This window comes from Acidobacteriota bacterium, assembly GCA_030774055.1.
Classification (GTDB): domain Bacteria; phylum Acidobacteriota; class Terriglobia; order Terriglobales; family Acidobacteriaceae; genus JACPNR01.
This window is the reverse complement of sequence record JALYLW010000114.1, coordinates 1-52,230: the sequence shown is the minus strand read 5'-3', so window position 1 is coordinate 52,230 and position 52,230 is coordinate 1. Positions and strand designations below refer to the sequence as shown.

51 protein-coding genes and 2 pseudogenes are annotated in these 52,230 nt (G+C 63.1%); 18 read left to right on the top strand and 35 right to left on the bottom strand.

Annotated elements, in window-relative coordinates:
• The first annotated feature begins 72 nt into the window (after positions 1 to 72).
• Together M3P27_09490 and M3P27_09485 are read left to right on the top strand one after the other, a co-directional pair.
• A complete protein-coding gene (locus M3P27_09490; GenBank protein MDP9268539.1) occupies positions 73 to 1,611 on the top strand; it encodes an NADH-quinone oxidoreductase subunit M in 1,539 nt (512 codons plus the stop codon).
• Between the two features lie 4 nt (positions 1,612 to 1,615).
• A complete protein-coding gene (locus M3P27_09485) occupies positions 1,616 to 3,085 on the top strand; it encodes an NADH-quinone oxidoreductase subunit N (GenBank protein ID MDP9268538.1) in 1,470 nt (489 codons plus the stop codon).
• Positions 3,086 to 3,108: 23 nt separating this feature from the next.
• On the opposite strand, the gene M3P27_09480 is transcribed toward M3P27_09485, so the two are convergent.
• From M3P27_09480 to M3P27_09385, 20 genes are all read right to left on the bottom strand, one after another.
• Positions 3,109 to 3,807 carry a hypothetical protein gene (locus M3P27_09480; protein MDP9268537.1) on the bottom strand — a complete coding sequence of 233 codons (699 nt, stop codon included), beginning with the start codon at positions 3,805 to 3,807 and terminating at the stop codon, positions 3,109 to 3,111.
• A complete protein-coding gene (locus M3P27_09475; protein MDP9268536.1) occupies positions 3,804 to 4,805 on the bottom strand; it encodes an ABC transporter ATP-binding protein in 1,002 nt (333 codons plus the stop codon). Before M3P27_09475 ends, M3P27_09480 begins: the two co-directional genes overlap by 4 nt.
• Before the next feature lie 120 nt (positions 4,806 to 4,925).
• Positions 4,926 to 5,228 (bottom strand): ATP synthase F0 subunit C, encoded by a 303-nt coding sequence (locus tag M3P27_09470; protein ID MDP9268535.1) that lies wholly within the window; start codon positions 5,226 to 5,228, stop codon positions 4,926 to 4,928.
• A 158-nt stretch (positions 5,229 to 5,386) separates the two neighbouring features.
• A complete protein-coding gene (gene atpB / locus M3P27_09465; protein MDP9268534.1) occupies positions 5,387 to 6,139 on the bottom strand; it encodes a F0F1 ATP synthase subunit A in 753 nt (250 codons plus the stop codon).
• Between the two features lie 8 nt (positions 6,140 to 6,147).
• On the bottom strand, positions 6,148 to 6,588 hold the full coding sequence (locus M3P27_09460) for an ATP synthase subunit I (protein ID MDP9268533.1): 441 nt from the start codon (positions 6,586 to 6,588) through the stop codon (positions 6,148 to 6,150).
• A gap of 38 nt (positions 6,589 to 6,626) precedes the next feature.
• The gene (locus tag M3P27_09455) at positions 6,627 to 6,896 is read right to left on the bottom strand and encodes an AtpZ/AtpI family protein (GenBank protein ID MDP9268532.1); all 270 of its coding nucleotides are present in this window, start codon (positions 6,894 to 6,896) and stop codon (positions 6,627 to 6,629) included.
• A gap of 78 nt (positions 6,897 to 6,974) precedes the next feature.
• Positions 6,975 to 8,483: an NADH-quinone oxidoreductase subunit N gene (locus M3P27_09450; GenBank protein ID MDP9268531.1), complete on the bottom strand. Its 1,509-nt coding sequence runs from the start codon at positions 8,481 to 8,483 to the stop codon at positions 6,975 to 6,977.
• Complete coding sequence (locus tag M3P27_09445) at positions 8,483 to 10,129, bottom strand: NADH-quinone oxidoreductase subunit M (GenBank protein ID MDP9268530.1); 1,647 nt, start codon at positions 10,127 to 10,129, stop codon at positions 8,483 to 8,485. Before M3P27_09445 ends, M3P27_09450 begins: the two co-directional genes overlap by 1 nt.
• Positions 10,130 to 10,165: 36 nt before the next feature.
• Positions 10,166 to 12,475 (bottom strand): NADH-quinone oxidoreductase subunit L, encoded by a 2,310-nt coding sequence (nuoL, locus tag M3P27_09440; GenBank protein MDP9268529.1) that lies wholly within the window; start codon positions 12,473 to 12,475, stop codon positions 10,166 to 10,168.
• Between the two features lie 94 nt (positions 12,476 to 12,569).
• Positions 12,570 to 12,878 (bottom strand): NADH-quinone oxidoreductase subunit NuoK, encoded by a 309-nt coding sequence (nuoK, locus tag M3P27_09435; GenBank protein MDP9268528.1) that lies wholly within the window; start codon positions 12,876 to 12,878, stop codon positions 12,570 to 12,572.
• Positions 12,878 to 13,387, bottom strand: coding sequence for an NADH-quinone oxidoreductase subunit J (locus tag M3P27_09430; protein MDP9268527.1), 510 nt, complete (start codon positions 13,385 to 13,387; stop codon positions 12,878 to 12,880). The genes nuoK and M3P27_09430 overlap by 1 nt, the downstream gene beginning before the upstream one ends.
• A 103-nt stretch (positions 13,388 to 13,490) precedes the next feature.
• The gene (locus M3P27_09425; protein ID MDP9268526.1) at positions 13,491 to 13,946 is read right to left on the bottom strand and encodes an NADH-quinone oxidoreductase subunit I; all 456 of its coding nucleotides are present in this window, start codon (positions 13,944 to 13,946) and stop codon (positions 13,491 to 13,493) included.
• Between the two features lie 2 nt (positions 13,947 to 13,948).
• Positions 13,949 to 15,289, bottom strand: coding sequence for an NADH-quinone oxidoreductase subunit H (locus M3P27_09420; protein ID MDP9268525.1), 1,341 nt, complete (start codon positions 15,287 to 15,289; stop codon positions 13,949 to 13,951).
• On the bottom strand, positions 15,289 to 16,356 hold the full coding sequence (locus M3P27_09415; GenBank protein MDP9268524.1) for an NADH-quinone oxidoreductase subunit D: 1,068 nt from the start codon (positions 16,354 to 16,356) through the stop codon (positions 15,289 to 15,291). Before M3P27_09415 ends, M3P27_09420 begins: the two co-directional genes overlap by 1 nt.
• A gap of 116 nt (positions 16,357 to 16,472) precedes the next feature.
• On the bottom strand, positions 16,473 to 17,117 hold the full coding sequence (locus tag M3P27_09410) for an NADH-quinone oxidoreductase subunit C (GenBank protein MDP9268523.1): 645 nt from the start codon (positions 17,115 to 17,117) through the stop codon (positions 16,473 to 16,475).
• 150 nt (positions 17,118 to 17,267) lie between these two features.
• Positions 17,268 to 17,624, bottom strand: coding sequence for an NADH-quinone oxidoreductase subunit A (gene ndhC / locus M3P27_09405; GenBank protein MDP9268522.1), 357 nt, complete (start codon positions 17,622 to 17,624; stop codon positions 17,268 to 17,270).
• A 53-nt stretch (positions 17,625 to 17,677) separates the two neighbouring features.
• A complete protein-coding gene (locus tag M3P27_09400; protein ID MDP9268521.1) occupies positions 17,678 to 19,369 on the bottom strand; it encodes an amidohydrolase in 1,692 nt (563 codons plus the stop codon).
• A 59-nt stretch (positions 19,370 to 19,428) separates the two neighbouring features.
• Entirely contained in the window at positions 19,429 to 20,679 is a 1,251-nt protein-coding gene (locus M3P27_09395) for a M20/M25/M40 family metallo-hydrolase (protein ID MDP9268520.1), read from the bottom strand.
• Positions 20,680 to 20,832: 153 nt separating this feature from the next.
• Positions 20,833 to 22,080, bottom strand: coding sequence for a LeuA family protein (locus M3P27_09390; protein ID MDP9268519.1), 1,248 nt, complete (start codon positions 22,078 to 22,080; stop codon positions 20,833 to 20,835).
• A gap of 12 nt (positions 22,081 to 22,092) precedes the next feature.
• A complete protein-coding gene (locus tag M3P27_09385; GenBank protein ID MDP9268518.1) occupies positions 22,093 to 22,434 on the bottom strand; it encodes a hypothetical protein in 342 nt (113 codons plus the stop codon).
• 130 nt (positions 22,435 to 22,564) lie between these two features.
• Between M3P27_09385 and M3P27_09380 the strand changes: the two genes are divergently transcribed.
• Positions 22,565 to 22,984 (top strand): hypothetical protein, encoded by a 420-nt coding sequence (locus M3P27_09380; protein MDP9268517.1) that lies wholly within the window; start codon positions 22,565 to 22,567, stop codon positions 22,982 to 22,984.
• Between the two features lie 34 nt (positions 22,985 to 23,018).
• Here M3P27_09380 and truA read toward each other — a convergent pair whose 3' ends face one another.
• Positions 23,019 to 23,831 (bottom strand): tRNA pseudouridine(38-40) synthase TruA, encoded by an 813-nt coding sequence (truA, locus tag M3P27_09375; protein ID MDP9268516.1) that lies wholly within the window; start codon positions 23,829 to 23,831, stop codon positions 23,019 to 23,021.
• 760 nt (positions 23,832 to 24,591) lie between these two features.
• A pseudogene (locus tag M3P27_09370) lies at positions 24,592 to 24,834 on the bottom strand (hypothetical protein).
• Positions 24,835 to 24,842: 8 nt separating this feature from the next.
• On the opposite strand from M3P27_09370, the gene M3P27_09365 reads away from it, so the two are divergent.
• The 3 genes from M3P27_09365 (at position 24,843) to M3P27_09355 (ending at position 27,196) form a co-directional block, all read left to right on the top strand.
• Entirely contained in the window at positions 24,843 to 26,285 is a 1,443-nt protein-coding gene (locus tag M3P27_09365) for a TolC family protein (GenBank protein ID MDP9268515.1), read from the top strand.
• Positions 26,286 to 26,411: 126 nt separating this feature from the next.
• Positions 26,412 to 26,624: a hypothetical protein gene (locus tag M3P27_09360; protein MDP9268514.1), complete on the top strand. Its 213-nt coding sequence runs from the start codon at positions 26,412 to 26,414 to the stop codon at positions 26,622 to 26,624.
• Positions 26,612 to 27,196, top strand: coding sequence for an SET domain-containing protein-lysine N-methyltransferase (locus tag M3P27_09355; protein ID MDP9268513.1), 585 nt, complete (start codon positions 26,612 to 26,614; stop codon positions 27,194 to 27,196). The genes M3P27_09360 and M3P27_09355 overlap by 13 nt, the downstream gene beginning before the upstream one ends.
• A 110-nt stretch (positions 27,197 to 27,306) precedes the next feature.
• On the opposite strand, the gene M3P27_09350 is transcribed toward M3P27_09355, so the two are convergent.
• Complete coding sequence (locus M3P27_09350; GenBank protein MDP9268512.1) at positions 27,307 to 27,663, bottom strand: STAS domain-containing protein; 357 nt, start codon at positions 27,661 to 27,663, stop codon at positions 27,307 to 27,309.
• Between the two features lie 242 nt (positions 27,664 to 27,905).
• On the opposite strand from M3P27_09350, the gene dnaX reads away from it, so the two are divergent.
• From dnaX to recR, 3 genes are read left to right on the top strand one after another with little or no spacing between them, the layout of a single operon-like run.
• Complete coding sequence (gene dnaX / locus M3P27_09345; GenBank protein ID MDP9268511.1) at positions 27,906 to 29,753, top strand: DNA polymerase III subunit gamma/tau; 1,848 nt, start codon at positions 27,906 to 27,908, stop codon at positions 29,751 to 29,753.
• Positions 29,754 to 29,806: 53 nt separating this feature from the next.
• The gene (locus M3P27_09340) at positions 29,807 to 30,112 is read left to right on the top strand and encodes a YbaB/EbfC family nucleoid-associated protein (protein MDP9268510.1); all 306 of its coding nucleotides are present in this window, start codon (positions 29,807 to 29,809) and stop codon (positions 30,110 to 30,112) included.
• Positions 30,112 to 30,711: a recombination mediator RecR gene (gene recR, locus M3P27_09335; GenBank protein MDP9268509.1), complete on the top strand. Its 600-nt coding sequence runs from the start codon at positions 30,112 to 30,114 to the stop codon at positions 30,709 to 30,711. The genes M3P27_09340 and recR overlap by 1 nt, the downstream gene beginning before the upstream one ends.
• Before the next feature lie 152 nt (positions 30,712 to 30,863).
• Here recR and M3P27_09330 read toward each other — a convergent pair whose 3' ends face one another.
• The 4 genes from M3P27_09330 to M3P27_09315 all read right to left on the bottom strand — a co-directional run bounded on the left by M3P27_09330 (position 30,864) and on the right by M3P27_09315 (position 33,656).
• Complete coding sequence (locus M3P27_09330) at positions 30,864 to 31,241, bottom strand: response regulator (GenBank protein ID MDP9268508.1); 378 nt, start codon at positions 31,239 to 31,241, stop codon at positions 30,864 to 30,866.
• A 199-nt stretch (positions 31,242 to 31,440) separates the two neighbouring features.
• Positions 31,441 to 31,797: a PilZ domain-containing protein gene (locus M3P27_09325; GenBank protein ID MDP9268507.1), complete on the bottom strand. Its 357-nt coding sequence runs from the start codon at positions 31,795 to 31,797 to the stop codon at positions 31,441 to 31,443.
• The gene (locus M3P27_09320; protein ID MDP9268506.1) at positions 31,784 to 32,296 is read right to left on the bottom strand and encodes a PilZ domain-containing protein; all 513 of its coding nucleotides are present in this window, start codon (positions 32,294 to 32,296) and stop codon (positions 31,784 to 31,786) included. The genes M3P27_09325 and M3P27_09320 overlap by 14 nt, the downstream gene beginning before the upstream one ends.
• Positions 32,297 to 32,381: 85 nt before the next feature.
• Entirely contained in the window at positions 32,382 to 33,656 is a 1,275-nt protein-coding gene (locus tag M3P27_09315; GenBank protein MDP9268505.1) for an MFS transporter, read from the bottom strand.
• 94 nt (positions 33,657 to 33,750) lie between these two features.
• On the opposite strand from M3P27_09315, the gene M3P27_09310 reads away from it, so the two are divergent.
• From M3P27_09310 to M3P27_09295, 4 genes are all read left to right on the top strand, one after another.
• Complete coding sequence (locus M3P27_09310; protein MDP9268504.1) at positions 33,751 to 34,554, top strand: hypothetical protein; 804 nt, start codon at positions 33,751 to 33,753, stop codon at positions 34,552 to 34,554.
• Positions 34,555 to 34,604: 50 nt separating this feature from the next.
• Positions 34,605 to 35,558 carry an MBL fold metallo-hydrolase gene (locus M3P27_09305; GenBank protein ID MDP9268503.1) on the top strand — a complete coding sequence of 318 codons (954 nt, stop codon included), beginning with the start codon at positions 34,605 to 34,607 and terminating at the stop codon, positions 35,556 to 35,558.
• 98 nt (positions 35,559 to 35,656) lie between these two features.
• The gene (locus M3P27_09300) at positions 35,657 to 36,052 is read left to right on the top strand and encodes a DoxX family protein (GenBank protein MDP9268502.1); all 396 of its coding nucleotides are present in this window, start codon (positions 35,657 to 35,659) and stop codon (positions 36,050 to 36,052) included.
• Positions 36,053 to 36,177: 125 nt separating this feature from the next.
• A complete protein-coding gene (locus M3P27_09295) occupies positions 36,178 to 36,606 on the top strand; it encodes a nuclear transport factor 2 family protein (GenBank protein MDP9268501.1) in 429 nt (142 codons plus the stop codon).
• 50 nt (positions 36,607 to 36,656) lie between these two features.
• Here the strand turns inward: M3P27_09295 and M3P27_09290 are convergent, their stop codons facing one another.
• Entirely contained in the window at positions 36,657 to 36,803 is a 147-nt protein-coding gene (locus tag M3P27_09290) for a hypothetical protein (protein ID MDP9268500.1), read from the bottom strand.
• A gap of 242 nt (positions 36,804 to 37,045) precedes the next feature.
• Between M3P27_09290 and M3P27_09285 the strand changes: the two genes are divergently transcribed.
• The 5 genes from M3P27_09285 to M3P27_09265 all read left to right on the top strand — a co-directional run bounded on the left by M3P27_09285 (position 37,046) and on the right by M3P27_09265 (position 42,149).
• Positions 37,046 to 37,537, top strand: coding sequence for a redoxin domain-containing protein (locus tag M3P27_09285; protein MDP9268499.1), 492 nt, complete (start codon positions 37,046 to 37,048; stop codon positions 37,535 to 37,537).
• The gene (locus M3P27_09280) at positions 37,534 to 38,067 is read left to right on the top strand and encodes a DsbA family protein (protein MDP9268498.1); all 534 of its coding nucleotides are present in this window, start codon (positions 37,534 to 37,536) and stop codon (positions 38,065 to 38,067) included. Before M3P27_09285 ends, M3P27_09280 begins: the two co-directional genes overlap by 4 nt.
• Positions 38,068 to 38,208: 141 nt before the next feature.
• Positions 38,209 to 38,850, top strand: coding sequence for a 2Fe-2S iron-sulfur cluster-binding protein (locus M3P27_09275; GenBank protein ID MDP9268497.1), 642 nt, complete (start codon positions 38,209 to 38,211; stop codon positions 38,848 to 38,850).
• A gap of 20 nt (positions 38,851 to 38,870) precedes the next feature.
• Complete coding sequence (locus tag M3P27_09270) at positions 38,871 to 39,872, top strand: xanthine dehydrogenase family protein subunit M (GenBank protein MDP9268496.1); 1,002 nt, start codon at positions 38,871 to 38,873, stop codon at positions 39,870 to 39,872.
• 18 nt (positions 39,873 to 39,890) lie between these two features.
• Positions 39,891 to 42,149 (top strand): xanthine dehydrogenase family protein molybdopterin-binding subunit, encoded by a 2,259-nt coding sequence (locus tag M3P27_09265; protein ID MDP9268495.1) that lies wholly within the window; start codon positions 39,891 to 39,893, stop codon positions 42,147 to 42,149.
• A gap of 782 nt (positions 42,150 to 42,931) precedes the next feature.
• Here M3P27_09265 and M3P27_09260 read toward each other — a convergent pair.
• The 7 genes and pseudogenes from M3P27_09260 to M3P27_09230 all read right to left on the bottom strand — a co-directional run.
• Positions 42,932 to 45,448, bottom strand: a complete 2,517-nt coding sequence (locus tag M3P27_09260; GenBank protein ID MDP9268494.1) for a PxKF domain-containing protein — start codon at positions 45,446 to 45,448, stop codon at positions 42,932 to 42,934.
• 59 nt (positions 45,449 to 45,507) lie between these two features.
• Positions 45,508 to 46,227, bottom strand: a complete 720-nt coding sequence (locus M3P27_09255; GenBank protein MDP9268493.1) for a hypothetical protein — start codon at positions 46,225 to 46,227, stop codon at positions 45,508 to 45,510.
• 349 nt (positions 46,228 to 46,576) lie between these two features.
• The gene (locus M3P27_09250; GenBank protein MDP9268492.1) at positions 46,577 to 47,632 is read right to left on the bottom strand and encodes a hypothetical protein; all 1,056 of its coding nucleotides are present in this window, start codon (positions 47,630 to 47,632) and stop codon (positions 46,577 to 46,579) included.
• 51 nt (positions 47,633 to 47,683) lie between these two features.
• Entirely contained in the window at positions 47,684 to 50,665 is a 2,982-nt protein-coding gene (locus M3P27_09245) for a tetratricopeptide repeat protein (protein MDP9268491.1), read from the bottom strand.
• On the bottom strand, positions 50,665 to 51,270 hold the full coding sequence (locus M3P27_09240; protein ID MDP9268490.1) for a hypothetical protein: 606 nt from the start codon (positions 51,268 to 51,270) through the stop codon (positions 50,665 to 50,667). Before M3P27_09240 ends, M3P27_09245 begins: the two co-directional genes overlap by 1 nt.
• A gap of 49 nt (positions 51,271 to 51,319) precedes the next feature.
• A pseudogene (locus tag M3P27_09235) lies at positions 51,320 to 51,423 on the bottom strand (hypothetical protein).
• A 55-nt stretch (positions 51,424 to 51,478) separates the two neighbouring features.
• A partial coding sequence (locus M3P27_09230) for a sigma-70 family RNA polymerase sigma factor (GenBank protein ID MDP9268489.1) occupies positions 51,479 to 52,230 on the bottom strand: 752 nt, incomplete at its 5' end.

The following is a 52,230-nucleotide window of genomic DNA, read 5'->3' as shown; positions in this document are numbered from 1 at the left end:
CGCCTACATGATCTGGCTGGGGGTCAAGTGAGGAACGCCAAGTGAGGAACGCCAAGTGAGGAACGTCAGGCGATGAAAACGCTTTCCATCAACGGCATCATCCTCACGCTGGTCACCTTCCTGCCGGCCGCCGGGGCGCTGGTGCTCGCGGTGTTCCCGCGCAAGGTCATTGGCGAGCGCTGGTTCGCGCTCGGCGTCGCCGTCGCGAACTTCATCCTCTCGCTGCACCTGCTGCGCTACGAGGTGCCCACGCGCTTCTCCACCGCCAGCATCTTCCAGTTCGAGATCGATATTCCGTGGATCACCTCGCCCGCCATCCACTATCACCTCGGGCTCGACGGCATCTCGCTCTGGCTTGTCATCCTCACCACGTTCCTCGTGCCGCTCAGCATCCTGGTCTCGTGGCACTCGGTCTCGCACCGCGTGAAGGAGTTCTACGTCCTGCTGCTCGTGCTCGAGACGGCGATGATCGGCGTCTTCCTCGCCCTTGACCTGTTCCTGTTCTACGTTTTCTGGGAAGCCACGCTCATTCCCATGGCGCTGCTCATCGGCATTTACGGACACGAGCGGCGCATCTACGCCTCGATCAAATTCTTCCTCTATACCGCGATCGCTTCGGTGTTCATGCTCGGCGCCATCATCTGGCTCTACGCGCATACCGGGACGTTCGATTACGCCACCATCCGTGCGCAGCTCCAGGGCGGACACCTAGCCGTCTCCTGGAACGCGGCGCGCTGGCTCTTCCTCGGCTTCTTCATCGCCTTCGCTGTGAAGGTGCCGCTATGGCCGCTGCACACCTGGCTGCCCGATGCGCACGTCGAAGCGCCCACCGCCGGTTCCGTGCTGCTCGCCGGCGTGCTGCTGAAGATGGGAACGTACGGCCTGCTGCGCTTCAACGTGGGACTCTTTCCCGAGCAGGCGCAATACCACGCGCCCTGGATCATGACGCTCGCCATCATCGGCATCGTCTACGGCGCGCTCGTTGCCATGGTGCAACCGAATCTGAAGAAGCTGATTGCTTACTCCTCGGTCAGCCATCTTGGTTTCGTCGTGCTCGGCATCTTTAGTCTGACAACGCTCGGAATCGATGGCGCCGTCTTTCAGATGCTCAACCACGGCGTCTCCACCGGCGCGCTCTTCATGCTCGCCGGCATGCTCTACGAGCGTCGCCACACCTACGAGATCAGGAATTATGGCGGACTGGCCACGCCCATGCCCGTCTACGCCACCTTCTTCCTGGTGATCACGCTCTCCTCCATTGGACTGCCGCTGCTCAACGGGTTCGTCGGCGAGTTCCTCATCCTCGCGGGAGCGTTCAAAGCGAAGGCTCTGTGGGGCGCGCTCGCGGCAACGGGGGTGATCTGGAGCGCATGCTACATGCTGTGGATGTACCAGCGCGTCTTCTTTGGCGCCGTGACCGACGACCACAACGCGCAGCTGCAAGACATCGGCGCGCGCGAACGCCTCGCGCTCTGGCCCACCGCCATCGCCGCCCTCATCATGGGCGTCGCGCCCTGGTGGTGGCTGGGCATGATCGAATCCGGCGTCACCAAGCTGCTGCCTGCCTTCAAGACGCTGGCCCAGGGCATCGGACAGGGGCTGGGGAAATGAGGAGATGAGCGTGCCCGTCTACTCCATCCCGAGCGCCGACTACCTCGCCATCCTGCCCGAGCTCGTGCTGGCCGCCTTCGGCGTAATCGTGATGATGGCCGAATCGTTCTTCGCAAAGGGCCAGAGTCGCAGGCCGCTGGGATGGATCGCCTGCGCTGGCGCCCTCGCCGCGCTCGTCGCCACCTGGTACCAGGCGGGATCGCCGCACGTAGCCGGATTCTTTAATATGGTGCTGGTCAGCGAGTTCAGCGTCTTCTTTCATGTGGTGGTTGAGCTCGTGCTGCTCGCCTGCCTGCTCGGCTCGCTCGATTACGTGGAGCGCCAGCACCTCCCCGCCGGCGAGTTCTACGCGCTCATGCTGCTCGGCGCCGTGGGCATGGACCTTATGTCTTCGGCCGTCGAGCTGGTGCTCATCTTCGTCGCGCTCGAGATCTCGTCCATCTCCACCTACATTCTGGCGGGCATGCGCCGCCGCGTGGCCTCGAGCGCCGAGGCCTCGCTCAAGTATTTCCTGCTCGGGTCGTTTGCCACGGCTTTTTTTCTCTACGGCGTCTCGTTGATGTTCGGCGCCACCGGCACCACGAACATCATGGCCATCGGCGAGCAGTTGCATGACGGCAGTTTCGGCCCGCTCGTCTTCGCCGCCGTCGCGCTCATGCTGGTGGGGCTCGGGTTCAAGATCGCCTCCGCGCCCTTCCATGTCTGGACGCCGGACGTCTACGAAGGCGCGCCCGCTCCGGTGGTCGCTTTCATGTCCACCGCGCCCAAGGCCGCCGCCTTCGCCGTGCTGCTGCGCGTGCTCTTCGCCGCCTGGACACCGGGATGGTTCTGGCCCGTGTGGATCGGCGCCGCGCTCTCCATGACGCTGGGCAACATCGGCGCGCTACGCCAGAGCAACGTCAAGCGCATGCTCGCGTATTCCTCCATCGCCCATGCCGGATACCTGCTCGTCGCCATCACCGCCGCGAACGCCGCCGGCATCTCCGCCGCCATCTTCTACTCCGGCGCGTATGCGGCGATGAACGTGGGCGCGTTCCTGATCATCGCGCACCTCGCCGGCGAGGGCGAGCGCTTCGTCGCCATCGACGACTACGCTGGACTCTCCCGCCGCCAGCCGGTCATCGCCGCTACATTTGCGATCTTGCTGTTGTCTTTAATCGGGATCCCCGCCACCGGCGGGTTCTTCGCCAAGTTCTACGTCTTCAGCGCCGCGCTCCAAGCCAACCTCGTTGGACTCACCATCCTCGGCCTCATCAACAGCGGCATCGCCGCATATTACTACCTGCGCGTGATCGTGGTGATGTACATGCGTGAGCATCCGGCGGAGCATGAGCACGGCCACGGCGTCGAACGCCTCACCGTGCCGGAGGGCATCGCGCTCACGCTCAGCGTGCTGGTGACGTTGTATCTGGGGATCCTGCCGAACCGCGTGCTGCAACACGCCATCGAGTCGGCGAAAGACTTACTTCAGTAAGGCCGCTGCGCTGTTCTCCGGCGTCACTCCACCGCGGTCGTGATGTCCCGCAATCCGAATATCCACGACGCCAGTAGCCACAGCACCACACACTCCGCGAGTGCCAGCGTGATCATCCCGGCATCGGACGAGAATGCCCGGTCCGGCGCGTACGCCAGTATCGCTCTGGTCAGGCGTAACGCCGGCACCACACCCGACCAACCCGCACCGAAGAACTTCTCCAGCAGCAGCGGTAGCCCCAGAGTGAGCCCCGACGCAGACGCAGCCACTAGGGGATGCAGGAAGGCGGTATAGAACAGCGTCACGACCGAGACGAGCAGGCTCGCTGCCATTGCGTGCGCCATCATCAGGGCCGCGCCGCCCGGCTTCGCGCCGGGAAACAGCACGAACAGGCTGCCGGCCACGCCGGCGTAAAATACCGCGGTCGTCAGGTTCACGCCCAGGATCGCGCCCGCCACATACTTCCGCCGCGTGACCGCCTTTGACAGCACTGCGATGATGCGCCGCGTCTTGCGCTCGTTCTGGAACAGCGACGCTGCGAGCACCACACTGAACAGCGTCCCATACACTGCCTCCTGCTTGAAGACGAGCAGCGCGTCCGCGTCATTCCGTTCCAACGTGCGCAGCAACGCGGTGATGCCCACGACGTATGCGAACATCAGCAGCAGGAACCAGCGCTGCTCCCGTACAACGTTCGCGGCGATCAGCCATACCCGCATCATGATGGCGTGGCTCCAGTCGCGTGAGCGGCGCCCTGGTCGCCCTTGTCATCCTTGTCATCCTTCTCATCCTTCTCTTGGGCCAGCGCCAGGAACAGCTCCTCCAACGAGCGCCGCGCCGGATTCACGCGTACCACCTCGCCTCCGGCCGCCCAGACGCGCTCGATGTACTCGCGCTGCGCCGTACTCGCTACCGTGATCTTGGTGAGGCCGTTCTCCGCCACCGCCTGCACGACCAAGCTTGGGTCTAGCCTTTGCAACTCCGCGCCGCGCTGGTCTGCGTGACGAAAGACGATCTCCGACTGCGCGCCCGATTCCAGCAGCTCGCTCGTCGTCCCCATGCGCGCCACGCGTCCGTGAACCAGAACCGCGATGCGGTCAGAGATCAGCTCGATCTCCGAGAGCATGTGTGAGCTCAGGAAGACCGTTTTGCCCGCGGCCTTGGCGCGCAGCAGCAACTCGCGCACGGCGACTCGTCCGATGGGATCGAGCGCCGAGGTGGGCTCATCCAGCACCAAAAGCTCGGGATCGTTGACCAGCGCCTGCGCCAGGCCCACGCGCTGTAGCATCCCGCGAGAGAACTTCGAGACGTTGCGCCTGGCAACGTCCGTCAGCTCGAGCAGCTCCAGCATCTCGCGCGTGCGCTTGGTCAGCGCCGCGCCACCGAGGCCGTTGAGCGCGCCGTAGTAGCGCACCACCGCCTCCGCCGAGCGATGGACAAACGCCACGTTCTCCGCCAGGAATCCGACCCGGGCGCGCGTGCGAGCGTGACCGAACGCTTGGCCCAGCATCTGGCCACCACCACGTGTCGGCCGCATGAACCCCATCGCGATGTGGATGGCCGTCGTCTTCCCCGCGCCGTTCGGCCCGAGGAAGCCGAGTATCTCGCCACGCTCGACCGCGAGCGAGAAGCCGTCGAGCGCGCGGACGGCCGTCCGCCGGGTGAAGCCCCGGTATTCCTTGGTCATGCTGTCGAACTGAAGCGCGGCTTCGGTTCCCATCGCGGCAGTCATTCTAACTTCTAATGCGGGTCGTCTTACTTACTCGCACATGGGAGCGCGCGACGCGCGCCAAAAACAAAGGGCCTCCGCTTTCGCAGAGGCCCGCAAACGAGTCCTGCGCTAGAGTGCGCGCAGGAAGATCATGACCCAGATGAACAGCACGAGCGACTCGATGAAGGCGAGTCCAAGGATCAGCGCCAGCTGTATGCCAGGACGCGCCGCGGGATTCCGCGCCATGCCCTCGCACGCCGCCGAGGCCACCTTCGACTGCCCATAGGCAGCCAGTGCGACCGCGATCGCCAGCGCAATGCCCGCGTATTGCCAGTTCCCCGCCGCCCCGGTGGGTGCCGTCTGCGCCGAAGCCGGCGTCGCTGCGGCCATCAGCACGATCGCCATCAGTACGAACATCATTACTCTACGCATTTCACTTTCTCCTGTCGTAGCGCATTATGATCTGCCGCCAGTGGGTGGTTGACGCCATCCTGGTGCAGGCGCCCTCACGCTCGCAGCCACTTCCATGAAGCCATTATGAAGTCGATATCTCTGAGTACTGGGTACCGGGTACTGAGTACTGCTTCTTCCTAGTGTTCTTCCGACAACGCTCCGCCCAGGTAGACCGCCGAGAGCAGCACGAAGATGTACGTCTGGATGAACGACACGCCGATGTGCAGCGCCAGGAAAACGATAGGCACGCCGATGGGGATGAGCGAGAAGAACGCCAGGGTGACCATGTCGCCGGCGAAGATGTTGGCGAACAAACGCACCGTGAGCGAGAGCACACGCGCCAGGTGGCTCACCACTTCGATCACCAGCATGAGCGGCGCGATCGCCATCACCGGTCCGGTGAACTGCTTGATGTAATGGAAGCCTTGATGCTTGATGCCCTGGTAGTGGTAGTAAAACCACGTAACCAGCGCGCAGCCCAGCGGCACCGTCGGGCTCGCCGTAGGCGATACGAAGCCCGGCACCAGGCCAATGAGGTTCGACGTCAGGATGAACATGCCCAACGCCATCAGGAAGCCGGTGTACTTCTCGTGGCCGTGGCCGATCAAGCTCCGGCCCAACTCGTCGACGAAGCCGTAGATACCTTCGAACAGGTGCTGCGTCCCGCCCGGATCCTCCACCGAGAGCCGCGAGCGCACGAACACAAACACCAGCGTGAGGAAGAGCACCACCAGGAGCTGCATGGCGACAAAGTTATTGATGGGCGCGGCGGGGTCGTGGGGATGGATGCCGAGCGCGTGCAGCAGCGCCGTCACCGGCCCGCCCAAGATACGGTTCAGGAATGCCGTGAAGGGCAGCTGGGTCGCCGAAGCTAAGAAAGCAAGTGTCATGTAGAAGACTAGACGTCGTGCCGCAGCGTGCTCCACGCTTCGTACACTCCCTCGCAGACCATTGCCGCCACCGGCACGAACAGGCCTGCAAAGAAGCCGTAAATACCCTGTCCAGAACCTCTCAAAATAACATAGACGATAATCGCCAGCAATCCATACCGCAGCAAGGATTTAACCACGATCCCGGCGGTCGAACGCTCGCCCGTGCGCGTGACCACGTCGGCGAGCGCGTCCACCCCCGACTTCAGCCAGTAGAAGTTTGCCGCTCCAACCAGCGCGCCGGCCAGGAAGCCAAGCGCGAACCGCCAGCCCAGCATTGCCGCCAGCACCGGCGCGGCGACCACCGCCAGCGCCACCATGATGCGCGTCATCCGGGCATAGGCGCCGGCGAAGAAGGCCTCAGTGACTGGCTCTCCCGGACGTTCTCCCGGATCAGGGCTTTCTTTCATCGTCGCTCTCACCCGCCGCTCACCAGGTCACCCGATACCTACCGGCTTGCCTTCAGCGCCGTCCGGATCATCTGCACGAACCCGGCCACGATCCCCACGATCACGCCCGTCAGCGTGATCCACTTCGTTCCCAGCCAACGATCGAGACCTGCGCCGATGGCCCAGCCCACAAAGGTAGCCGCCGGCAACAGGAATCCCAGCTCGCCATACTTGGCGACTTGCTGCCACGAGCGCCGCTCGCGTTTTTCCGCGCGCATCTCACGCTTTTCGTTCGGATCAAAGTCCGGCGAGCGCTGCTCGTCCGTCATATGGGTTGCTCGAAGAATGGATCATTCGGAAAAAAGAATACTCGAAGAAATGGGTTGCGAGCAGAAAGACAGCGCCGCCTAGCGCAAGAACGCCTGCGTCACCGCTTGCGGCGCCGTGATCGTCCACGTTGCGGCGCGGATGATCAGCTCGGGAAACAATCCGATGCCCACCGTGGCCGCGCCCGTGATGAGCAGCGCCAGGCGCAGGCCGAAGGCCGGGTGGATGGGCTCGGCGTCAAGCGCCGGCCGCATCAGCATGGCGTTGATGATGCGCAGGTAGTAGTAGAGCGAGACGGCGATGTAGAACACCGCCAGCGACGCCAGCACGTAGTGTCCGGTCTGGATCAGCGCCAGGAAGATGAAGTACTTGCCGTAGAACCCGGCCAGCGGCGGGATGCCGCCTAGCGAAAGCAGGAAGATCACCATCAGCATGGCTTCCACCGGGCGCTTGAACCAGAGTCCGGCGATATCGTCGATCTCATCGCCGATCAGGTCGCGCCGCCGCAGCGACACGATCACCGCGAACGCGCCCAGGTTCATGAAGGTGTAGACCAGCAGGTACACCAGGATGCCTTTGATGCCGGTATCGTTCCACGCCACCAGGCCCAGCATCATGTAACCCACGTGCGCGATCGAAGAATAGGCCAGCAGGCGCTTGAGGTTGTTCTGCGTGATCGCCGCCAGGTTGCCGCCGGTGAGGGTGGCGATGGCGACGAAGATGACCATGGGCATCCACAGTTCCGAAGCGTAACGCAGCGCATATAAGAAGATGCGCAACAGCAGCGCCCATGCCGCCGCTTTGCCTGCCACCGACATGAATCCGGTGATCGCCGTGGGCGCGCCTTCGTATGCGTCCGGCGCCCACTGATGGAACGGCACCGCCGCGATCTTGAAGAATAGCCCGGCCAGCGTGGTCACCACCGCCAACACGAGGATGGGATAGCTCGAGTGCTGCAGTACCGCTAAGCGGCGCCCGATCATGGTGACGTCCGTCGTGCCCGTGAGTCCGTAGAGCAACGACAGGCCGTAGGCGAAGATGCCGCTGGAGAAAGCGCTCAGCAGCAGATATTTCAGCGCGGCCTCATTGGAGCGTTTGTCGCGCCGCAGGAATCCCACCAGCACATACGTCGAGATCGCCATCAGTTCCAGGCCGATGAACAGTAGAACGATGTCTTTACCCGAAGCCATGCACATCATGCCGACGACGGAGAACAGCATGAGCGCGTAATACTCGCCGTGGTCTTCCTGCTCGATCTCCATGTAGCGCACCGAGATCAGGATGGTGAGCGCGGTCGCCACAATGAACAGCCAGAAGAAGAAGATGGCCATGGGATCCATGACCACCGTGCCGTTGAAGCCGGTCACATCCAGCGTGCCGCCGCGCGCGAGCATCTGCTGCACGCGCCACAGCGAGCCCGAAGCGAAGACCAGTCCAATGGCGGCCGTGGCCGCATTCCAGCGTTTGTCCGCGGCGGGCAGCAAAAGATCCACGATCAGGATGCCGCAGCCGAAAAGCGCGAGCATCACCATCGGCATCACGACGGCAAGGTCGTGGACGTTCGCGAACTGGTTGATGACTATCGGCACTAGCGGCTGCCCTCGGGCTGGGTCGCCGATTGCGCGGCGGCAGCAGGTTGCGCCGGTGCAGACTTCTCCGCATTAGCATTCATTGTCCCGTACTCATTCGGACGCACGATCTTCACGATCTGCGCCACCGGTTGTTCCAGGATGCGGAAGAACGGCTTCGGATAGACCCCGATCCATACCGCCAGGATGAGCAGCGGCACGAAGGTCGCGATCTCACGCGGCGTGAGGTCGGGCAGGTTCTGGTTCTTGGGATTGGTCACCGGGCCAAAGAAGACGCGCTGATAGAGCCACAGCAGGTAAGCCGCGCCCAGCACCACGCCCCACACCGCCCAGAACACCCACTGGCGGTTCTCCATGAACGCACCTTGCAGGATGGTGAACTCGCCGATGAACCCATTCAGTAGCGGCAGTCCCAGCGAACTTAGGAACATGATGAGCGTGATGGTGGCGTACACCGGCATCACGCTGGCGATGCCGCCGTATTCGGATATCTCGCGCGTGTGCCGCCGCTCATACAGGATGCCGACGATCAAGAAGAGCGCGCCGGTGGAGATACCGTGGTTCACCTGCTGCAGCACCGAGCCACTGAGTCCAAGCGGGTTCAGCGCAAACAACCCCAGGGTGCAGAAGCCGAGGTGGCTGACGGAGGAGTATGCCACCAGCTTCTTCATGTCCTTCTGCATCAGCGAGACTAAAGCCCCGTACAAGATGCCGATGATCGAGAGCGTGATCATCCAGAAGCGCACCGTCGGATGCATCGCCGCCTGCGGAAAGAATGGCAAGGAGAAGCGTATCAAGCCATACGTTCCCATCTTTAGTAACACGCCCGCCAGGATCACCGAGCCCGCCGTGGGCGCTTCCACGTGCGCGTCCGGCAGCCAGGTGTGGAACGGGAACATGGGAACCTTGATGGCGAAGCCGATGAAGAACGCGAGGAAGAGCAGGATCACGTATTTCAGGCCCCACTTCGCCGCGATCGACGCGGTGCTGATCCAGAGACCGCCCATCACGGCGGTACCCGGGCCGGTGACGTCCGCGAACGCGAAGGTATAAGCGTTCCCTACCGCGTGGTGGTGGAAGTAAAGGAACAGGATGCCCAGCAGCAGCAGCACCGATCCGACCAGGGTATAGAGGAAGAACTTGATCGCCGCGTAGAGTTTCCTCGGTCCGCCCCAGATACCGATCAGCAGGTACATCGGCACCAGCATCACTTCCCAGAAGACGTAGAAGAGGAAGAAGTCGAGCGCCATGAAGACGCCGAGCATGCCGGTCTGCAGGATGAGGAACCAGATGTAGTATTCCTTCACCCGGTCCTGGATGGCTTCCCACGAGCTGAGGATCGAGATCCATCCCAGCAGCGTCGTCAGCATGATGAGCAGGAAGCTGATGCCGTCGATGCCGATCAGGTATCCCGCGCCGATCGAGGGGATCCAGTTGTTCGCCGCGCCCTCCACGAACTTGAAGCCGGGCTGGTCCACACTCGCCCAGAACCATACGACCAGCGGCAGCGAGACGACGAATCCGCCCAGCGCGAACAGGTTCGCGATCCACTTGATCGCGTTCGTGTTCTCCTTGGGGACGAACAACAGCAGCAGCGCCCCCGCCAGCGGCGTTAACAGGATGATGGAAAGTATGTGATTCTGCATTTGCGTTAGCTCGTACTCAGACTTCCTTCGTCGGACCTACCGCCACACGTAATACGCCACGAATCCGATCAGTCCCAACACCATCACCAGTGCGTAAAACTGCACCTGTCCCCACTGGAACAGTCGCGCCGGATACGACGCCACGCGCGTCAGTATCGCCGGCCCGTTCACGCCGATGCCGTCGATGATCCACTTGTCCCACCAGCTCGAGAGCGTCCCGGCTAGCTTGGTGAGCCAGCCGGCCCCGTTCACGCCGCCGTCTATCACGTTGGCGTCGAACTTCCATAACGCGTCGCCTAATCCCATCGCCCCAAGGCGCACGTTGCCGAGCTTCTTCCGACCGGTAAAGACGTAGTCGTAAGCTTCGTCCACCCAATACTTGTTGTAGAGGACGTTGTAGACCGGCTTCGCCGCCACCTCGATGGGCTCGCGATATCCCCGGTCAGCGTTCTGGTACGCGCGCTTCGCCAATCCCCAGCCCGCGAACGCCGCGCCTACCGAGAGGAACATCAGGATGTACTCGGCGGTGTCAGTCTTCTCTTCCGCCTTTTCGCCAGCGGCGAGCTGCTTCCCTTCACCGGTGCGAACCATCTCTTTGGCTTCGCCCGCGAATACCGGCTCCAGGAACTTCTCAAAGCGGTTCGATCCGCCCAGCGAGTGCGGGAAGCCAAGGTATCCCGCGAACACGGCGCAGAATGCCAGGATGACCAGCGGCACCGTCATCGACTTCGGCGATTCGTGCACGTGGCTCTCGACTTCAGGAGACATCCTCGGCCGTCCCTGGAACGTCAGGTACATCAGCCGGAACATATAGAAGCTGGTCATCAGCGCGGTTACGAACGCCATGTACCACAGGATCCGGTACGCGCCGTTCTCGCTGTGCCACGTCTGCCACAGGATCTCGTCCTTCGAGAAGAAGCCGGCTAGTCCGGGAATTCCCGCGATGGCCAGCGTTCCCACCAGCATCGTCCAATGTGTCACCGGGATCTTCTTCCCCAGCGCGCCCATCTTGCGCATGTCCTGCTCGCCGCTCATCGCATGGATAACGGAGCCGGAGCCAAGGAACAGCAACGCCTTGAAGAACGCATGCGTGAACACGTGGAACACGCCGGCGGCGAATGCGCCCACGCCGAGCGCCAGGAACATATATCCGAGCTGCGAGACGGTCGAATACGCCAGCACGCGCTTGATGTCGTTCTGCACCAGCCCGATGGACGCCGCGAATATCGCCGTCAGCGCGCCCACGATGGCCACCACCTTCATCGTCTCCGGGGCCAGCACGAATAGCGCGTTCGAGCGCGCCACCATGTAGACGCCCGCCGTCACCATGGTCGCGGCATGGATCAAAGCAGAGACCGGGGTGGGACCTTCCATCGCGTCCGGCAGCCAGATATAGAGTGGGATCTGCGCCGACTTGCCGCACGCGCCCACGAACAGCATGAGCGTGGCGAAGGTGATCACGGCGTCGCCGGAAGCGAAGTGTCCGCTGCGCGCCAACTCCGTCACCGCCGTGTACTTCACCGTGCCGAAGTACCACGCGATCGAGAACATCCCCAAGATGAATCCCGCATCACCGATGCGGTTCACGATGAACGCTTTGTTCGCCGCCGTGGACGCCGAGGGCCGCTGGAAGTAGAACCCGATCAGCAGATAGGAGCATAGGCCCACGCCTTCCCAGCCCACGAACATCAGCGCGTAGTTGTTCGCCAGGATCAATACCAGCATGGAGAACATGAAAAGGTTCAGGTAACCGAAGAAGCGGTAGTACCCACCCTCGTGTGCCATGTATCCGGTCGAGTAGATGTGGATCAGCATGCCAACGCCGGTCACGAACAGCAGCCAGATTGCCGAGAGTGGATCGAGCAGGAAGCCCGCCTCCACCTTGAACTGCGAGAATCCCCCGTGGCTCGGATATACCATTCGGCCATCGTCGGTGCCCAGCCAGGTGTAGCAGGCGCCGCCCGCGGTTGGTACGCAGGTGTCGTAGGCCGCGTGATCATGCGCCGCCGCCCAGTCGGTGTATTGCCATACCGCCATGCATGCCCACAGGAACGCCAGCACCACCGCGCCCACACAGACGGCGTTGACGAAGGCGTGCGGCAATCTTTCCGGAGCGTGGTGCGGCGCCGGCGGATGCGCATGCGGATCGGCCGGACCGTGCGCCGCGTGCGGGTCGTGGGCGGTATCAGCCGGCGACGCTCCCGCATCGTCGTGTCCCCCGTGCGAAGAAACGCCTTCCGCTCCGGCCGGCGTAGGCGTCCGCCATGCCCTTCCAAAGAAGAACATCACCGCTGCGCCGGCCAGCGGCAGCAGCGGCACTATCCATATGTGTTCTAAGAAGAACATGCGCTTTTAGTTCGAAACTCTCCCCGCTCTTTCAACGTCTCTGCGCTCTCTGCGTTTCAAGCTCTTCGGCTACTCGCAGCTCGCAACTCGCAACTCACCACTTTAAGAGATCGACCTCATCCGCGTTGATCGTCTCTTTATTCCGGAAGAACGCGATCAGGATGCCCAGCCCCACCGCCGCCTCCGCCGCCGCGTCGGTGATGATAAAGATGGAGAATACCTGCCCATGCAGCGTGCCATACATGCGCGAGAACGCCACCAGGTTTAGATTCACCGCGTTCAGGATGAGCTCGATCGACATCAGGATGATCACCACGTTGCGCCGGGTGAGCACGCCGATCGTCCCGATGGCGAACAGCGCCGCCGCGACCACCAGATAATGGATGGTGCTGATCTCGCCCATCAGATCCTCTTCTTCGCCATCACCACCGCGCCGATGATCGCCACCAGCAATAGCAGGGACGCGATCTCGAACGGGTACATGTAAGCCGTGTACAGCATCATGCCGACCTGTTGCGTGTTCACCTGCTCGGGCGTCGGCGGCACCGCGGCCGGAAAGAATGCCCGGCCGTGCAGGTACACGTATCCGAACAGCGCGGCCAGCACCACCGTGGCCACAGTAGCGACCAGCCACTGGCGGTTGAATTGCTCTTCGCGCAGGTTGCGATCGATGTTCACCAGCATGATCACGAACAGGAACAGCACCATGATGCCGCCCACATAAAGGATGATCTGCACGCCGGCCACGAACGGCGCGTACAGCATCAGGTAGAGCCCGGCCACGGACAGCAACGTGAACACCAGCGCGATCGCCGAATGCACCGGGTTCCGGCGCATGATCACCATCAGCGCGCTCACGATGGCGATCGCGCTCAGTCCGTAGAAGAACCAGGTTGTCGCTACCGGCTGCATTAAACCTCACTTGGTAATTGGGTTATTTAGTAATTGGGTGATTCAACCGGAACCTAACTACCCAATTACCCAATTACCCAATTACAAATCCTTCAAGCTGCCGCTACTTCTTATAGACAGTGGGCTGCGGACCTTGCTCCAGCGTCTGCCGGTCCCAAATCGCGCCCTCGCGCGTGTAGCTTGCCAACTCGAAATCCTGCGTCAGTTCGAGCGCGTCGGTGGGGCACGCGTCCTCGCACAGCCCGCAGAACATGCACCGGCTCAGGTCGTAGGTAAACGTGGTGAGTTCCTTGCGGCGCGTCTTCTCGTTGCGCTCGCTCGTCACCACGATCAAATGCTCCGGACACGCCAGCGCACACAGGTCGCATGCGATGCACAGCGTCTCGTTGGTGTCTGGATTCACGTTCAGCCGCGGCGCGCCGCGATAGCGCTCCGCCACCTCGGGACGCTGCAGCGGATATTGCTCGGTGTAGATCTCCTTCGGATCCTGGTAGCGGAAGGTCAGCGAGAGTCCTTGCAACAGGTCGAGCAGCAGGACTTTGCGCAGGAATTTCTTCATGGTCATAGCAGGACCCCCAGCACGGCCGTCAGGATGAGCACCGCGATCCCCGTCGGGATCATGAACTTCCATCCCAAGTGCATCAGTTGATCGAAGCGGTAGCGCGGGAACGTGCCGCGATACCAGATGTACATGTACATAAACACCGCGACCTTCAGTGAGAACCAGTAGATATCCTGGATGCGGTCGCGCACGTGCGGCTCGAGCAGCACCAGTCCGATGAATCCCAGCGCCGCCGCGAAGCCGGCCAGTCCGATGGTCTGGATCCGGAACGCGGGAAGCTTCGGCATCCTTACCGTGCCGATGAACGACATCAGCGCGAGCACGAAGAAGGTGAGCGCCGGGAGCAGTGCGAACGCCAGGTCGATCGCGCCGCCCGACCAGTAGTGCGGGATGTTGACCTCCGGCCCGCGCCAGCTGCTGAACGGACGCATCCATCCCCCCAGCCACAGCGTCACCGCGATCGACGATACCGCGATCATCGCCGCGTACTCAGCCAGGAAGAACAGCGACCAGCGGAATCCGGAATATTCGGTATGGAATCCGGCGACCAGCTCCGACTCCGCTTCCGGCAGGTCGAAGGGCGCGCGGTTGGTCTCTGCCACCATTGCCACCGCGAAGATGAAGAATGCCATCAGTCCCAGCGGAAAGAACTTGAACACGAACCACGTGCCTTGCATCTCCTGCGCGCGCACGATGCCGATCATGCTCAGCGTCCCGACGCTCGGGCCGCCGGTGCCGTAGATCTGCTGCAGGAAGTTCCCACCACCCTTGAAGCTCGTCATCAGCACGGCCGAGACCACCGCCATGCCCATCGCGATCTCGTAGCTCACCATCTGCGCGCTCGAGCGCAGCGAGCCCATCAGCGGATAGTGCGAGTTCGACGCCCATCCCGCCATGATGATTCCCAGTACGCTGATCGACGACACGCCCAGCATGAAGAGCAAGCCGATGTTCATGTCCGTGACGGCATGCTGCGGCCCGAACGGGATCACGATGTACACCGTGAACGCCGTGATCACTACCGTCACCGGCGCCAGCCAGAAGACGACCTTGTCGGCCTCCGACGGCATGATGTCTTCCTTGATCAGCAGTTTGAGCGCGTCTGCGATCGGCTGCAGCAATCCGTGCGGACCAACACGCATCGGGCCAAGCCGTACCTGCATGTGCGCCAGGATCTTCCGCTCCAGCCAGTTCATCGCGATCACCGCGATCGACACGCCCGTGAATATAAGGAGGATATAAATGACCGCCCAGATTGTGGCGGCAACCGGGTCGGCGTACCAACCTGGCGTGCCATTCGATTTCAGGTAATCGAGCGTGCTTTGCGCCCACTGCGGCATCAGCGATCGACCTCCCCCAGCACGATGTCGATCGTCCCGATCACCGCGACCACGTCCGCGACCAGCGCGCCGCGCACCATCATGTCGAGCGCTTGCAGATTCACGAACGAGGGCGGACGCACGCGTATCCGGTAAGGCTGTGTGCTGCCGTCACTTACGATGAAATATCCAAGCTCCCCTTTAGGGCTCTCGATGCTGTGATAGATCTCGCCCACCGGCGGCTTCACCACCTTCGGCACCTTCGCCATCACCGGACCTTCGGGCAGCTTCTCCACCGCCTGCTCGATGATCCGCAACGACTGCCGCATCTCCGCGATGCGCACCAGGTACCGGTCGTAGGTGTCGCCGTTCGTCCCCACGGGAATATCGAAATCGAAATCCTGGTAGCCCGAGTAGGGCTGCGCCTTCCGGATGTCCCACTTCACTCCGCTCGCGCGCAGCACCGGCCCGGTCACGCCCATCGCCTTGCAATCGTCGCCCGAGATGAATCCAACGCCTTTGGTGCGCTCCACCCAGATGCGGTTCGTGGTCAGCAGCGTCTCGTACTCATCGATCTTCGGACGCACGAACTTCACGAACCTGCGGACCTCGTCTTCAAAGCCATCGTAGGTCTCATACAGGCAGCCGCCGATGCGGAAGGCGTGTGTGGTCAGGCGCGCGCCGCAATACTTCTCGAATATCTTCAGGATCTCTTCGCGGTCGCGGAAGGTGTAGAACAGCGGCGTGATGGCGCCGATATCGAGCGCGTGCGTTCCCAGCCACAGCATGTGGCTCGCCATCCGGTTCAGCTCGGCGAGGGTCACGCGGATGTACTGCGCGCGCGGCGGCGCCTCCACATTCATCAACTTCTCCACCGCTTCGCAGTAACCCAGCCCGTTCGAGACCGCAGCCACGTAATCCATGCGGTCCACGTAGGGATTGAACATCGCGTAAGTGCGGTGCTCCGCGATCTTCTCCACGCCGCGGTGCAGGTAACCGATCACGCACTCGGTGCCCATCACCTTCTCGCCATCGAGCTTCAGGATCACGCGCAGCACGCCGTGCGTCGACGGATGCTGCGGGCCCATGTTCAGGATGAGCTCATCGGAATCGAGATACGCCGGCGCCGGCGTCGCCTCCAGTTCGAGGTGCTTCACCGAACTCGCGCTCTGCTCGCTCTTGAGGATCTCAGCCATAGGTAGCGCTATTGCCCGCTCTCGATGCCGAGATTGATCTGCACCCACTCTTTATCCTGCTGGATGATGCCGTAGTCCTTGCGCAGCGGGTGTCCCTTCCATCCATCCGGCAGCAGGATGCGCCGCATGTCAGGATGTCCGTCGAACTCCACCCCGAACATGTCGAAAGCCTCGCGCTCCAGCCAGTTCGCCGTCGGCCACAACGCCACTACGCTCGCTGCCTTCTCGCCATCCTTGAACGAAGCTTTTACCCGCATGCGTTCGTTCTTCGCGAACGAATACAGCATCCACACCACTTCGAAGGGCTCTTCGCGGTCGGGATAATGCACGCACGTCACGTCGACGAGATATTCGAAGTGCTCGTCATCGCGCAACGTGCGCAGCACCTCGAAGGCGGACTCTTTATTGACGACCAGGTAGTTCTGTCCGAGGTAGGTCAGCGCGTCTTTGATCCCTGAGCCGTATGCGGACTTCAGCCGCGCAACGCGCTCGTGCTCCCACGGCGTCGCTGCCGGCCCGGTCGGCTTGGGCGGCGGCGCGGGATGCGTCGCTGCTGCGGGAGTTTGTGGAATAGCGGCTTTGTCGGCCGGCGGCTTGCTTCCGCCTTGCGCGCCTTGCTGGTCCGAGGGAGTGCGTTTGGTTTCGTCAGCCATTCACTGTTGACTGCCAACCGCAGAAATCGTGGAAGAACCTTACTTTCTAACAGCTTGAATGTGGAGTGTCAACGCAGCACGAAACAACAACGGGGCGGCCTCAGCCGCCCCGAAAATCGTCAAAATCGAAGATCGTGGATCGACAATGGGCTACACCCATTCCAGCGCGCCCTTCTTCCATATCCACACGTATCCAACCACCAGGATGGCCAGGAAGGTCATCATCTCCACGAACCCGAACCAGCCCAGCATCTTGAACTGCACCGCCCACGGGAACAGGAAGATGGTCTCCACGTCGAACACCACGAACAGGATGGCCACGATGTAGAACCGCACGGTGTAGCGACCGCGCGCCGAGTCCACCGGATCGATGCCGCACTCATACGGCATCAGCTTGGCGGCGTGCGGATTATCCGGACGCACCGCCTTCGCGATCACCAGCGTCACCACCGGGATCGCCAGCGCCACCACCATGAATAGGAATATCGGGATGTAATTCTGCGGCATGGCTTCCGACCGGTGATACTAACTCTGGGGCTCCTCGATTTCAAATCGGCAAATCACTTCGCCTCGTACACCGTCTTCCCGCCCACCACCGTGCGCAGCACCTTCGTCTTCAGTATCTCCTCCGGCGCCACCTTGGTGATGTCGCGATCGAGCACCACGAAGTCAGCGAGCTTGCCCGGCTCGAGCGTCCCTTTGTCTTTCTCCGCAAACTCGGCATACGCCGCGCCGGTCGTATAAGCCGCGATGGCTTCGTCGATGGTCAGCTTCTGCTCGGGATAGTACGTCTTCTTCCCGTCTTCACTTTTGCGGGTGACCGCGGCATAGAGTCCGCGGAAGGGCGTGATGGGCTCGACCGGATAATCCGTCCCAAACGCGAGGGGAATCTTGTTCTGCAAGAACTCGCGCCACGGATACGACGTCTTCGCGCGCTCCGCTCCGATGCGCGCCTCCGCCCAGTTCATGTCGGTCAGCAGATGGTTCGGCTGCACGCTGGCGATGACACGAAGTTCGCGCATCTCCTGGAACTGGCTGGGCGCCACCACCTGCGCATGCTCGATGCGGAAGCGGAAGTCGGGCTCCTTGCCGCGATTCCCTTTGCGCTCGTGCCATTCGCGCCACGCTTCACCGAATCCTGCCAGCGCCAGCGCCACGCCGCGATCGCCGATGGCGTGGAAGCCGACTTGGAAGCCGGCGTTGGCGCGGTCCCGCGTCATCTCTTCGAGGTCATGCTCCTTGAACTGGGGCAGGCCTGTGTTCTTGGGATCGTCGAAGTAGGGCACGAGCAGCGCCGCCGTCCGCGATCCCAGCGACCCGTCCATAAACCCCTTCAGCATGCCGGTGTGCAACATAGGGTCGGCCTGCGGATGGCGCGCGCGATGCTCGCCCAACAACTTCAGGTCCGCCCGGAACGGCAGCCACTCGGTGACGCGCAGCGTGAGCTTGCCTTCACGCTCCAGTTCTTCGAAGACGAGGAAGTCGGCCCACTCGGAGTTGTCCTGCGCGCTGGTGATGCCGTGCGCGACCGCGTCGGCCAGCGCCAGCTCGAGCCCGCGCCGCCGCTGCACCGGCGTTGGGGCTGGGATCTTGGAGTAGACAAGGTCGCGCGCGCCCTCGCGCAGTATCCCTGTCGGCTCACCCTGCGCGTCCACATCGATCGCCCCGCCGCTTGGAGCTTTCGTCGTCTTGGTCACACCTGCGTCTTTCAGCGCAGCCGTGTTCGCGATCGCGATGTGTCCGTCCACGCGCGTGAATATCGCCGGATGGTCCCCTGTGACCGCGTCGAGGTCCTGCCGCGTGGGGAGAGTTGCGTCCCCACCTCCGACTCTCGACCACTTCGTGTGGTCCCAGCCGCGCCCTTGCAACCACTCGCCCGCGGGACGCTCTCTTGCCGCGGCCGCGATGCGCTGCTTCATGTCGTCGAGGGACGTCGAGCCGATCAGGTTCACGTTCAGCTTCTCGAAGCCGGCATTCGCAAGATGCACGTGCGCGTCGTTGAACCCCGGCATAACGAACGCGCCGTGCAGATCGATGACCTTGGTACCGCTGCCTCGCAGTCGCTCCACATCGGCATTACGCCCGGCGGCGATAACCTTGCCCTCTTTAACCGCCAACGATTGCGCGGGTACATTCCCTACAGTGTGCGCGCGGCCATACTCTGCGTCGTACTTCGACCCTGTGTACACATTGCCATTGACGTAGATCACGTCCGCCGTCTGCTTCGTCTGCGCCAAACCGACCGCTGCCAAAAAGAAAAGGAAAAGAACTATCCGCGCCCACCCGCGTCCATCCGCGGCGGAAAGCATTTTCATTCCACCCCCGCCAGAGTCATCACCGTCAGCACGATCCGTTTGAGGCCCAGGTCGCGGTTGGTGGTGTCATACCACTCATGCAGCGTGTGCGCGCCGCCGCCAGCACCGCCCGCCCCGATCGCGAGCGCCTCCATCCCCAGCGCGAGCGGGATGTTCGCGTCGGTGGACGCCCGTTGCATCCGCGCCGTGTTCCCCAGCTGCGCGTCCACCGCACGGATGACCTGCAGCATGCGCGCATCCTCTTTCAACTCCGCCGCCGGACGGCTCCCGATGGCTTTGATCTCATAACTCAGCGCCGCCTGTCCCGCTTGCGCCGGTTTGGTATCGGCAACGCTCTCGAGCACCGCACGCCGTAACGCGGCTTCGAGCTTCTCGATCTCCTCCGCCGACGCCGACCGCAGGTCCACTCGCATCGTTGCCGACTCCGGGATCGAGTTCACGCTTGTCCCACCGCTTATCGCTCCGATGTTGAATGTGGTCTTGGGATCGGCCGGCACGGGCGTGGCCGCAAACTTTGCCACCGCGCGCGCCAGCGCGACGATGGGATTGGGCACGCCGAAGTCGCTCCACGAATGGCCACCCGCGCCGCGCACCGTCACTTCGAAGCGCCGGCTGCCCAGCGCCTGCGCGATGACTGTGTCGGTGGCCGCGCCGTCCACCACCAGCGTGTACGCGATCTTATTTTTCCAAGGCCCGGCAAATATGTGACGCATCCCGCGCAGGTCGCCCTCACCCTCTTCCCCCACGTTCCCGATGAAGACGATCGGCATTCCCAGCTTCACCTTGGCCGCGTCGAACGCCTGTGCCACGGCGAGCAGCGCGCTCACCCCGGCGCCGTTGTCGCTGATGCCCGGCCCGTAAAGCTTCGTCCCTTCACGCCGGACGTCGATCTTCGTTCCCGCCGCGAACACGGTATCGATGTGCGCCGTCACTGCGACGTACTTCTCAGGCTTTCCCGGGGCGCTCTTGCCCCCGCGCCGTATACCAAAGACGTTCCCCAGTTCGTCCGTCTTCACCTCGGTCAGCCCGATCTCTTTGAACTTTTCCGCCAGCCACGCCGAGCGCTTCGCCTCGCCGAACGGAGGCGCCGCGATCGCGGTGAGCTCCATCTGGCGCTCGGCGATCTCGCGGGTGTGCGCGCGCAGCCAGTTTATGCCCGCGTGGAATTCGTCGGCGCCGGCCACCCGCGCCACTTCCTGCTGCGGGGTGAGTGGCGGTGCGGCGGCGTCGGTGCGCGTGGCTGCCATCAGGCTGACTACTATAGCTAGGTAGCAGATGGATTGCCGAAGGACGGCCGATTTTAAAGATGGGTCATGCTGAGTGACCGAGGGCCCCGCGCGTTCTCTCCAGCGCGGGTATCGGTCGCGAAGCATCTTGGGTGTTCTTCGTAGGGACTTGAGCTAAGAAGACTTCGCCGCCTCCTGGCAGCACTCCATGATCTCCGCTTCGGTCAGCAGACGGTCGGACTGCTTCGCGCGCTGATAGATGCGCTCGATCACCACATCCGCGAGCGGGATGCCGCGCGTCTCCAGCCAATGGATGATGTTCGACTTCCCCGACATGGGGCCGACCTCGATCGTCTGCGTCATCCCAAACTCGCTCGCCGGCACGCCCGAGTAGACCTCGTCGGCCAGCGCGCGGTCGCCCTTCTTGATGGCCTTGATCACCGCCGAAGCGTGCACGCCGGTCGCGGTGCGGAAGGCGTCCGCTCCCACCACCGGATAATTCTTCGGGATGGGCACGCCCGTGTACTGCGACACCTTCTCGCAATACTCCTTCAGTTTCGAGAGGTCCTGCTCCAGCCACGGCGACACGCCCATCAGCTTCAGGTTCACCAGCATCTGGTCCATCTGCGTGTTGCCCACACGTTCGCCGATGCCGATGGCGCATGCGTGCACGCAATCCGCGCCTGCTTCGAGCGCGGCGAACGAGTTCGCGATGGCCAGGCCGCGGTCGCAGTGGCCATGCCAGTCCACGCGGATCTTCTCGCCCGAAGGCTCGACCACTTCATTCATCACAAACGTGATCAGCGCGCGAACGCCATCTGGCGTCGCGTGCCCGCAGGTATCGCAGACCGCGATCGCGCGCGCGCCACACTCGATCGCCGTGGTGTAGAGCCGCTTCACCGTCGCGGGATCGCAACGCGAGGTGTCTTCGGTGACGTACATCACATCGAGGCCGAGCGAGCGCGCGTAGGTCACCGCGTCGGCGGTGGTCTTCTGCAGGAAGTCGTCCGACCAATCCTCGGTGTAGCGGCGGATGGGGCTCGACCCGATGAACGTGGCGCACTCGATCGCGATGCCCGCCTTCTGCGAGATCTCCGCTACCGGCGTGATGTCGTTCTTGTGCGTCCGCGCGGCGCAGTTCGGCTTGATCTTCAACTGCGCGCGCGCGATCTCGCGCGCCAGCCGTTCCACGTCACCGTACGCTCGCGGACCGGCGCCCGGCAATCCGATGTCGAGCATGTTGATGCCCAGCCCCTCCATCAGGTGAAGGATCTCGATCTTCTGTTCGATGGCGGGATCCTTGACGGATGGCGACTGGAGTCCGTCGCGCAGCGACTCGTCATTCAGCAGCACGCGCCGTCCGCCCGGCTTGAGCGCCGCATGCTGCGTGTTCCAGTCGTAGATGAGGTGATGGTGCTTCATGACCGAAGGAGCCTACGTCTTCGCCTTGTCGCCCTTCGGCGCCACCGTCAGCCCGAAATCCGAGATGCTTCCCCGCCCGGCCACGTTCAGCGCGCCCGGCTCCTGCGGATTCGGAAAGTACAGTGTCTTGCAATGCTCGCAGCGATAGATCTCTGCGTCCGGCCCGAGCTGGCGCTCGATGTCGCCGCACTCCTGCTCTTTCACGTCGGCCATGTAGAACCAGCGTTTCAAGTGCCCACCACAGAGTTTGCCCTTGGCGTCTTTCTCGTTGCACGAGCGCTGCCCCGGCTTCTTCAGCTTGGTCTTGTGGTTGGGCAACTGCGGGACGACCACCGTGGTATCGGAACCAGCCATCGCTTCTCTCCGACGCTGCGAGCTTCGCTTCCGTAAAAGTCGATTGTACCCGATGCTGCCGCTTGAACTCCGCTCCCGGCGGCAGTACCATCACGCCACTTTTCGCGCAGCCCGATCCAAAGAGGCGCCCATGGCAAACCCGTTCTGGCCGGAAGTCACCGATCTGGAATCCGCCAAGAAAGCTTGCCGCACCGCGGCCGGCGCCGCTTTTTTCATCGCCGGACTCACTGCTATCGTCGCCGGCATCGCCCTCGCTGGCACGACCGTCATTCCCGGCATCAGCGGATGGGCGCTCGTAGACGCCGCCATCTTCCTCGTCCTCGGCATCTTCCTGCGCCGCTTCTCGCGCACCGCCGCCGTGATCGCCCTCGTCCTCTTTATCCTCGAGCGCATCAGCATGATGACCCAAGACACCAGCCCGGCGAGCCTGCCACTGGGCATCTTCCTTACACTCATGTTCATCACCGGTGTGCGCGGCGCCTTCGCTTACCGCCGCCTCAGCGCCGCTACGGACACCCAGGCCAGAGCCGCCGGCGGCACCATCGGCTGAGCGCAGCCCCCTCGGGCATCGCAGCCGAAGAAACCTAATACTCCACGCTCACCAGGTAGAGTCCCTCTGCCGGCGCCGTCGCTCCCGCCGCCGACCGGCTCTTCTTCTCCAGGATGGCGCGGACATCTGCCGGCGCGAGCGTCCCTTTGCCCACCAGCAGGAATGTCCCAGCCAGGTTCCGCACCATGTGGTGCAGGAAGCCGCTGCCACGGATCTCGTAGACCAACTCCTCGCCTTCCCTCCGGAAGGCGGACGAAAAGATCTTCCGGACGTTGGTCCGAACTCCCGTCCGGAGTCCCGTCCGCGGCTCGTCGTCCTTGCCCTTCTCGTCATTCTTCTCGGCATCCACCGCCGCGAACGAGGTGAAGTCATGCTCGCCCACCACCGCGCCCGCCGCCTCCGCCATCGCCTGCTCGTCCAGCGGATAGGGATGATGCGTCACGTACCGCGCCAGGAGGGGCGGACATATCCCTCCCCGCCATATGCGATAGCGATAGGTCTTCGCCTTCGCGGACCGGCGCGCATGGAAGTCGTCCCCTACCTCCTCCACCCCCAGCACGCGGACACTCTTCGGCAAAACATCGTTCAGCGCGATGACCAGGTTCTCCGCCGGGATCGGGCTTGCGGTTCGCACCGTTGCCACCTGTCCCAGCGCATGGACCCCCGCGTCCGTCCTGCCGGAGCCCTGCGGCAGCTCGTTCTCTCCACTTGCCTTAACGCCCGTGACTCTGGCCAACGCCTCGGCCAACACGCCCTGGACGGTCGGCTTCCCCGGCTGTACCTGCCAGCCATGGAAGTCGCTACCGTCATATGCCAGGGTGAGTTTGAGGTTTCTTTCCACGCGCATCGTTCTCTAGGAATCGCTCCTGGGAAAGATTTTTCCCAACCGCGGACCCTCTCAGCGCGTCGAATGCCCAGCGCCCGGGCCTTGATGCGCAGCGCCGCGGCGAGTAGCGTTCCGCGCCCCTCGAAGAAGGTAGCGCTGGTTTATACTATGCCACTTCCACTGGACACTCGTTTGCGGGCACGCGCGTTCCTCCGAGGGCGCTCAGAAAACGGAACTTGCCGCCCCTCGAATGCGTATAACTCGTTGACGATTTCAGCTCTAGGTAGTCTGTAAGGAAGCTCACCGCAGCAGATCTCTGGGTAACACCGCCGGAACAGCACAGTATTAATGATGAGATTCTTCAGAATGATGATGGGAGACAAGGGAATGCCGACTCGCTCGCTCTACGACTTCACCGCGCCCGCTGCGCACCGCGCCCTCGCGTTCACGCTCGCGCTCGTTATCGGGCTGGGACCGCTCGCCGCGCCCGCCGCCGCCCAGCAGGACACCACGCCTGCCGCTCCTTCGACCGCCGCCCAGACGCAAGCTGCCACGCCGCAGCCCGTGCGCGCCGCCTTGCAGGATTACTCCAAGCCGCGCTCGCACTTCCCCACCGTCATCGGCCCGTACATCGGCCGCGAGGTTCCCGAGCCTTCCTTCTCCAACACTCCGCGCATCGACCAGCTCATGCGCGGCGGCACGCTCTATCTTTCGATGAGCGACGCCATCGCGCTCGCGCTCGAGAACAACCTCGATCTCGCCATCGCGCGCTATAACCTTTCCATCGCCGATACCGACGTGTTGCGCGCCAACTCCGGCGGCTCCACCCGCGGCGTCGCCAGCGGCCTGGTGCAAGGCACTCCCGGCGGCGGCGTCGGCGGCTTCGGTACCGGAGCTTCCGGAGCAGGCGCCGGCGGCACCAGCTCGGGCGCAGGCGGCGCGGGCACCGGCACCGGCGGCCTGGTTTCTTCCACCCTCGGCGCCGGCACCGCGGTCGATTCCTTCGACCCCATCCTGGGCGCGAGCCTGAGCGTGGAACACGCCACCTTCCCCACCGCCAACACTGTGACCACCGGCGTGGCCAATGTGCGGCAGAACAACACCACCGCCAACTTCAACTACTTTCAGGGATGGAGCACCGGCACCGCACTCAGCGTCGGCTTCAACAACCAGCGCCAGGCCACAAACAGCCTGTTCACCACGCTGGTGCCCGAGGTCAACTCCAACTTCCGCGCGGCCCTGCGCCAGCACTTGCTGGCCGGCTTCGGCTCTACCAACCGCCGCTTTATCCGCATCGCCAAGAACAACCGCGAGATCTCCGACGTCGGCTTCCGTCTCCAGGTCGCAACCACGGTCTCGCAGATCCAGAACATCTATTGGGACCTGGTCAACGCTTACGAAGACGTCAAGGTGAAGCAACGTTCGCTCGATCTGGCCAACAAAACGCTCTCCGACAACAAGAAGCAGGTCGAGATCGGCACCCTGGCGCCCATCGAGATCACCCGCGCGGAGAGTGAGGCCGCCACGCGCCAGCAAGACCTCATCGTCTCGCAGACCAACCTGCAGTTGCAGCAGTTGCTGATGAAGAATGCCATCAGCCGCAACCTGACCGACCCGCAGCTCGCCGTCGCGCCCGTCGTGCCGACTGACACCATGGCCGTGCCCGAGCAGGAGCCCGTCGTGCCTACGCAGGACCTCATCACAGACGCTCTCGGACACCGCCCCGAACTGGCGCAGGCCCGCATCGACCTCACCAACCGCGACATCACCAAGAAGTCCGCGCGCAATGCCCTGCTGCCCAGCGCCGATCTCAACGCCTGGTATGGCGCCGCCGGCCTCGGCGGACAACAGAACATCGGTAACACTTGCGGGCAACCCACTGCAGATCCGCTGAATTGCATCCCCATCGGCTCCATCCAGCGCACCGGCTTCCCGCAATCCTTCCACCAGCTCTTCACCAATAACTTCCCCGACTACGGCGTGGGCATGAGCCTCACCATCCCCATCCGCAATCGCGCCGCGCAGGCCGACCAGGTGCGCTCCGAGCTGGAATACCGCCAGGCGCAGATGCGCCTGCAGCAGCTCCAGAACCAGGTCTCCATCGAGGTGCGCAACACGCAGTACGCGCTGCAACAGAACCGCGCTCGCGTCGAGGCCGCGCAGAAGGGTCAGGATCTGGCCCAGCAATCGCTCGAAGCCGAACAGAAGAAGTACGCGCTCGGCGCTTCCACCAACACGCTCGTGCTGCAGGCGCAGCGCGACCTGGCGCAGTCGGCATCGAACGTCGTCCTGGCTATGACGGCGTATGAGAAGTCGCGAGTCGAGCTCGATCGCGTGACTGGCTTGACGCTCGAACACAACAACATCTCACTGGCCGATTCCGAGGTCGGCGTGGTCAACCGCACACCCACCGTTCCCGGCGTCACGCCGCGGACGGGTTTGATCGTCGACCCGGCACAACCGCAAAAACCCTAACCCGCTTTCGCACCAACGGCCGCGGTCGTGCTGGATGGCCGGGTGAATTCGAAGATATCCCGAAGCTTCCGCCGCCCGACCTGCAGCGCTACTGCCGCCGCTGACCGCGTTATAATTCCGCCTCCTATGGAATGTGACGAACTTATCCGCCTGCGCTCGGAAGCCCAGGCGCTCCGCAAGGAGCTCGAAGACCGTCGCAACAAGGCGCGCGAGCGCAAGGATCTCGCGCGTCCCGACCGTCCCAACGCCTTCGACTACGATGGGTTCCTGCGACGCAAGATCAACCGTGCCGCCACCGCCATCGAGCAGCACGTCGCCAAACACCAATGCCAAGATTGACCAGTCTGATCCCGCCGGCGCCGTTCGAACTCTCCGAGCTGGGATGGCATCCGATCATCGGGCCTATGGGACTCATCATCCGCTCGTCGCAGATCCACGCTGCCGGCTGCTACACCACCGCACCCATCGCGAAAGGGACCCTGGTGGTCGAATACACCGGCCCGCGCTTCAAGCCGGAAGAGTGCGTCCATCTCTATGCGGGCCAGTCATCCACCTATCTCTTCGGCATGGAGGGCGACAAGCAGATCATCGACGGTCACGGCATGGCCGCCTTCGTCAATCACTCCTGCGCTCCCAACTGCGAGACTGACGAGATCGACGGACGCGTCTGGATCGTCGCCATCCGCGACATCGCGCCCGAGGAAGAACTTACCTACGACTACAACCTCTACGACGGGGACGACCTCAACGGCGCCCCCTGCTACTGCGGGGCAAAGGATTGCCGCGGGACGATGTATGAGCTCGAGGAGGTCGCGCGCCTCAAGCGGCTGGCCCGCGAGGCAAAACGCAAGCAGGCCGCCGCCAAGACCACTTTCGCCACAAAGAAAAAGCCGCAGCGGACTGCGGCTTGATGTCTGGAACAGATCCTATTGCTGGGTCATGCTGAGGAGCCCGCCGCGGCGGGCGAGCGAGCGTTCTCTCCACTCGCGAGCAGAAACGAAGCATCTGGGCTGGGATACCGCTATGCCGTCGCGGCGGTCTTGAACGAGTTGACAGCTTTTTCTTCGCTGTCGAAGACTTCGAACACCGTCACCAGCTTGGTGATCTGCAGTTGATCGCCCACCCGCTGCGTCAGGTTCGCCAGCTTGATGTCGCCGCCGGCCGCGCGCGCCGAGGTGTACAGGCCCACCAGCGTGCCGAGCCCGCCGCTATCGATGTAGCTCACGCCGCCCAGGTTCAACACGATGTTCTTCTGCGTGGTCAGCAGGTTCTTCACCTGCTCGCGCAGGCTGGCGGCCTCTTCCCCGAACACGATCCTGCCATTGCAGTGGACGACCGCCACGCCATCCGCCTGCTTGGTGGTTATTTTCAAGCTCATTTCCCAACCTCCTGCCGACAAGGGGTGAACGGCAGTACAGGACGCACATCCTATGACTCCCGACCGCTGTTTGCAAGCAAGCCACCGCACTGGGTCGGAGTGTCATCCTTCGCGCCCGCCACCGTGGCCGCACCTGTCAATGCTGAGCGAGGTCGCCGCGGCGACCGAGTCGAAGAACCCCTATCGCAACCGGGATCTAGGCCATGACGCGACTCCGAGCCAAGCTATAATCAAGATTCCCCATGAGCTACCAGGTCCTCGCGCGCAAATATCGTCCGCAAAAGTTCTCTGACGTCATTGGTCAGGAACACGTCACGCGCACCCTGATGAACGCCATCGCTCAGTCTCGCATCGCCCACGGCTACATCTTCTCGGGACACCGCGGCATCGGCAAGACCACCGTCGCGCGCATCCTCGCCATGGCGCTGAACTGCAAGGCCGGCAACGGACCGCAGGCCGAGCCTTGCGGCGTATGCGATTCCTGCCGCGAGATCCGCGAGGGCGCGGTCGGCGCCATGAACGTGATCGAGATCGATGCCGCCACCAACCGCGGCATCGATGAGGTCCGCAGCATCATCGCCACCAGCGAAGGCCAGCCCGCGCGCGGCGATCGCTACCGCATCTTCATCCTCGACGAAGCTCACCAGATCACCGAGGCCGCCTTCAACGCGCTCTTGAAGACGCTGGAAGAGCCGCCGCCGTGGGTCGTCTTCATGCTGGCGACCACGCAGCCCGAAGACATCCCGCAGACCATCCGCTCGCGCTGTCAGCACTTCAGCTTTCACGCGGTCAAGTTCGCGGACATTGTCACCCAGCTCCGCGACATCGCGAAGCAGGAAAAGATCAAAGTCGACGACAACGCGCTCGCCGTGCTGGCTGAGGCCGGCGACGGCTCCATGCGCGACGCGCTCAGCATCATGGACCAGGCCATCGCCTGCTGCGGTAACACGCTCACCGCCGAGCTCGTCCGCGAGCTCGTGGGCGCGGTGCCGGCCGAGACGCTCGAGCAGGTCATGGACGCCATCGGTCACAACTCGGCCGACGACGCGCTGCGCCTCATCGACAAGCTCACCACCGAAGGCCAGAGTCCTACACACTTCGCCCGCCAGCTCGTCCGCTTCCTGCGCAACGCAGTGGTCGCCAAGGTCGCGAGCAGCGATTCTCCGCTGCTCCAGATATCGGCGGACGAACGTGCGCGCGTCGCGCGCATCGCCGAAAAGTTCTCGGAAGAAGACCTCTCGCGCTTCCTCGCCATCATGCTTCGCACCCACGACGAGCTGGGCTACCGCCAGGAACAGCGCTTCCACTTGGAGCTTGGCATCTTGAAGATGGTCCACGCGCAGCGCCTGCTGCCGCTCGAGCAGTGGCTGAGCGGCGCCGCGCTGCCGGCGCGTTCGCTTTCACTCCCCGCGCCGACCCTTAGCGCCGGCGTCCCGCCGGCTGTAGCGGCGGGCGCGACATCCGCCGCCAAGCCGCGTGACGCTGCGCCGCCGCGCGTCTCGCCCTTCGAAGCCGACCGCGCGCGGAAGTCGGAGACGAAGTCCGAAGCAAAGACGGAACCGAGTAGCGCCCGGCCGGCCGCCGCGACTGCCGTTGGCCTCGCGGAGCCGCCTCCGGAACCCGCCGACTTGTCGCCCGATTCACTCCGCCAAAAGATCGTCGCCGCGCTCGAGTCAGCCGGACAGCGCACCCTCGCCTACATGCTCAGCGAAGGCGAATGGAGGCTTGCCGCGGGCGAGCTCGTCATCGACGTCCCAAAGTCTCCGACCATCGTAGAGATGGCGCTCGGGCCCGAGCCCAAGCGCCTGCTGACTGCCGCGGTCAACCAAGCCGCCGGCCGGCTGCTGCGCATCAAGGTCGTCGGCGTGGGCAGCGCCAACGCCAATACCAACGCCGACGCCGCGAATGGTGGCGGCACGCCCGCCAACGGCGACCGCGCCAAAGGTGGCAACGTATCCACTGCCAACCCGCAGGCGCCGTCCGCTGCGCCGCCTCGCGGACGCGCGGCCGACGAGCCCGTCGTCCGCCGCATGCAGGAAAAGTTCAACGCCGAGATCCGCAGCGTCATCGACCACAGGAACAAGAAGTAACTCGTTTTAGCTTTAAAGAAAAAGGCCTTTTCGCCTTTAGAGGCTAAATAACCATGGGTGGGTTCGACCTTCAACGCCTGATGTCGCAGGCGAAACAGCAATACGAGTCGCTGCAGAAGAAGATGCAGGAGACGGTGATCGACGCCACCGCCGGTGGCGGCAGCATCCGCGTCCGCATGAACGGACAGAAACAGTTGCTCGCCATCACCATCGATCCCGAGGTGGTCAAGTCCGGCGACGTCGAGATGCTGCAAGACCTCGTGCTCGCCGCCATCAACGAAGCCGCCCGCAAGATCGATGACGAGATGAAGTCCACCGTCGGCGGCATGCTCGGCGGCATGGGCATGCCAGGAATGTGATGTCTAAATTCGCCGAACCCATGTCCCGCCTCATCGACGAGCTCAAGAAACTGCCCGGCATCGGCGGGAAGTCCGCGCAACGCCTCGCTTTCCACATCCTGCGCTCATCCGAAGATGACGCGCAGGCCCTCGCCGCCGCCGTCCGCGACGTCAAGGAAAAACTCCGCCTCTGCTCCATCTGCAACAACATCACCGACGTCGATCCCTGCACCTACTGCACCAGCCCCACGCGCAACCTGCGGCTGGTCTGCGTGGTCGAGGAGCCCACCAACATCGCGGCCATCGAGAAGACGCGCCACTTCAACGGCGTCTATCACGTACTGCACGGCTCCATCTCGCCGCTGCACGGCGTGGGCCCGGAGCATCTCCGCATCTCGAACCTGACGAAACGCATCGACCAGGGCGAGGTCGATGAAGTCATCATCGCGACCAACCCGACCGTCGAAGGCGAAGCCACCGCGATGTATCTCTCGAAGACGATCAAGCGTCCTACCGTGAAAGTGACGCGTATCGCCATGGGCATCCCCGTCGGCTCCGACATCGAGTACGCCGACGAAGTCACCATGCTCAAAGCCATGGAAGGCCGCCGCGAACTCTGACTACCTTCTTGAAGGGTCAGGCTGAGGAGCGTCGTGAGGCCGCGTTTTCTCCAGCCGCCGAACAGCGACGAAGCATCTCACACCCTTAAGATGCTTCGCTCCCAAAACAAAAATGGCCGCTCTCGCGGCCACTCGCAGCTCAGAACTAACACCTAGCTCTTTAACTTTGCCAGCAAGTCTGCCGGATGCACCGGCTTTGCCAGGATCTCGAACTCATGGCCTTGCTGCCGCGCATTCTCCAGCAGGTCGGCAGTGGCCGCCTGTCCCGAGAACAGCAGGATCTTACACTTGGGCAGCATCCTCCGGATCTGTATCGCTGCCTCGATGCCATTCATGTCGGGCATGATCACGTCGCTGATGACCAGGTCGGGCTGCACCGCCTTGGCCTTCTCCACCGCTTCTTGGCCGGTGTAGGCGGCGGTGGAATCATAGCCATTCTGTCCCAGGATGATGGCTAGCGTATCGGCGATCACGCGTGCGTCGTCGACCACCAACACCTTTGGCTTGGGACGACCCGTGCTGCTCGTCAAGGTTTCCTCCGTTTGGCTTCCGCTAACTTTTCTAACACATCCGGCAGCTTTCGGTCATGCGTGCCGCCCTGTCATTCCCCGCCACAATCATTCTTTTAGGATGGGTCATGCAGAGGGGAGCATCGCGAGGGCGCGCTTTTTCCCGCCGGCCAGGCAGCGACGAAGCATCTTGGCTGTCCTGCCACTGACAAAAGACCCGCTAGACGATCCTTAGTCCCGCGCACGCGCGCCGGATCGTCTCGCGCTCCTCGCCCCGCACCTCGACGAACTGAAACCCGTAATGATCCTCACGATGGCGATGCCGCAAGGTCGCGCGCAGCCGCAACGGCGCGGAGCTCATCGGGAAACGGAACTCCAGCACCACCTTCTGGCGCGCGGGCAGACCGCTCGCCTCCAGCAGCACGCAAGCGCCACCCAGTCCGATGTCCAGCAGACGTCCCGCGAGCGTCTCGCCTCCGCCCAGCACCTCGACCTGCACCGGCAGGTCGGTGGCGAAGCGCGGAAAGCTGCGCGCGTTCTTCCACTTCGGGTCCGGTAACGGATTACTCGCCGCCATCCCGCTTCTCTTCCCTCGCGTCCGTCGACTCGTGGCCGTCCGGCTTGGGCGCGTATGCCTCCGGCGAGAAGCGGAGCTTCGCTGTCGTCTCCTCCGGGTCAGCCGCATGTTGGGCGTTCATCGCATGCGCGTCTTCCAGGCTCATGGTGTCTTCATGGGACGCTGCGCGCAGGTAGCGCATCACCGTCCGGCGCTGCTCCGCCGTGATGTTCACGAACGCGAAACCATGGCTGAAGCCATGACGGTTCTTCACCTGCGCCGTCACCTCCAGCGGATCGGCCAGCGCCTGCAGCACCAGCCGGGCCTGCACCACGTCGCCGATCTGCAGTTCGCCCGCCAGCACCACGCCGAACCCGGCTTCGCTGATGTTCGAGGCGCGCCCGCGCACCTTCTCCGGCCCATCTGCCTTCGGCACCGTCAGCACCACGCGGTTGTCGGTGTCATGTCGCGGCAAGCGCCGCGCGATCTCGGATTTTGATTGCGGTGTCGTCTCGTCCAAATGTCGCTCCTGGTGGACTGCGAAACGCACAGACTGCAAGGGAGAGCCCCAAATCATACCGCTTTTTGAGCTACTCGCAACTCGTTCACGGCTGCGTCGGCGCCGCCGCCTCCGCCTGCTGCGCCACGATCAGCCGCCGCGCGAGCGGCCGCAGCGAGGGCAGCACCACGCCGAACAAGCCTCCCGCCACGATGCACGCCACTCCTCCGAATGCGACGGTATACGAGGCGCCGATATGCTGCGCCAGCGTGCCACTGAGCAGCGCCCCCACCGGAGCCATGCCCATGAAGGTGGCGGTGTAGAGCGCCATCACCCGTCCGCGCAGGTGGTTCGGCACCATCGACTGGATGAGCGTGTTCGACGACGACATCTGCACCATCATCGCGTAGCCCGCACCCAGCAGCACCGCGCACGAGAGCCATGTCATCCGCGACTGGCCAAAGATGATGAGCGCCACTCCGAATCCACACGCGCCCAGCACGATCCAGCGTCCCAGTCCTTTCACTTCCTTCTTCAGTGCCAGCGATATCGCGCCGCCCAGGGCGCCGATGCCCGCGCAGCCCATCAGCAGGCCCAGCCCGCGCGGGCCGGCGTGCAGGACCTGGTCGGCGAATACCGGCATCAGGACGGAATACGACATCCCGAACAAACTCACCACCGCCAGCAGCGACAGCAGCGCCCGCACCGGCTTCTCGCCCATCACGAAGCGAAAGCCTTCCTTGATCTGCAGTAGGGCGCCCTCGTGCGCCGCTCGCGGGTAGGCGCTCGGCCCGTTCGTCATCATCCACAATCCGGCGATTACCGCGATGTAGCTCACCGAGTTGGCAAAGAAGCACCAGCCTTCGCCGATGGCCGCTACGATGATGCCCGCCACCGCCGGGCCGATCACGCGCGCGCCATTGAACATCGAGGAGTTCAGCGCGATGGCGTTCATCAGGTCGTCGCGGCTCACCAGGTCCACCACAAAGGCCTGGCGCGTCGGCATGTCGATGGCGTTCACGATGCCGAGTCCCGCCGCCAGCACGATCACGTGCCAGATGGTCACCACGTGCGTGAGCGTCAGGATGGCCAAGATCATCGCCTGCACCATGCTCAGCGCCTGCGTCCAGATCAGGATCTTCCGCCGGTCGTAGCGGTCGGCGATCAGCCCGCCGATGGGCGCAAGCAGGAAAACGGGGATCTGGCTGGCGAATGCCGCCACGCCTAGTAATAAAGGAGAGTGCGAGAGCCGGTAGACGAGCCACGCTTCGGCGACGGTGTCCATCCACGTGCCGATCAGCGAGATGAGTTGCCCGGTAAAGAACAGCCGGTAGTTGCGGTACCGCAACGAGCGCAGCAGTGCCGGGGTCTCCATGCTCATTCGATGCTAAACCGATGCGCGCAGAAGCGGAAGCCTTCGGACTCGGTTACCCACGGCGTACAATTGCGCCCGCCATCCCTTAAGGAGATAACGCATGCGCCGCTACGGACTGCTTGCCATCCTCATGTTCCTGTGCGCCTCGGGCGTCGCCCAACTCCCCACGCGCGCCCAGCTCACCGCCAAGCCGAAGTTCGCCAAAGAAGTCCCGCACACCTTCAAAACCTTCACCGATGCCGAGTTGCGCGACGCCATCAAGATCGTTCCCGCGCGCAGCTACGCGATGTTCGGATACAACACGCCGGAAGTGCGCCTGCTCCTTCCCAAGGTCGGCAACAGCGTCTACAGCACGATCGACTTCCCCGACCCTACCCTCGCCAACGACGCCGGCGAGCCGGTCACCGTCGAGATCGAGCGCGGCGGCTACAACGATGAGCGCTTCTCCGACGAGATCCGTTTCCGCGTCCCCGACAACAACGACGTCATCGCCGGGTTTGCCCACGTCACCGGCAAGGTCAAGCTGAAGTATCCGCTGGCCGTGACCACCCGCACCTTCACTCCGCTGAAGCCCGGCGCGAAAGAGTACGCGGTGAAGATCAACGGACCTTTCGTCAACCTCGACAAGGAAGCCCTCCAAGTCCCCGACGTCTCCGGCGCTCTGCATCCCGTCCGCGCCTATGACGCCGCCGGACATCAGCTCGAACCGGCCTCCTACTCCGAGACCTCATCCGACGACGCCGGCGCCTACGTCACCAAGATGGCTTTCTACGGCAACGTCGCCAAGCTCGAAGTGGATTCGGTGGCGACCTGGGCTGACCTCGAGCTGCCTTACGACCTGAAGCCCGCGCCCCTGCTTCCCGCCGGACACGAAGGCGAAGACCCCGCCAGCTACACGCCGTAGGGGTCTGCTAGACTTCCGCTCTTCACAACAAGAGCACAACAGGAGAACGTATGCGCAAACTCATAGTCCTCTTCGTGCTGTGCGCTCTCGTCGGCGTAGCCGCTGCCCAGCAAGACGATTTCAGCAAGGTCGAGATCAAAGTGCAGAAGGTCGCGGACGGCGTCTACATGCTGATCGGCGCCGGCGGCAACATCGGCGCCTCCATCGGCGAGGACGGCGTCGTCGTCATCGACGACGAATTCGCTCCCCTCGTTCCTAAGCTCCAGGCCGCGCTCAAGACCGTGACCGACAAGCCGGTGCGTTTCATCCTCAACACGCATTATCACGGCGACCACACCGGCGGGAACGAGTTGATGGCCAAGTCGGGCTCCACCATCATCGCGCAGGAGAACGTGCGCAAACGCCTCGCCGCCGGCACGGAAATCAAGAAGTTCAACAGACCCACGCCGCCCGCGCCCAAGGATGCGCTCCCCATCATCACCTTCAACGATCGCCTCACCGTGCACCTGAACGGCGAGGACATCCGCGCCATCCACTTCCCCGCCGGCCACACCGATGGCGACAGCGTCATCTTCTTTCCCAAGGCCAATGTGGTGCACATGGGCGATGACTTCGTCACCTACGGCTTTCCCTTCGTCGACGTCGAGAACGGCGGCTCCGTCTCGGGCATGATCGCCGGGTGTGAGAAAGTCCTCGCCACCGTCCCCGCTGACGCCAAGTTCATTCCCGGACACGGCCCACTCTCCACCGCCGCCGACGTTCGCACCTTCATCCAGATGATGAAAGACACGCGCGCCGTCGTCGCCGCCGCGGTCGCCAAGAAACAGACACCCGCGCAGATGAAGCAGGCGAAGCTGCTCGCGGCCTGGGAGAAGACGTACGGCGGGCGCTTCATCAAGAGCGAGGACTGGATCGACGCGCTCTACGACGACGTCACCCACAGCAAGACCGGGACCGAGCAATACAAGCCGCACGGCCACGGCGCCGAAAAGCCAAAGCCCTAGGCAAATTCGTGGGGGAGGCGGGCGACCCCGCTCACCCGAAGCGAGAAGAAACTGAAGCCCAACGCAGCGCCGTTACATCAATCTTCTAGCGAGGTCACATGAATACTGCGACGCAACCATCCCGCGGCAAGCTCTGGACCGGCCGCGTCCTCTCCGCCATCCCTGTCCTGTTCATGATCGGCGGCGGCATCATGAGCCTCGGCAAACCGCCGCAAGTCGTCGAGGGCATGAAGAAATTCGGCTACCAGGAAGAATCCATCCTGCTCATCTCCATCCTCGAGATCGGCTCGGCGCTCATCTACGCCATACCACAGACAGCGGTGCTCGGCGCCATCCTGATGACTGGATACCTCGGCGGCGCGGTCGCCACCCATGTCCGGATCAACGACCCGGGCTGGCCGATGGCGGTCACCATGGGAGTCCTGGTCTGGCTCGGCCTCTATCTGCGCGATCCACGCCTGACCGCGCTCGTCCCGCTGCGCAAAATGGAGTAGGACACGCCTGCAACGCCTTTTAGCAGGGTCATGCTGAGTGACCGAGGGGCCCCAGCGATTTCGCCAGCTGGGGTATCGGTCCCGCAGCTGACCAAACGGTCGCGGAGGTGCTATCCTCCCCCGCCATGAAAACCAAATTCTTTCTGCTCGCACTCGCCCTCACGCTCGCCGTCTCCACTGCAACCGCTAAGGATTCCGGCGCCGCCACCGCCGAGAAGCTCGAACGCCAGATGTTTGACTGGATGGTGGCGAAAGACTGGGCGTCCCTCGGCGCGCACATCGCGCCGCACTTTCAATCCCTGCACTCCGATGGCGCGCGCGACCGCGCCGGCGAACTCGAGCTCATCAAGAACCTTCACATGACCAAGGCGCCCACCTTCACCGACTTCAAGGTCACGCGTTCGGGCGACCTGCTCATCATCACCTACCGTGCCGCGAGCGATGAGGTCATCGACGGGAAGTCGCAGGCCGGTAAGGCGAACCCGCACATGAGCGTCTGGCAGAAGACGTCCGCGGGCTGGGTCTGGATATCGCACGCGAACATCAACCAATAGCTGTGTCTCGTCATCCTTCGCGCCCCGCCGCAGGCGCGGAGGATCTGTCGTCACTTCTTGCCTTGTTTGCCTGGCCGCTCCGGCTTCTTTTTCTTGTTCGCGGCACGGTGCTCGGGATCCACGCCCAGCGTCCACGAGGGTGGATCGCTCGCCGGAAACGACTCTTCCAGGTTGGCGTCGATCTCCTGATCGGACATCGACGGTTCTTCAGTCCGCGGTTCTTCAGTCCGCGGTTCGTCAGTCCGCGGTCCGGTGGTCCGCGGCTTCCCTCGCTTGGCCATAGCGTCTCTCAAGCTACTATCGGGATCGGCCTCGTCGCAACCATCTTCACAGCCTGCCTCACCGCATGCAGGCTCGGACAAAGCGGCGTAGTATTTATGCTTTAGCGAGAGGACGCTCCCGAGCGTCCTCTCGACTCTCGCTTCGCCCGAGGTGAGGAATGCCTCAGTCTCAAATCCTGCCGGCCGGCACCAAGGCTCCTGATTTCACCCTGCACGTCACTCCTGACCAAACGCTTTCACTCTCCGAGTTGCGCGGCCAGCCCGTCGTGCTCGCCTTCTATCCCGCCGACTGGAGCCCGGTCTGCGGCGACCAGATGGCGCTCTACAACGAGATCCTTCCCGAGTTCCAGAAGTTTAAGGCTGAGCTCCTCGGCATCTCGGTCGACGGCGCCTGGTGCCACGCCGCCTACGCCCGCACCAACAAGCTGCACTTCCCGCTGCTCTCCGACTTCGAACCCAAAGGCGAGGTCGCGCGGAAATACGGGGCTTACCGCCAGCAGGAAGGCATCACCGAGCGCGCGCTTTTTGTCATCGACCCTGAAGGCATCATCACCTGGAGCTACTGCTCGCCCGTCGCCGTGAATCCTGGCGCCGATGGCATCCTCGAAGCCCTCGAAGAGATGCAGAGCAAGCGGAAGAAGGCATCATGACCACACTCAGAGTACCGGTTGGCGCAGACGACCATGTGCAAGGCCCAGCCACCGCCGCCGTTACCCTGGTGGAGTATGGCGACTATGAGTGCCCACACTGCGGGCACGCCTATCCCATCGTCAAGCAGTTGCAGGAGGAGTTCGGCGATGACCTGCGCTTCGTCTTCCGCAACTTCCCGCTCGCGAACGCTCATCCCCACGCCCAGCTCGCCGCGGAAGCCGCTGAAGCCGCCGGCGCGCAAGGTAAGTTCTGGGAGATGCACGATTGGTTGTTCGAGAATCAGGACGACCTCAGCAGCGAGAACATCGTCGCCGGCGCCGAGGAGTTGGGCTTGGACATGAAGCGTTTCGTCAACGACAGCGAATCGCGCAAGTTCCAGGAGAAGGTGAAGCGCGATTTTGCCGGCGGCGTCCGCAGCGGCGTGAATGGCACGCCGACATTCTTCATCAACGGCGTCCGTCACGACGCCGACTTCGAATACGAGACCCTGACCGCCGCCATCCAGGCTGCGCTGGCCGAAGCCGCTTAGCATGCGGCAGGATTCGCGGCCTCGAGGCACGAACATTGCTCGACGCCATCCACCACCAGGCACGAAAGCACACCGGCATCGACATCGGGGTGGACAGCGTCCCCGTTGCTTCGATAGGCTCTTCACCCGAACGGAGGCCCTATGCCAGACGACGATCCACGATCGGGCCCGTCAAATCCCACCCGCCGGAAATTCCTTAAGACCACGGGAAGTACTGCGGCAGCGTCCGTGATCGCTGCGTACGTACCCACGCGCGCGAACAGCAGCGCCGCAGAGAGTGGCACGGCCGTGGCAAGTGCGGACGCCCCGAACATCGCGGGCGCGGTCCCCATCACGCTACGCATCAACGGCAAGGACCACCAACTGCGCGTCGACCCTCGGACGACGCTGCTGGATTGCGTCCGTGAGACCGTCGCTCTCACCGGAACAAAGAAGGGCTGCGATCACGGGCAATGCGGCGCGTGTACCGTGCACGTGAATGGCCGGCGCGTGAATTCATGCCTGAGCCTGGCCTTGATGCACGACGGCGACGAGATCACAACCATCGAGGGCCTCGGCACACCCGACGCGCTGCATCCCATGCAAGCCGCGTTCGTCGCCCACGACGGATACCAGTGCGGATATTGCACGTCCGGCCAGATCATGTCGGCGGTGGCATTGCTCAAGGAGCCGTGCGGTCCCGAGGACGCGGCGGTGAAGGAACTGATGAGCGGCAACATCTGCCGCTGCGGGGCCTACGCCAACATCGTGGCCGCGATCCAACAAGTCCGCAAGAACACTTAGCCGCGAGCAGGAGGGACTCCATGCACAGCTTCGAATTCATTCGACCCGCAGATCCCGCGGCGGCGGTTGCGACCGCCAAGCAGTCGAAGACGGCGCAACAGGGCGCGGATGTGCGCTTCGTCGCCGGCGGCACCACGCTGCTCGATCTGATGAAACTGAACGTGGAAACGCCCGCGCGGGTGCTCGACATCAATCGCTTGCCGCTCGACCGGATCGAAGCTACGCCCGACGGCGGATTGAGGATCGGCGCCACCGCCCGGAACGCAGATCTCGCCCACCATCCCACGGTGCAAAGCGATTACTCCGTCTTGTCGCAGGCCCTACTCGCCGGCGCAACGGCACAGATCCGGAATATGGCGACGACTGCAGGTAACCTGCTCCAGCGAACACGGTGCGCGTATTTCCGTGACACCGCCATGCCTTGCAACAAGCGCGAGCCCGGCACCGGCTGCCCGGCCATCACCGGCAGCAACCGCACGCTCGCCATCCTTGGCGCCAGCGAACATTGCATCGCGACCAACCCGTCGGACATGTGTGTGGCGCTGGCGGCACTGGAAGCGACCATCCACATACAGGGACCCAAGGGCTCGCGCGCAGTCCCCTTCGGTGACTTTCATCTTCTGCCCGGCAGCACGCCAGATCGCGAAACGGTGCTCGAACCCGGCGACCTCATCACGCACGTCACGCTGCCACCGCCCAGGTCAGGAAGCCGGCAGGTGTATTTGAAGCTGCGCGACCGAGCATCATACGAATTCGCGCTGGCGTCGGCGGCCGTCGTGCTCACAATCGCGGGCGGGAACGTGACTCAGGCGCGCATCGCATTGGGCGGCGTGGGGACCAAACCCTGGCGCTCCCCCGAAGCCGAGGCGGCTCTCGTGGGCAAGCCGGCTGACGCAGGCAACTTTCGCCACGCAGCGGAAGCGGCTCTGCGCTACGCCAAACCGCAGAGCCAAAACAGATTCAAGATCGAACTGGCCAAGCGCTGCCTCACGCACGCTCTCCAAACGGCGGCCACGGCCTGATGCACTGAAGGAGCGAACATGCCGACACCCCAAGGATCCCCGACCGTCTCTCCGGTCGGTCGCGACACGCCGCGAGTGGATGGCCCGCGCAAAGTGAGCGGCGTGGCGCAGTACACCTCCGACTTCCATTTTCCGGGGTTGCTGTATGCCGTGCCGGTCGAGGCGACCATCGCCAACGGCAGAGTCCTCAAACTCGACACCGCCGCGGCGGAGAAGATGCCCGGCGTGCGTGCGATCTTTCATCGCGAGAACATCGGAAAGATCTTTCGCTCGACCGTGGGCCAGGGATTCGACGGCATCTGTGAAGAGCGGCGCCCGCCGTTCGAGGACGATATCGTTCGCTACTGGGGCCAATACATCGCGCTCGCTGTGGCGGACACATTCGAGACCGCGAAAGCCGCTGCCGATGCGGTTCGCGCCACCTACGCCAAAGACAAGCCCAACGTCGATACTCACCTGGTAGCCGACGATGATCCCCCGGTGGTGCTGACCACCTACGGACTGCGCGAACGCCTGCAAAGCCAGCGCGGGGATCCCGATTCCGCGTTCGCCGGCGCGCTGGTCAAACTCGACCAGACCTACGCCACGCCGGCCGAGACGCACAACCCCCTCGAGCTGCACGCCACCACCGCGATCTGGGATGGCTCGTCATTGACCCTGTATGAATCGTCCCAAGGAGTCGTCAACCTCCAGGGCGTGCTCGCGCAGATGTTCGGCTTGCCCAAAGAGAACGTCCGCGTCATCGCCAGGTTCCTGGGCTCGGGTTTCGGCGGCAAGTTGTATCCCTGGACGCATTGTGCCCTCACCGCCGCAGCGGCACGACAGCTCGGCAAGCCGGTCAAGCTCGTGCTCAGCCGCAAGATGATGTTCCAGTCGGTCGGTCATCGCCCGCGCAGCCAGCAGCGCGTGCGCTTGGGTGCGACGCCCGAGGGCAAGCTTGTTTCGCTGCAGCACGACTACGTCTACCAAAGATCGATGCTCGATTACCACCACGAAGATTGCGGCGAGGCGACGGGTTTTCAATACAGCGTGCCCAACCTGCGTGTGACTTTCGGCCGCGCGAAGCGAAACATCGGCTCCGCCGCCGATATGCGCGGCCCCGGCGCGGTGACCGGGCTTTACGCGACCGAGTCGGCGATGAATGAACTGGCCGATCAGCTCAAGCTCGACCCGGTCAAGCTCCGCGTCATGAACGAGCCGAAGATCGACGAGGAATCGCGCCTGCCGTTCTCGTCCCGCCATTTGCTCGAGTGCTTCACGCTCGGCGCGGAGAAGTTCGGATGGTCCAAGCGCACGCCCGCGGTCGCCTCGATGAAGCGCGATGGCTTGACCCTGGGCTGGGGAATGGCCGGGTGCACGTGGATCGCCGGACGGTTCTCGGCAGAGGCGAACGTCGAGCTCCGCGACGACGGTACGGTCCGCGTCGCGTGCGCGACCCAGGACATCGGTACCGGCACCTACACCATACTGGCACAGCTCGGCGCGCAAAAGACCGGAGTGCCGCTCGACCAGGTCGAAGTCGCGCTCGGCGATACTTCGCTTCCGCCCGGCCCGATCTCGGGCGGCTCGATGGCCACCGGGTCAGTGGTCCCAGCCGTCTTTACAGCGGCCGACAACGCCATCTCGTCGCTGCTGCTCGTCGCCGTGACAACGCCAGGCTCGCCTTTCGTGGGGCGCAAGCCCGACGCTCTGGCACTCGAAGGCGGCCGGGTCTTTGTGAAGGCTGACGGTCCGGCGAAGGGCGTACCGTTCGCGGATTTGCTCCGGCGCGCCAACCTCCGCCTGGTCACCGGCAATGGCAAAGCCGAGATGTCCTTTGGTGATCCCAAGGCGAAGTTCTCCACGCACTCGTTCGGCGCTCACTTCGTCGAGGTCACATGGCAGCCGGAGATCGCGCGCTTGCGCGTGAGCCGGGTGGTGACCGTCATCGATGCGGGCCGCATCATCAACCCGCTGACCGGCCGGAACCAGATCCAGGGCGCGGTGGTGATGGGGATCGGCATGGCGCTGTTGGAGCACACGTCTTACGATCCGCAGAACGGCGCGCCCATCAACAGCAATCTGGCCGACTACGTGGTGGCGGTGAACGCCGACGTGCCGCCCATCGACGTCCATTTCCTCGACTATCCCGACAAAGAGATCAACCCGCTTGGCGCCCGCGGCATCGGCGAGATCGGCTTGGCCGGCATCGCCGCCGCGATCACGGCAGCAGTCCACCATGCAACCGGAGTCCGCGTGCGCGAGCTGCCGGTAAAGATCGAGGACCTGTTGGCGTGATGCGTTCCCGTCTGCTGCGCGCGAGGCACCTCGCGCTCTTTTGTCTTCTGTCGTGCGCCTTCGTCCACGCTCAGGGAGGGCCTCCCCGGCCCGGCACTGATACGTCTGGAGCGGCTCTACCTCCGGAGTAAGCGCCCTGATCGGGCAGCAGAAGTCGAACGCCTTCTCACAGGGATGCTCACATCTGCTGACGCTGACCATCCGTTACGGGCGGAGCTGTTGCAACTGCAATCGGCATCCGGGCACGGAAAAGGATCGGCGACAACAGGGCCTTCGGAATCGGCGAACTCTCGTCATTAACACCTCCACGGACTCCGTGTCGGAGCAGAATTCTCCTCGACGAGTTCTGCGGGCGAGCAATGCGCTGCGAGCCGCAGCTGGCTCGCCCGCTGGCAGGGAACGGCGCCCGTCTGTGAAGACGGCCGCCGTTCACGTTGGGTGCGACAAGGATTCCGCGTCGTGCGGTCTAAATCACCGCCAGTATTCGACGCGCCAGCGCCTCCAGCGTGTCTGCTTGCGCGTTGGTGAGTTGTTTGCCACGTTGGGCTTCGACCGAGTTGATGAACGCCAGCAACCGGCTCGGTGAATCGGAATGCTGCTGGATGAGAGCGACCGCCTTTTGCGCCTTGACCGACCGCCGCGGAGCTAATGAATGTAGAAACGGCTGGCTTGAGCCTAAGTGGGCTCTTGCTGGCGCTGCGCTCACTGTGCAACAAAGAAGTGGCCGTCTGCGAAGACGGCCGCGGTTTGCGTTGGTTTCGGGTCTGTCGTAGCTTCCTGACTCACTTCAGCGAGAACTGCACGTCGTGCGTGGTGCCGTCGTTGAGCGTTGTCCGGATCAGATACGTGCCCACACCGTATCCCTGCGTGCTCAGGTTGTAGATGTACTGGCCTGAAGACGCGTCGTATCGGAAGAGAGTGCCCGAATTGCTCGAGCCCGAAGCGAACGTGTCCACGGTCATGTCCACGGTTCCCGTGGGCGTGTTCAGCACCTTGTAGACCTGGATGTTGGCGATCGCATTCGAGACGATGGAGCCATCAGCAGCCGTGAGCTGGAACTTCACCGGGATGGTGCGCCCGGCCTTGAACACAGCTTGCCCGTCATTCAGCAGCGGCGAGAAGTAGCCGTTGAGGTTGAAGAGCACACGGACTGTGAGTTGCTGCTGCGATGAGTTGCCGCTGTGGTCCGTGGCAGTGAATGTCACGGTGGTGGTCCCAATGGGGAAGACCGCCGGAGCGTTGTTGGTGATGGTCGGGCTGGGATCGCAGATGTCGCTGGCCGAAGCGATGCCCGCGAGACTGGCGGCGGTTCCGGTCGCGGAAGCCGTCGGCAGGGTCACGACGATGCTGTTGGTGGACAAAGTGAGCAGCGGCGGCGTCGTGTCGACGACAGTGACGTGAGTGGTCGCCGTTGCGGAGAGCCCGCTGGGGTCGGTGACCTTCAGCGTGTAGGTGCTGGGCCCCAGCAGCGCGGCCACGTTGACCATGGCCGTGTTGCCGATGACGTTGTTGCCGGCATCCGTCCACCTGAAGGTCAGGATATCGTTGTCCGGGTCACTCGAAGCGGAGCCATCCAGCGTCACCGGAGTGCCGCTGTGGCTGCTGCATTCGACCGTCTGACTGGCGCCCGCATCCGCCACCGGCGGGCGGTTGGTAGTGCATACGCCCGCGCTGCCAGCATGGAAGATGGCGGCAACCTCGCCAGAAGTCAGGGCGCGGTTGTAGAGCTGGACCTCGTCAATCTCCCCTTCGAAAATCTCAGTCGCGACAGCAGTCGTCCGCCGGCCCAGTCTCACACTTCGAGGGGTCGTGTCCACGATATCGGACGGTGATCCGGCGGAAAATGCGGTTCCTGTTTCTTCGACCCCGTTCACGAAGATTCGCAGGTTTGATGCTGAACCGCCTCCATCAAAGACTCCCGCCACAAACACCCACTCGCCGGTATTCACCACTGAACTACTCATTCGACCCGTGTAATTCCCAGGAGATTTGTGATTGAAGACAACAATATGCCCATCACTGATGTACAAGAGCATCTCGTCTTCAAGGAAATCGTGAGCGAGAGAGAACACGCCTTGCGCACCTGTTTTCGTCGTCCGGACCCACCCAGTCACCGTGGCAGTTGTAGAAAAGCCCCAGTTCTTCGTCGGGGTCTCAACAAGGTCATCCACGCCATCAAAACTAAAGCTCTGCCTGACCCTGCCGGCAGCGAATGTGGTTCCATTCAGCAGGGTGCCGTTGTTGCCTCCGATTGTGTCGTTGGCGTTGCCGTCGCCAGGCCACCAGGCGACCAGGCCAGAGGGCGGGGGAGCGCATTTCGGCCCTAATGGCGCCAGCGCCACTCCATCGGGTTGTACCCCAACCCCGACACTTGTAACCACGGTGTTGCTCAGCACATCGATTACCCAGACAGAATTAGAATCTGCGTCCGCAACATAGGCGCGGGTTCCGTCAGCAGAAATGGCCACTGCGTATGGACCTACCCCCACCGCCACGGTCGCGATCACGGTGTTGCTCGCGGTGTCAATCACCGAGACAGTGCCGGATAGGTGATTTGGCACATAGACGCGGGTCCCGTCTCGGGTGATAGCCAGCAGGGTAGGAGCGCCCCCAACTGGTATCGTGGCCGTCACGGTGTTGCTTGCGGTGTTGATGACAGAAACGAAGAACGGCTCATGTTGGTTTTGACCGACCGTCACATAGGCGTGGGCCCCATCCGGGGTTATGACCACTCCAACCGGCTCCAACCCCACTGCTACGGTGGCAACCACAGTATTGGTCGCAGTATCTATCACTGAGACCGTCCCATTCGCCTGGCTCGCCACATAGACGCGGCTTCCGTCCGGGCTGATTGCAACTTCTCGAAGATGCGAGTTACCACCTGCTACGGTGACAGTGGCAATCACAGCGTTGCTGCCAGTGTCGATCACGGAGACAGTGCCTGATACCCCATTCGACACGTAGGCGCGGGTCCCATCCGGAGAGATAGCTACTCCGTAGGGGTTCGCCCCAACCGCTACCGTGGTGACGACTGAGTTGTTGGTAGTGTCGATCACTGAGACCGAAGCAGAACCGTAATTCGCGACGTAGGCGCGTGTTCCGTCCGGAGTGATAGCGACTCCATAAGGATTTGTCCCGACCGTTATTGTGGAGGTAACGGCAAAGCTCGCGGTATCGATCACCGAGACGGAATTGGAACTAGTATTCGATACATAAGCGGAGTTCTGAGCACACGCTGAAACAGCGGCCACGAAAACGACAATGGTGAAAACAACAACGGTAAGCTTCGTGCAACGCATTTTCGTCCTCCCCGGGTTGTCTATTTAACTTAGGGGGCGTCCAGAGATGTCACTTTTGCTCACGGCCGCGTCACATGGATGTGGAACGTAAGATAGAAGTCGCCACTGTTCGTGCTCTTGCCCGTTCGAGATAAGTAGCCCAGCCGAGCGCGGGCGCGTCCCGGACTGGTGGTTCCATCCGCGTTCACCACCGGGATCGGATCGATGAACCAATCTTTGCAGCCGCCGGAATCCGCAGAGTTGCAGGAGACCTGCACCTGGCTGGACTCTGCGGCTACGCTCGGCCACATGTTCAGACCGTAATGGCCGCCGGAACTATCGTTCGGTAGCCGAATGACCATGGAGCAGTGGAAAGAATCCCCCACTCTCATCGTCAGCATGTTGTGGTTGTCCTGTGTGCACTTGTCCTCCATGCGCGCGGCCAAGAACTGTGTTCCCCAGTAGGGCGGCGCGGCAGGCGCTTGATACCCAGGGTCTCCCGGTTGCACGGCGTTGCTGCTGGCGAAGGTTATTGCGACGGTGCGGGACGTGGAACTCAACAAGTCCAGCCGCCAGTCTCCCCAGACGATGCCGTTGTAGCCGTTCGCCACCAGGATCGAGACACTGCCGGCCACACCGTTGTTGTACGCACCGCCACCGTCGCTCTGCAGGTAGTACGGCGCGTTGCCGGCATCGTAATCGGCAAGGTAGGTGGTAACGGGGACGTCGCTCGCCGGCTTCCCGGCGAATGCCGCAGTAGCCACAAGGAGCACCACGAGAAACCGGAACCTGTTTGACATCGACGTTCTCCTTTGGTCGCGGATCTGAAATAGAAAAGGCCGCCGGTCCGATGCTGCTTTGGACCAGCGGCCTCCGAGTGTTTCGGTCAGCCGTCTTAAGACGACGTCTTAGCCTTTGCCTCTACATCACGAGAACCTGACCTTCTTGGTCGTGACCTCGGCCATGACGGGCAGCCCGTCCTGGATCTTCAATCGCTCAACTTCCCCGTGCCCTAACTCCTGGCAGTAGCGCATGAAGACCTCCCATGCCGGATGTAGTGAACTCGGGACATGCTGGGTGCGCGATCCTCTTCCAGCCGTGCCGTTACTTGAGCTCATCACGGTTGCCTTTTGTAAATCCCGCCCTTACTCACGGCCGCGTCACGTGGATGTGGAACGTGAGATAGAAGTCACCGTCTTGCGTGTTCGTGCCCCTTCGAGGGCTGTAGAGCAGTCGGGCGCAAGTGCGTCCCGGGCTGGTCGTGCCATCCGCGTTCACCACCGGGATCGGATCGATGAACCAGTCCTTGCAACCCCCAGAATCGGCAGCGTTGCACGAGACCAGCACATCGTCGGTCTCTCCTCCGCCACCTATGCCACCCATAGTCAGCCAGTAATTGCCGCCGGAACTATCCTGAGGTAGCCGTATGGACGTTATGCATGGGAACGAATCGCCCGGCTTCATCGTCAGCATGTCAAGGTGGTCGTACGTGCACTGGTTAAACATGTTTACCGCCAAGAACTGTGTTCCCCAGTACGGCGGGTTGGCGGGAACCCGATACCTGGGATCTCCCGGCCGCACAGCGTTCGCGGTGGCGAAAGTTATCCCAAAGGTGCGGTTCGTAGAACTTGCCAAATACAGCCGCCAGTCTCCCCACACGATCGTGTTGAAGCCGTTAGCCCACAGGACCGACAGTGTGCCGGCTACGCCGTTCTGGTAGGCACCGCCTCGATCGCTCTGCAGGTAGTACGGCATGTTGCTGGCGTCGTAATCGGCCAGGTTGGTGGTGACCGGGAGGTCACTAGGGTGAGGGTTTCCGCCCTTCTGTACCACGGCAAACAGTTCCGTGCCCTTGCCGATGCGGCCGTCGCTGTTCTTCACCACGACGTCGAACTGGGCGATGGCGGCGGTGTCCGATACGTTGATGTTAGCGACGACTTGCGTGGAGCTGACGAAGGTCGTGCCGTTGACGGTTACGCCGGCTGGGTTGTCTGTCCCGGTGAGGACGAAACGGGCAGCAACGCCGTTCTTGAAGCCCTTGCCCTTGACGCTGACGTTCAGGTTCACCGTGCCTTGCGCGGCGGAGGAAGGAGTGGTGGAGGTGACCTGGACCGTCTGTGCGCCAGCCGGGGTGGTCAGCAGCAGGCTTAAACAAAGTGTTCCGAGAATCCCGACGACGCAGGACCGCAAGCACTGGCGCGCCATATTCCCTCCACAGAGGTCAACTTCGCGTGGGGCCTGGGTAGTTACTGTTTGTTACGGACGGGCGGCGGGTTTTTCCGCCAAACGCCCACTTTGTGGGCCCTGTATACCACGGCTTGAGCCCACCAGAACGAACGGAGCCCAGTAATAAGGATGCCGGAAGCGGCTATGGCTGGCCAGCATCCGGCGCTGCGCCGTGGCCAGCGCCAGGTCACCCTCTCCTCCCGGCCGCTCCAGCCTCCGATAAAATTCGGTCATGAACTCCGAGGTCGAGCGGTCGTTCACTTCCCACAGTGTGGCCAGAACGGATGAACTCCCCGCTCGCAGAAAGGCGTCTGTCAGACCGACGAAGTCGTCTCCCGCAGGAACGTCGCTGTAATACCCGGTCCCCAGCGCCGTTTCGCAGGCGCTGAGCGTCACCAGCCCGGCTCGCAGGCGCAGTTCGAGGACCTCGTGGACTTCCAGCCTGCCATCGTCGCGCGCGTCGGGCTCGAGTTCGACGCCGGAAAACAGCGGGTTCACTTTATTGAAGAAGCCGTGTGTAGCAAGATGGATAGTTCCATAGTCGCCGGCCAGCCGCTTGAAGTCGGACTCGGTCGCTCGGGTTCCGACCAGCAGCCGCGCGCCGTGGGGGAGAAGCGTCTGGATAGCCTGCACCTCGCGCGTTGCGAAGAGCAGGTGCGAGCGAGAAGGTGCGAGTGCAAAGAGACGACGGTCCAGGCCCGCCGACCCAGGCTCTGCCGCCAGCGTGCTCGCTGACGGCAGGTACTGAAGAACATAGTCTTCGACCAGGAAGCGGGTGCGGGAGTCGGTCGTTCGCGCGAGAGCCGCAAATGGCAAGTAGTGGAGCACACCCTGCGGCACCAGGAAGAGCCTTCGACGACCGCGCAGCCAGCCGGCTGCCTCGATCGGATCGACCAGGCTGTGGCGCAGAGACTCCGCTGGAGGTCGCCACTGGTCGCCCGTCCGGCGGTTGAGCAGGTCTCGAAACAGCTCGATGCGCGTTTCCAGTTCCTCGAGCGAGACTGGCGACGAGGTCGAACGCAGCTGGTCGCGCGTCAAGACGAAGATCAGTACGGAGTCGTCGGCCACTACGTACTCCAGCAGGGCCGCATCGGCAGGAAGGCTCTGCCGGATACGCTCCGCTGTCGCGACGGTCGCCCGACCGCTCCGGCGACCATGCCGATCGTCGAGCAGGTTCTGATATTCGCGCTGCGCTGCCTGAAGTTCTTCCGAGAACACGGCCGCTGCGCGCCCGCGAAACTCGGCACCCTTTGCCGACTCTTCCTCGATCGCTCGATGCAGCCGCTGGATGCGCAACCGCAGTTCGAGCTCGTGCTGCGCAGCTTCGGGAGAGACGTTTCGTTCGAGCGGCGTGGACTTGCCCTGGGCGCGCAACCTCTCCGCGAAAGAGAACGCCTCCCCCGCCTTGTCCCTTCGCAACAGCAAGCGGATCAGGGCGATGTACACCTGCGACTTGTCCTGCAGATAACCGGAACGATAGCGCTCCTCTTTCAGTTCGGAGTGGACGCCTTCGATGATCTCGACCGACTGGCGGTAAGCCGAGATCGCTTCGTCCACGCGGCCCATGGCCTCGAGCGTCCGGCCTCGACCGTACGCTATCTGCCAGTTGAGGTCCGGGTTTGCGATCGGTGCGGCGACTTTCTCAGCTTCCGTCAGGCGAGCGAGCGACGGTTGCAACTCCCCCTGCCTCCGCAGCAGGTCGCCCAGTATCAACAACGCTTCCGCTTCTCCGGGCGCAGCGGATTGCTTGCGCGCTATCTCGAGCGCTTCTTTGGCGCTGACCACCGCACCTTGAGGATCTCTAAGTTCGGGCAGAGTCGCCGCCAGCCGGAGAAGGCTGGTGGCCATCATGTCTTGATCCGCCGCGGCGCGGGAGCGCTCGAGAGCGGCGCGGTACTGCACCGCCGCTCGCTCGTGCCGGCCGCGCTTGGCCTCCAAATCCCCGAGCGCGAGGAGATTGGCTGTCACTCCACGGACGTTCCCGATCGATTGCGCCAGTCCACTGGCTTCGGAAAAGTCGCGCTCCGCCGAGGGCAGGTCCCCTAGCATCAGGAACACCGCGCCACGGTCGCCCAGACCTTCGACCTTCTCTTTCTTCAACCCAGCAGCTTCGTACACTTGCAGGGCAGTCGCGTACTCAGTCAGTGCGGCATTGAACTTCCCCAACCGGACCAGTCCTGAACCGAGGCCCTTGTGCAGTTCGGCTTCTTCCTTTTTCATTCCCGCTTCACGGGCCAGTTGGAGCCCGCGCCCGAACTGTGCCTGGGCGTCCGTCAGCCGCCCCAAGCCGAGGTAACAGAAGCCGATGTTCCCCAGATCCTGCACCATCGAGGGCTTTAATCCCTCCCGTTCATCGATGGCGAGCGCTTGCTGGTAGTACCCCAGCGCTTCGCGATATCGACCCAACAGAAGGTACACACCTCCGATGTTGCCCAGAGTGTCGCTTTCTCCGCGCGCGAAGCCGGTGGCGCGGTGCAGCTCGAGAGCACGCTGATACTGCTCGAGCGATCGCTGGTAATCGCCCTGCTCGTCGTAGACGAGGCTCAGGTTGTTGAGCGAGGCGCCTTCGAGTTTACGGTCGCTGATCTGGCGGGCGATCTCTATGCTCTGCGTCAGGTAGTCAATGGCCTTCGGATAATTCCCCATCTCCCAGAACAGAAGTCCCAGGTGACTGAGGGTGCGACCCTCCTCCGCACGGTCGCCGAGCTTCCGCTTCATGGCCAGCGCTTGCTCGAGCATCTGCTGGGCGCGGGAGTAGTCTCCGAGTTTCTTGTAGCAGTTGCCGATCAGGCCGATGGTGATGGCTTCGTCGCGGCTATCGCCCGCGGCCCGAAACGCGGCCAGCGCAGCTTCGAATTCCGGCAGCGCGGTCTTGGCACCTTGCTCGGCATAGGTCTTGCGCGCCTTGGCTAGCAGATCGGCGCCGGGAGTGGGTCGCTCGTCCGCGCGCACCGCGGGCAGAAGTAGAGCACAGGCGCACAGTAGCAGGGCGAGCTTGAGGGTCTTACGCACTACTCCGGCACCGTGAACGTCACTGCTCGCGTGCGAACCACTTTGCCTTCCGGCAGGTGGGCGCGCACCCAGACGAAATACGGACCTGGCTTCAGGCCGGCCTCGATGGGCACGTGTGCTTGCTCTTGCTCAGCCTTATGGCCCCACACCCGGTGTCCACTTGGATCGGTGATGATCACTTCGTAGAACAGCGCTCGCGGGATCCCAGCCCACCGAAGATCAAGGTTTGCGGGATCCACCTTGGCATTCGGCTTCGGCTCGAGCACCCGCGGCTCCTGTGACGACGGTGCCTGACCGCGAGCTTCTCCCGCTGGCGAGCCCTTGGTTGATTTGGCAGGTAGCTGCGGAGCGGGCGTGACAACGGCTACTTGGGGCGCCTGCTCGCGGTGCGCGATGTTGTTCGATGGCGCCGCGGGTGCCGGCTGATCGCGCCAGACAAACACAGACGCCACGACCATCACCGCAGCCAGCGCGGCGGCCGCCGAGCCCCACTTCCAGCCCGGTGCGAAAGGCGTTGCACGGTTCGCGGGTTGGCGCACACGCTCCAGTAGGACGCGCGGCACCTCCGGCAACTCGCCGTCCTGCACCTCTAGAAGGAAGGCCACTTGCGCCAAACAGTGTTCGCAACTAGCGACATGGGCTTCAATCTCTCGCTGCTGTGGGTCCGGCAAGCGTCGTTCGAAGTACGCTGCCAGCCGAGCTTCGTCGGGGCAGCGCCAGGTTCGACGCGGAATCAGACTGGGGGGAGTCGGAGTCATCGTTCTTCTGTCCTACTCATATGTACGGACTTCGCCGTGCATTTTCCGAATCCGGTCATTCGAGTTCTTTCCTCAGCCGGTCAAGGGTGGCTCGGATCTTTCGATCAGCCGTCTGCGCATCGGGCAGCCCAACAAGACGCGCGATCTTGGCCAAGGTGGCTCCTCGACCAAAGCGAAGCTGAAGCAAGAGACGCTCGGGAGCGTCCAGCTTCGCCAGCCCTCGACCGAGCCGCTGCCATTCTTCGTGGGAAATGGCGCAATCCTCCGGGCCCCGCGTCGAATCGGCCACGTCGATCGACGGTGAATCCGCCGAATCAGTGGAGTCGATAGCTACGGTCTCGGATTGTCGTGACGCTAGAAGCCATTCCTGGCGCGAGCTGAACGACTGGCGCAGCTCCACGTCAGCGTCGCTGACCGCATCAGACGTCAACTGCGGAAAACGGCCGCGCAGCGCTAGGAACGTGTCGTCCAGAGAACGGCCTTCCTCGTATCGAAAGCGGTAGATCTCCTGGTGCAGGAGCGGCAATCGTTCGACGGAATCGAACTTGCGATGACGACCCACCTGCTTGCGGTACCAATCGAGCGCCAGGTTCCGAACGACGACCCGTAACCAAGTCACAAAGCCGGTGGCGCCTTCCGGCTTGAATTGCAACAGGCGGCGATAACCGCGAGCGTTCAACTGCTCACATACGAAGACGAAGCAGTCAGCCGCGCCTTCACCGTCCCAGATCGTGCGCCGCACTGCCTGGAGGATGATCGGACCGTAGCGCTCAAGAAACTCCGTCCAGGCGTCCTGCGCTCCTTCGG

What these genes read in the sequence shown, in the direction of transcription:
- dnaX (MDP9268511.1), top strand. Translation starts at nt 27,906, where the DNA reads ATGAGCTACCAGGTCCTCGCGCGCAAATATCGTCCGCAAAAGTTCTCT.
- M3P27_09380 (MDP9268517.1), top strand. Translation starts at nt 22,565, where the DNA reads ATGGCAAACCCGTTCTGGCCGGAAGTCACCGATCTGGAATCCGCCAAG.
- ndhC (MDP9268522.1), bottom strand. Translation starts at nt 17,624, where the DNA reads ATGCCGCAGAATTACATCCCGATATTCCTATTCATGGTGGTGGCGCTG.
- M3P27_09310 (MDP9268504.1), top strand. Translation starts at nt 33,751, where the DNA reads ATGCGCCGCTACGGACTGCTTGCCATCCTCATGTTCCTGTGCGCCTCG.
- M3P27_09255 (MDP9268493.1), bottom strand. Translation starts at nt 46,227, where the DNA reads ATGTCAAACAGGTTCCGGTTTCTCGTGGTGCTCCTTGTGGCTACTGCG.
- M3P27_09305 (MDP9268503.1), top strand. Translation starts at nt 34,605, where the DNA reads ATGCGCAAACTCATAGTCCTCTTCGTGCTGTGCGCTCTCGTCGGCGTA.
- M3P27_09410 (MDP9268523.1), bottom strand. Translation starts at nt 17,117, where the DNA reads ATGGCTGACGAAACCAAACGCACTCCCTCGGACCAGCAAGGCGCGCAA.
- M3P27_09340 (MDP9268510.1), top strand. Translation starts at nt 29,807, where the DNA reads ATGGGTGGGTTCGACCTTCAACGCCTGATGTCGCAGGCGAAACAGCAA.
- M3P27_09415 (MDP9268524.1), bottom strand. Translation starts at nt 16,356, where the DNA reads ATGGGCCCGCAGCATCCGTCGACGCACGGCGTGCTGCGCGTGATCCTG.
- M3P27_09475 (MDP9268536.1), bottom strand. Translation starts at nt 4,805, where the DNA reads ATGGGAACCGAAGCCGCGCTTCAGTTCGACAGCATGACCAAGGAATAC.
- M3P27_09295 (MDP9268501.1), top strand. Translation starts at nt 36,178, where the DNA reads ATGAAAACCAAATTCTTTCTGCTCGCACTCGCCCTCACGCTCGCCGTC.
- M3P27_09425 (MDP9268526.1), bottom strand. Translation starts at nt 13,946, where the DNA reads ATGAAGAAATTCCTGCGCAAAGTCCTGCTGCTCGACCTGTTGCAAGGA.
- M3P27_09285 (MDP9268499.1), top strand. Translation starts at nt 37,046, where the DNA reads ATGCCTCAGTCTCAAATCCTGCCGGCCGGCACCAAGGCTCCTGATTTC.
- M3P27_09455 (MDP9268532.1), bottom strand. Translation starts at nt 6,896, where the DNA reads ATGACGGACGAGCAGCGCTCGCCGGACTTTGATCCGAACGAAAAGCGT.
- M3P27_09265 (MDP9268495.1), top strand. Translation starts at nt 39,891, where the DNA reads ATGCCGACACCCCAAGGATCCCCGACCGTCTCTCCGGTCGGTCGCGAC.
- M3P27_09290 (MDP9268500.1), bottom strand. Translation starts at nt 36,803, where the DNA reads ATGTCCGATCAGGAGATCGACGCCAACCTGGAAGAGTCGTTTCCGGCG.
- M3P27_09280 (MDP9268498.1), top strand. Translation starts at nt 37,534, where the DNA reads ATGACCACACTCAGAGTACCGGTTGGCGCAGACGACCATGTGCAAGGC.
- M3P27_09385 (MDP9268518.1), bottom strand. Translation starts at nt 22,434, where the DNA reads ATGGCTGGTTCCGATACCACGGTGGTCGTCCCGCAGTTGCCCAACCAC.
- M3P27_09315 (MDP9268505.1), bottom strand. Translation starts at nt 33,656, where the DNA reads ATGAGCATGGAGACCCCGGCACTGCTGCGCTCGTTGCGGTACCGCAAC.
- M3P27_09460 (MDP9268533.1), bottom strand. Translation starts at nt 6,588, where the DNA reads ATGAAAGAAAGCCCTGATCCGGGAGAACGTCCGGGAGAGCCAGTCACT.
- M3P27_09355 (MDP9268513.1), top strand. Translation starts at nt 26,612, where the DNA reads ATGCCAAGATTGACCAGTCTGATCCCGCCGGCGCCGTTCGAACTCTCC.
- M3P27_09350 (MDP9268512.1), bottom strand. Translation starts at nt 27,663, where the DNA reads ATGAGCTTGAAAATAACCACCAAGCAGGCGGATGGCGTGGCGGTCGTC.
- recR (MDP9268509.1), top strand. Translation starts at nt 30,112, where the DNA reads ATGTCTAAATTCGCCGAACCCATGTCCCGCCTCATCGACGAGCTCAAG.
- M3P27_09360 (MDP9268514.1), top strand. Translation starts at nt 26,412, where the DNA reads ATGGAATGTGACGAACTTATCCGCCTGCGCTCGGAAGCCCAGGCGCTC.
- M3P27_09300 (MDP9268502.1), top strand. Translation starts at nt 35,657, where the DNA reads ATGAATACTGCGACGCAACCATCCCGCGGCAAGCTCTGGACCGGCCGC.
- M3P27_09250 (MDP9268492.1), bottom strand. Translation starts at nt 47,632, where the DNA reads ATGGCGCGCCAGTGCTTGCGGTCCTGCGTCGTCGGGATTCTCGGAACA.
- truA (MDP9268516.1), bottom strand. Translation starts at nt 23,831, where the DNA reads ATGCGCGTGGAAAGAAACCTCAAACTCACCCTGGCATATGACGGTAGC.
- M3P27_09325 (MDP9268507.1), bottom strand. Translation starts at nt 31,797, where the DNA reads ATGGCGGCGAGTAATCCGTTACCGGACCCGAAGTGGAAGAACGCGCGC.
- M3P27_09420 (MDP9268525.1), bottom strand. Translation starts at nt 15,289, where the DNA reads ATGCCGCAGTGGGCGCAAAGCACGCTCGATTACCTGAAATCGAATGGC.
- atpB (MDP9268534.1), bottom strand. Translation starts at nt 6,139, where the DNA reads ATGACACTTGCTTTCTTAGCTTCGGCGACCCAGCTGCCCTTCACGGCA.
- M3P27_09430 (MDP9268527.1), bottom strand. Translation starts at nt 13,387, where the DNA reads ATGCAGCCGGTAGCGACAACCTGGTTCTTCTACGGACTGAGCGCGATC.
- M3P27_09470 (MDP9268535.1), bottom strand. Translation starts at nt 5,228, where the DNA reads ATGCGTAGAGTAATGATGTTCGTACTGATGGCGATCGTGCTGATGGCC.
- M3P27_09275 (MDP9268497.1), top strand. Translation starts at nt 38,209, where the DNA reads ATGCCAGACGACGATCCACGATCGGGCCCGTCAAATCCCACCCGCCGG.
- M3P27_09490 (MDP9268539.1), top strand. Translation starts at nt 73, where the DNA reads ATGAAAACGCTTTCCATCAACGGCATCATCCTCACGCTGGTCACCTTC.
- M3P27_09270 (MDP9268496.1), top strand. Translation starts at nt 38,871, where the DNA reads ATGCACAGCTTCGAATTCATTCGACCCGCAGATCCCGCGGCGGCGGTT.
- nuoK (MDP9268528.1), bottom strand. Translation starts at nt 12,878, where the DNA reads ATGGGCGAGATCAGCACCATCCATTATCTGGTGGTCGCGGCGGCGCTG.
- M3P27_09395 (MDP9268520.1), bottom strand. Translation starts at nt 20,679, where the DNA reads ATGGCAGCCACGCGCACCGACGCCGCCGCACCGCCACTCACCCCGCAG.
- M3P27_09260 (MDP9268494.1), bottom strand. Translation starts at nt 45,448, where the DNA reads ATGCGTTGCACGAAGCTTACCGTTGTTGTTTTCACCATTGTCGTTTTC.
- M3P27_09480 (MDP9268537.1), bottom strand. Translation starts at nt 3,807, where the DNA reads ATGATGCGGGTATGGCTGATCGCCGCGAACGTTGTACGGGAGCAGCGC.
- M3P27_09445 (MDP9268530.1), bottom strand. Translation starts at nt 10,129, where the DNA reads ATGCAGAATCACATACTTTCCATCATCCTGTTAACGCCGCTGGCGGGG.
- M3P27_09485 (MDP9268538.1), top strand. Translation starts at nt 1,616, where the DNA reads ATGAGCGTGCCCGTCTACTCCATCCCGAGCGCCGACTACCTCGCCATC.
- nuoL (MDP9268529.1), bottom strand. Translation starts at nt 12,475, where the DNA reads ATGTTCTTCTTAGAACACATATGGATAGTGCCGCTGCTGCCGCTGGCC.
- M3P27_09390 (MDP9268519.1), bottom strand. Translation starts at nt 22,080, where the DNA reads ATGAAGCACCATCACCTCATCTACGACTGGAACACGCAGCATGCGGCG.